We start from the raw sequence: 57,671 nt of genomic DNA on the forward strand, positions 1-57,671 counted from the left end.
CCCAGCGGATGCAGGAGAAAGCCGGAAATGTTGGATTCGACTGGGCGGAGTGGCAACTTGCATGGAAAAAACTGGATGAAGAGCTTGATGAATGGCGCCACGCCGTTGACAATCAATCGAAAAAAGATCAGCGTGAAGAGTTTGGAGATCTTCTTTTTAGCCTCGTAAATGTTGGACGGCTCCTGGATTTGAATGCAGAAGATTCACTACGAATGGCAAATAAAAAGTTTAACGACCGATTTAGATATATCGAAAAAAAACTTAGCGAACAGGGAAAGTCTATCACAGACTCAAACCTCGAAGAGATGGATAAATATTGGGAAGAGTCTAAAACTAAACTATAATTTATTCTGTTTGTTAAATAAGTTTACAGACGCGTTAATACTTCTATTATCGTGTGCTCTTTTGTATTTTGTTTGGATAAAGTAACAAACCTGCAAAAGCAGAATTTATTTAATTCTCTCTTTTTTTCTGGATAGAGCTGGAAAAGCTTGTTTCAAAAAAATGAATAACAAAGATATCAAAACTAAAAAAGACTATAGATAATATAATGGCGGAGCAAAACTTAGATAATATTGACCTGGAACAATACCCTCATATAAATAAAGGACTTGCAGGTATTGTTGCCTTCTCAACAACAAAAAGTTTTATTGACGGGCAGTCGGGCGACCTTATTTATGCCGGGTATCATATTGATACACTTGCAGAAAATGCCACCTTTGAGGAAGTCTGTTTCCTGCTTTGGAATGATCGACTTCCTAATCAAGAAGAGTTAGACGAGTTGCACAAAAATTTTCGAAGTGAAAGAGAGTTGCCTGAGCCGGTACTGGATTATATTAAAAACACAAGAAAAGATGCCGAACCGATGGCAGTTCTCAGAACGGCGGTTTCCATGCTTGCGGATTTCCAGGAAGATTCCAACGATACTGAACATGCAATAGCGGTGACCGCTCAAATTCCAACAATTATTGCCGCTTTTGATCGCGTTCGGAATGGGAAAGATATTGTACCGCCTCTTGATGAGGGAAGTACAGCTTTTAACTTTCTCTATATGCTGAATGGAGAAAAACCGGGGCAGGCCGCTGAGAAAACAATGAATCTCTGTTTAGTGCTTCATGCTGAACACGGGATGAACGCTTCCACCTTTACCTGCCGAACGATCTGCGCTACAGAATCGGATATGTTCTCTGCCGTGACCGGTGCTATTGGAGCACTAAAAGGCCCTCTGCACGGAGGAGCCAACACTGCCGTTATGAACATGCTGCTCGACCTGAAAGAAACCAAAGGTAAAGACGCTGATCCTGTTGCTTTCACGAAAGAGAAACTCAACAAGAAAGAGAAGATCATGGGCTTTGGCCACAGGGTGTACAAAACCTTTGACCCGCGTGCTGTTCACCTTCGAAAAATGTCGAAAGAACTTTCTGAAGAAACCGGACACGAGTATCTCTACGAGTGGTCTGAAGCGATGGTAAAAACGATGAAAGAAGACAAAAATATTGACCCGAATGTAGATTTCTTCTCAGCCTCCGTGTACTACTCCATTGGAATTCAGCCGGATCTTTACACCTGTATATTTACGATGAGCCGAATTTCCGGTTGGACAGCTCACTTCTTTGAGCAAAAAGCCAACAACCGATTGATTCGGCCAAGAGCTCTTTATGTAGGTGAGAAAAATTTGGATTGGGTACCGGTTGAAGAGAGGTAAAAAGTCGTAATTCTAAAAAAGCCCTGTTTGATCGAATCATTCAGGGCTTTTTTATTTTTTAGACGTAAGAGGATTCTCGCCTTTCATTTAAAATGGAATCTCCCACTGTTACCTTTTTTTAAAAAGAGGATTACAGGAGCTCCTCAACAGGCGTGTAGCTCATATCAAACGCTTCTGCAACGTCTTCGTACACAACTTTTCCATCTACTATATTCAGACCTTTTCGAAGTTCAGAATCATCGCTCAGCGCTTGTTTCCAGCCTTTATTCGCGATCTGTACAGCATACGGCAGCGTAACATTTGTCAGCCCCATTGTTGATGTATATGGAACTGCACCCGGCATATTTGCCACACAGTAATGAACAACATCATCGATAATATAGATCGGATCATCATGAGTTGTGGGTTTGGATGTTTCAAAGCAGCCACCCTGGTCAATGGCCACATCCACCATAACTGTTCCGGGTCTCATCAGTCCAAGCATATCTTTTCGAATCAAATATGGAGCTTTTGCGCCCGGAATAAGAACGGCACCAATAATCAAATCGGTATTTCCAAGTAGATTTCGAATATTTCCTTCTGTAGAGAAGAGTGTTCGGACGTTTTTGGGCATCACATCATCCAGGTACCGAAGTTTTTGAACGTTGATATCCAAAATGGTTGTATTGGCTCCCATGCCCGCTGCAATTTTTGCCGCGTTTACTCCTACAATTCCGCCACCAAGAACAATTACATTAGCCGCCTGTACACCTGGAATTCCCCCCATCAGAATCCCTCTTCCTCCACTTGATTTTTCAAGATACTTGCCACCTTCCTGCGCTGCCATTCGTCCGGCCACCTCACTCATAGGAATCAAAAGAGGAAGTGAGCCATCTTCCTTCTCTACTGTTTCGTACGCAATAGCAACCACTCCGGAATCCTTTACAGCTTCGGTCAATTCCCGGCTCGCGGCAAAATGAAAATAGGTAAAGATGATCTGTCCCTCTCTCATCCTGGGATATTCAACAGCAATCGGTTCTTTCACTTTCATAATCATCTCCGACTGTTCCCAGACTTCTTCAACATCACCTACTATTTCTGCTCCTCTCTCTTTGTACATCGCGTTAGTAAATCCGCTGCCAAGCCCTGCATCTTTTTCAATCAAAACTTTGTGGCCTTGCCTCTTCAATTGAAGAACACCCGCCGGTTGAATTGACACCCTGTTTTCTTGTGATTTGATCTCTTTTGGAACTCCAATAACCATATTTATTACCTTGATTTGATGATAATTTTATACATAAAAGGTAGCAAAGTTTAGGCTAAAAAATTAGAACTCAGTTTTATATTTCCTTGGTTCGAGGACGGATTAAACCCGGCTATTCGCAACCTGTCTCCGGAATACCGTTACTTTGAAATCTATTTTTTATTATTCAGAGCTTTTATTTTTGCAACTCCCTTATCAGTCAAAGTCATATGGCCGTATAGAAAAGGTCCCCCGATGGTGGTAAGTTCAATCAGTTTTTGGTCGTTCATATATTCAAAGTAATAGCGAATCTCTTTCCTCCCGAATCCCAGGTTTTTATTGAGCTCTTCAACCGATATGGTATATCCAGGTTCAAAATCACTGATCTCCGCGGCTTCTCTGAGTATATCTTCACACTTTTTATTGAATCCTTTGCCTATTAACATGAAGAAAAATTATAAACCAGATTTGAGTTTCTTTACGTTATAACAATCATCAATTTAGCTTATGGAAAGGTTACCTAACTATTAAGCTATTGTTAAGAATCCGGACATTTAATCTGATATTTCATCTCTTTATTTTGAGTTCAACTAAAGAAGATGGTATTATCTGAACCTATTGAACTATTATGATTTCAAAAGAAATATTATCGAAAATCCGCAAGCTCGAAATTCACACCAAAGGATTGGTGAATAATATATTCAGCGGCGAATACCAATCGGCTTTTAAGGGGCGAGGAATGGAATTTTCGGAAGTTCGTAAATATACATTTGGTGATGATGTACGCCAGATCGACTGGAATGTAACCGCCCGAAGTTCGGAACCCTATATTAAAGTGTTTGAGGAGGAGCGAGAGCAAACCCTGATGCTCTGTGTGGATATCTCACCCAGTGGATTTTTTGGCAGCCATTCTCAAACTAAAATGGAATTAGCCATTGAAATCTGTGCGGTATTGGCGTTCAGTGCCATCAAAAATGGCGATAAAGTTGGTTTGGTTCTTTTTACGGATCAAATAGAAAAAGTGGTTCCGCCCAAAAAGGGGCGTACTCATGTTCTTCGGCTGATTCGTGAATTGTATACAACCGAACCTGAAGGAACCTCAACGAACATTGCCGAGGCTCTTTCATATGTTAACAGGTTACTCAATCGCCGGGCAATCCTGGTACTGGCTTCCGATTTCCAGGATCAAAACTTCGAGAAACAGCACAGAATTACCACTCAAAAACACGATCTTGTGAACCTGGTAATTAATGATAAGCTTGAAGAAGATCTTCCGGATATTGGTATTGTTCCATTCAGAGATGCAGAAACGGGTAAAGAATCGCTCGTGGATACCTCCAGCAAAAAAGTACGTGAAGCATACAGAGAGAGAGTTCGGGAGAGAAAAAAATCGCTTCAGGAATACTTCCTTAAAAACAAGATGGATTCCATCGATGTGTACACAAACAGATCTTACATCAAGCCGCTTATCAACTTTTTCCAGCGACGAATCAGCAGATTTTAATTTATCATCGCCAGATCATCCGATTCTGAAACGGAATCGAGCATATTGTCTAAACGCTTTGCTTTCATTTTAAACTCCTCCATGTAGACATCCTGAAGTCCTTCAGACGGTGGAAAATCATACGTTACAGAATTTACAGGAGATCCGTGTTTATAGAGCCTGTAGCAGAGATGAGGACCTGTTGCCAAACCAGTTTGCCCCACATATCCAATCACTTGCCCTTGCCTGACCGATGAACCAGCACGTATTCCTCTCGCAAACCGGCTCATATGTAAATAGGCCGTTTTGTAAACACTATTGTGTTTAATTTGAACAATATTTCCGTTCCCGCCCCTTCGCTGAGCTTCCGTTACAACACCATCACCTGCAGCTAAAATTGGAGTGCCTGAGGGAGCAGCGTAGTCCGTTCCATAATGAGGCCGGTTGCGTTTAAGAATAGGATGATAACGATTTCTTGAAAAGCTTGAACTGATTCTCGGATTATATTCAAAAGGCACACGCATCATTTCACGGCGCATGCTGTTCCCCTCCGGATCATAATATCCGCTGTCTTCTCCGTAATTATAATAATAGGCCCGCAGCTCCTTTCCCCGGTGGATAAATTCTGCTGCACGAACTTTTCCTATCCCGATATATTCACCGTTCACATAACGATCTTCATACACGGCCTTAAACTGATCTCCCATTTGAAGTGCGTAGAAATCAACCGTCCAGGCATAAATATTCGCCAGTTCTACTACCAATCGTTGCGAAACCTCTTGTTCCATCAAAGAGCTGGCCAATGAACTTTGAATGGTTCCGCTTACTGTTCGAACCACTGTTTCTACAGGAATAGAGCCATTTTCAATTGTAACACCATCCTTCCAATTAAAGGTTGTATACTCTGTGGCCGATTGATGCCATACAAATGCAAATACTCCCGAATCATCTCTGTATAATCGATATTTCTGACCGGGAATCATTCGGTTGAGCCTGACAATACCTTTCGCCTCCTGCTGAATTTCGTGAATTTTCTCCGGTGATACTCCCTGTCTGTTTAAAATGATATAGAGAGACTCATTTCGGTTGATTTTATCATCCAAAATTTCAAGATCAGCGGTTTTTACACCATATTCATCAACTTCCGGTGCAGGAGGTATCTCACTGAGATTTTGAATTGTTACGGATTCTTTTTCAGGAAAGTATATTGTATTACTGCTCCATTTTATGATCAAGAAGATTGATACACAAAAAAGAAAAATGAGAGCAAAAAGTTTTTTCGACATACAACAATTTATTTTTGGAGGGCCTGGCTGCAAATGGTTCTTTTAAAAATAAGGTAAATCGGTTTTTATTCATAATTCAATCGCCCAAATAGATGGATTAACATAGCTGTCCAAGACATTTTAAAGAATGAGAAGAAATCTGTCTTTTTTATCTCTGAGAGAAGGTATTTATAAGATAACAAAACCAAACCCCTGAATTGAGGTTTTCTAACACCTAATCATATTGATCAGCATTGTATCTGTTTGGCGATCTGTAGATAAAAATCGAATCACTGTAAAACCGGTGTGTCACCCTCACCCCTTCGCCCCTCTCCCGCGGGAGTGGGGTTGGGGAAGAGGGCGAAACGATGAATGGTCTTGAACCGAGCGTTTTTTCGCGCTAAATAAGTACTACGCATTCGCTGATCAGGGAGAAACGTTTTGGACAGACGTGATGGATTAAATAAACTGTTTCCACTTTCGTTCATGCATTCGTTATCTTATGCACTTATAATTTTTTAAGTATAAACTGAATCTCAATAATCTACGTGAAACCGGCAAGTTTTACTGTTCTGCTAATCTCTTTCCTGTGCTATTCTGTTTCCGCTGTGGCTCAACAAGTTCACACCTATGTGGGCAGTGATTCTCTGCAGGTTGGCGATGAGTTCACCTACACCATTGTTTTTGAGGGAAATTACAACACTATTCAGTTTCCCGGCGATGAAGATTTTGAAGAAGATCTGTCCGTTAATTCCATTCAGAGATATCAATCTCCGGCAGGAAGAGACAGTATTGTTTACAACCTTCAGTTTTTTGCAATTGAAAATTTAACGATCAGCGAGAAAGAGATCGCCGTGCAGACGGAGGAGAAGGATACCACTTACACCACAGCGCCTGTCCCCCTTTTCTTCAAAACTTCACTGGCCGCTGAAGACGATGAATTCCGGCCCATGAAACCGATTTTTGATTTTGCCAGGAATTGGTGGCCCTGGATTCTTGGGGTGATTGCCCTGCTGATAGCCGGCTATTATTTCTACCGGTTTTATACCAATCGCGAAATTCCTGAAGAAATTGAAACCGAAGAACCTGCACCTCCTCCTCCGTTTTCGAGCCCTCTTGATGAACTCAAAGAGACTATTTCTAATCTTCCAAACGTTGATAGCCTGGAAACAGAAGAACAATTTGAGCAGTTTTATATTGATCTTGGAGATGCAATCCGTCTTTATATAAAGCGAGTGTACGAGTTCCAGGCCCTGGAAATGACAACATCGGAAATCACTCTTACTCTACAGGAAGAACTTGCTCCTCCAAAACTTATTTCCATCACCCGAAAAGTGTTGAATGAAGCAGACATTGTAAAATTTGCCAACTTCAATCCCGGAACTAAGGGTGCCAGATCTGCCCTGGAGACTGCAGAAACATTTATTGAGACGGCCGAAGTTGTAAACTATGAGCAGATCAAATACATGAAATACAAGTACGAAGTAGAGCATGGAATTCGAAAAGATAATATTATACAAACAACCGATCAGCCGACATGACCTGGGCAAATCCTGAATTTTTTTGGCTGTTGATTTTAATCCCGATCTACATTGGGTATAAGGTTTGGTTTGTACTTACAAAAAATGATCCGTCTCTCACCTTTTCATCGACCAATTTTTTAAAAGATCTTCCGGGAAACTATCGCGCTTATCTTTTGTGGTTAACGCCAATTCTTTACATCGCAGCATATTCCCTGTTTGTGGTGGCTTTGGCTCGTCCGCAGTTAGAAAACTCTACCGTTGAGAGAAATGCCGAGGGTATTGATATCATAATGAGTATCGATATTTCATCGTCTATGCTTGCTGAGGATATTTCTCCAAACCGTTTATCAGCGGCAAAATCTGTTGCATCTGATTTTATCAAGGAGCGAATTTCAGACAGAATTGGCATTAATGTTTTTGCCCGGGAAAGTTTTACGGTAGTTCCGCCAACTCTCGATCATGACCTGGTTAATAATATGCTTGAAACCATTGACGTAGGAACTGTTCGGGACGGTACAGCTATAGGCATGGGCATTGCCACGTCAATCAACAGGCTGAGGGACAGTGAGGCTGAAAGTAAGGTCATCATCCTGCTGACGGATGGTATGAACAACGCCGGGGAGATCGATCCGATTACAGCCGGGGAGATGGCAGCCACGTTTGGAATAAGAATTTATACGCTCGGTATCGGAACAAGGGGAACAGCCCCCTACCCTGTTGATGACCCGGTTTTTGGCCGGCGATATCAAAATGTGGAGGTAAATATTGATGAAGAGATGCTTACCCAAGTGGCCAATCAAACCGGCGGACAGTATTACAGGGCAACAGATCTGCAAGAACTAATTGCAATCTACGATGAAATTGACAGACTCGAACAATCAGAAATTGAAGAGATTATATATATCGACCGTGAAGATCTGTACCCCTGGTATCTTGGATCCGGACTCCTGCTTTTATTAGTAGGTTTTTTAAATGAACGATTCTATACACGGTCTCCATTATTCTACTCCTGAGTTCTAAGAATTGTAAAAAGAAATGATTAAACAGGTAACATCCGCAATTCAGCAAAATATGGGGATAAACTCCTCAAAAATAGCTGAACGATTACAACAGAAAAGTATCCTTGAATGGAAGGGGTTTACCGGGTCTTCAGCAAATTTCCTTCTTTCCGATCTTCAAACAGAAGAAAATACAGTTCTGTATATTGCAAAAGATTTTGAAAAAGCCGCATCCGTTGCGTCCGATTTTGAAGAGATGGGAGTCTCGAATATCTACCTGTTTCCACCCACCAGAAATAAGCCTTACGATGAGGAAAAAGTGGTGGATATGTCGATTATGGTTCAGCGTTCAGAAGTACTGGAAATGCTGAATGAAAAACCTTCATTAACGATCATTGCATCGGTCGATGCGATTACGGAGAAACTTGTTCCCGCAAATCAGTTTTACGAGTCGTCCATTCATCTTCAGAAAGGCGATGAATATCCGCCAAACGAACTTTCCGAAAAGCTTGCGGATCAGGGGTATCGAGCGACCCGGTTTGTGGATGCTCCCGGTGAATATGCAATCCGCGGGGGTATATTTGATGTATTTCCGTTTTCGGGTGAATATCCCGTTCGGCTTGAGTTTTTTGGTGATGAGATCGACTCACTTCGAGAGTTTGATCCCGATTCCCAGCGTTCGATCTCTTTCCTGAATGAAACCCGGCTGGTTCCAAATGCATCTTCTTCTGAAACTGGTGAGAAAGACAGCCTGATGTCGTATCTGCCGGTAAATACATTTATTGCAGCAGAAGATTCTGACCTGATTCGTGAAGAGATCCAGGAACATTTTGAGAAGGCAACTGAAATTTATGAGAGCATTGATCAAGAAACGCATTCAAAGCCATCATCTGAATATCTGACGGTTGATGAATGGGATCATACTGTCCAGAATTTTGGCATGATTCTGCTTGGATCATTTAATAAAAATATTCAGGCCGACGAAACGATCACGTTAAATGCGTCACCTCACCCTTCATTCAATGGAAGTTTCAAGCTGCTTCGGGAGTTTATAGCCGGGCAAACACAAAAACAAGTTCATACATACATTCTCACTGATCATGATAATCAGAAAGACCGGTTTGAAAATATTTTAGGTGAACCGGGAGATGATTTTCAATACAGTGTACTTATTCAGAATCTCCAGGAAGGGTTTCTGCTTCCTGAGAATAAACTTGCCATTCTCACTGATCACCAGATTTTTAATCGGTATCACCGGCCTCGAATCAAACGAAAACGAGTACGCGGCGGTATCTCTTTTAAGGAGCTAAAAGACCTGAATATTGGCGATTATGTTGTCCACGTTGATTACGGTATCGGTAAATTTGCGGGATTCAAAAAGATTAAAGTTCGCGGTGCCGTACAGGAAGCTGCCGTTCTGAGATACAAGGAAGATTCTATTCTTTATGTAAATGTTTCCAGCCTGCACAAGCTTCAGAAATATTCCGGTAAGGAAGGCAAAGTTCCCCGCATCACAAAACTTGGTTCTGGCGAATGGGCCCGCAAAAAGGCCAGTACGAAGAAGAAAGTAAAAGATATTGCGAAAGATCTGATTGAACTCTATGCCAAAAGAAAGGCACAAGATGCTTTTGAATTTTCTGCTGATAACGCCTGGCAAACCGAGATGGAGGCGCGTTTTGAATTCGAGGAAACACCCGATCAGATGGACGCTATCAATGCTGTAAAAAATGATATGGAATCTTCACAGCCGATGGATCGCCTGATCTGCGGCGACGTTGGATTTGGCAAAACAGAGGTTGCCATCCGCGCCGCTTTTAAAGCGGTAATGGATCAGAAACAGGTAGCCGTACTGGTTCCCACAACTATTTTGGCCGATCAGCACTTCAAAACATTCAGCAAACGAATGGAGGAGTTTCCGGTTAACGTAGAAGTCATATCGAGATTCAGAACCAGGGCCGAACAGAAGCAGATTATCAAAGATCTGAAAGAGGGTAAAACGGATATCCTGATCGGAACACATCGAATTGTATCGAAAGATGTGAAATTTAAGAATCTCGGGTTGATGGTGATTGACGAAGAGCAGCGGTTTGGTGTATCAGTAAAAGAAAAGTTAAAAGAGTTCAGGGCTACGGTTGATGTGCTGACTCTTACAGCTACACCAATCCCAAGAACACTGCAGTTCTCCCTGATGGGGGCACGGGACCTGAGTATCATTAATACTCCTCCCCAAAACCGGCAGCCTGTATACACCGAAATTCACAGTTTTGATGAGTCTTTGATTCGCGATGCCATTGGGCAGGAAGTTTCCCGTGGCGGCCAGATCTTTTTTATTCATAACCGAGTGAAAAATATCGAAGAAGTAGCCGGGATGATTCGTGAACTTGTACCCGATATTCGCGTTCGATTTGCTCATGGGCAGATGTCAGGAAAAAAGCTCGAAAAGATTATACAAGACTTTTATCTCAACAAATTCGATGTACTCGTTTCCACCAATATTGTTGAAAATGGAATTGATATTTCTAATGCAAATACCATGATTATCAACAATGCAAATAATTTTGGACTGTCTGAACTACACCAGTTAAGAGGACGTGTGGGGCGGTCTAACCGAAAAGCATATTGCTATTTAATTACACCTCCTGTGAATACTCTCTCGCCGGAAGCTCGAAAACGCCTGACCGCACTCGAGGAATTTTCAGATTTGGGATCGGGCTTTAACATTGCCATGAGAGATCTCGATATTCGCGGCGCAGGTGATATTTTGGGGGCTGAGCAAAGTGGCTATATCTCGGATATTGGTTTTGAACTCTACACTAAAATCCTGGATGATGCAGTTCGCGAACTGAAAGAAACAGAATACAGTGCACTCTTCAAGAACGAAGAAAAACAAGTAGATTACCCTGATACTAAAGTGGAATTCGACCTTTCTGCCTATCTCAAAAACTCTTATGTGCAAGACAGTGTCGAGCGGCTGAACCTCTACCGGAAGCTCTCTGAGGTTGAAAATCTTGAACAGATTGATGAGTGGAAAGATGAACTGGAGGATCGGTTTGGTGAGGTGCCCGACAGCGGTTTAAACCTGATGAAAGCTGCAAAAATTAAGTTACTTGCATCACGGTTATTTTTCAAAAAAGTAACTGTTCGGTCGGACAGAATGTGGCTGCTCTGTCCTAAAAACAAAAGTAATCTCGGGGAACATTTTTACGATGAGGGACATTTCCAAAACACAATGAAAAAAATCCAAAGTCTTGAGTCCTACCCGTACCAGGTTGTTCAAAAGAATGATGCAGTTACATTTGTCATATCAAATATTGCTGATGTTGATGAGGCGATTGAATATCTGAAAACGCTTCGAAACACAAAAGTTGCTGAAACGGAACCGGCATGAACGTGACTCTCAAAAAAGCTGCGGAATTAATCAATAAAGGAGAGACCGTTGCAATCCCTACCGAAACTGTCTACGGGCTGGCTGCCGATGCGTTTAATGTAAACGCCATAAAAAAAATATTTGACCAAAAAGAGCGCCCTGCTGACAATCCCTTAATTGTTCACATCTCTGAGTTGGAACAGTTGAAAAATCTCGTTATTGAAATTCCGGATGACCTGCAGAAACTGGCCGATCATTTTTGGCCGGGACCCATAAGCATGGTTCTGAAAAAGAAAAACAGCGTTCCCGATATCGTTACCGGCGGCTTAGATACAGTAGCTGTGCGTATGCCGGATCATTCATTGACACTCTCTCTCATCAAACAAACCGGCCCGTTAACGGCTCCGAGTGCTAATAAATCAGGCAGACCCAGTCCAACAAACCCCAAACATATCGTTGAGGATTTTGGGCCGGACCTGCCTATTCTTGATGGTGGCTCATCCAAACTGGGGCTGGAATCCACTGTACTTGATTTAAGCAGTGATTCAATAACGATTTTGCGTCCCGGATTTATCGATGCAAAAATGATTGAAAAGGTGCTTGGAAAAAAAGTAAATATGTTAGATGCGACTGATAAAACTTCAGGTAAGAAAAGTCCCGGTACCCGATTCACGCATTATAAACCCAGGGCATCGGTGCGTTGGTTAGATCATCCCATTTCAGAAATCAATAATTCAGAGAGTTATATTCTTCTCCATTCTAACGAGATTGAATCATCCAATCTTAATAATATTTACTCGTACAATAAGGATTATTCATCCCTTGCCCGAGATCTATATGATCATTTTCGAACGGCCGATCATCTTGGTTGTAAAACGATCTTTATTGAACCGTTTGAAGAAGATAAAATTCACCATATAATCCCCGCTCTCAAAGACAGGATTGAACGGGCTGTAAGCTCCTGAACATCTGCTGAAGTTAATTTTACCATGTCCAGCGATACAAAACCGGACTTTTCTGTACCCAGTGTTGCTCATCCGGATATGCAATTCTCATATTGACTATCGGCCAGTACTTCTTGTCATAAATTCTTTCCGGTTTAATATATTCTGATATTCCCCTGGATTCTTGAACACCTTCAGTAGATTTCATCAGCAATCGTCCGCCAAATCGTTGATAGAAAGGACCACTGTCCAGTGTTTCATCTAATTGAACATAGAGTTCAGAACCCTTCGATTGAGCCTGAATGACACGTGCAGTCCTGAGTCCAAAAATGGATAAACCGTGATTCGACATCCGAACATCATTACATCGTACGATCTCCCCTCTTTTATCAATCAGCCATGCCTTTTTCTCCCATTTATCTTTTTTATTCATCAAATAATAGACAAAGGTTGAGTTTTCCAGATGATAACGCCCCCAATACCACTCCTTAAAACTCTCTTTCATTGGCTCAAAACCTACATTATGATCATGATATCCGAGCCCCTTAAACTCGATATCTTCTTTATAATAACCGGAAAGATGAATATCTCCTTTTACATAGCTTGATGGCATCACAAGATTCCACTCATGATTTTCGCTATGCTTCTCGGATGAAGGGTAGAATGGTTGAGACTCCTGATCGGCACTAAAAATCAAATTTGCCTTGATTGAATCACCATTTGAAAGAGTTTGATTTAGATGAATATAATATTCAAGCCGAGTCTGATTCTTACTACTTTCAAACTGATTTTTTCCAACATTCCCTTTCGGCAGTTCACTGGAAAATTTCGCTGCTTGAAAATTTGTCTCTGTGAATGAATAGTAGATTGGCTTATCATCTTTATAAACTGAGATACTTATTGCCGGATATTGTTCAGCTACTACTGAAGAATCATTTTCCTGAGCGAGTATATATCTTCGCGAAAATGGATTGCCTTCATAAAATATGATTACAAATTTATACCCGTCTGATGATTGGGCATCAAAATACCACCATTCATAACTACCAGGTACCTTTTTTTCTGTTTTCGTATCCTTTGAGTAATTCGATATTATATTCATAGCAAAAAAAGAATGGTAAATGTACCGGTTTCGTTCTGTACCGTATATGATATTTTAACTACTATACCATGGCATTACAAATAATAACCTGGCTTCTCTTTTTCGCTTTATTTTATCTGCTTGTTACTTCATTGATTTTTATTCGAAATCGGTTTGAACTGACGCCACTCTCAGCATCTCCAGCATCCGGCGATAAATCTAAGGTTTCTGTCTGTATTCCCGCCAGAAATGAAGAGGAAACCGTTGGGAACTTACTCTCATCTCTCGAAAATCAAACATGGTTAAATTATGATGTACATGTTTTGGATGATCAATCCACAGACCGGACGTTCGAAATTGCTGACTCTTATCAAAAAAAGTATCCTGATAGATTTTTCGTCCGCCGCGGTAAAGAGAAACCCGATGATTGGCTGGGTAAACCCTGGGCTTGTCATCAGTTGGCAAAAAAGTCAGACGGAGAGCTTCTTGTATTCCTCGATGCCGACACTGAGGTAGAACCACATTTCCTGGAACATACAGTGTATTCAATGAATCACTACAGATTGGATATGCTCACAGTGTGGCCCCGTCAAAAACTGGTTACATTTTGGGAACAGACCGTAATACCAGTCATATTTTATACACTGTTTACCCTTCTTCCCTCTATTTATGTATACCGAAACCCGCGCTGGATGCCAAAAAAGCTTAGAAAAAAAATGGCACCTAAATTTGCAGCCGCTTGCGGACAATGTCTTGCCTTCAGGCGTAATATTTATGAAAAAATAGGCGGTCATAAATCTGTAAAAACAGAAGTCGTTGAAGATGTTGAACTCGCAAAAATCATCAAGAAGAATGGGTACACCTTACGTATGTTCAACGGTATCGGCTCCATCGCCTGCCGGATGTACCACAACGGAAAGGAAATTTTTGAAGGACTGAGAAAAAACTTTCTATTGGGATTCAATAACAACATTCCCTTATTCATTGCATCAGGTCTTCTGCATTTGATAGTTTTTGTACTCCCCTTTGTTACATTTTTCATATCGTTCTTTATTTTCGATCCGGCTGTTTTTTTCCTCTCTGTAGCATGTATCTCTGTTATTCTTTTAGAAAGATTAACCCTTTCACTTTGGTATCAAATAAATCCATTATTTGCATTTACACACCCATTGGCTGTTTTTTGGTTTCAAGTGTTGGCAATTGTAAAAATCAGGGATTATTATAGTGGCAGAACAACTTCCTGGAAAGGACGAGAGGTATAAAATCAATCTTATCAAAGTTGTTTATTTTTATTAATTAAGGTTGCATATTAAAGTAGATGGAGGAGCTGATCAGGAAATATCTTAAGTATTTGAAAATAGAACGCAATTCTTCCAATCACACCATCACCTCGTACCAAAATGATCTCAATCAGCTCCTTGATTTTGCATCCCGTGACCTAAGCAAAGAAGCTGATAAACTGGATATATCGGAGATTGACAGGTTGATCATCAGGCTTTGGCTGGGAGAGCTTACGGAAAAAGGGATGGCCAGAAATACCATTGCAAGAAAGGTAGCTGCCGTTCGTTCTTTTTTTAAATACTGCTATAAAAGAGGCTATATTTCAAAAAATCCTGCGCACTTATTGATCATCCCAAAAAAAGAACAGCGGTTGCCTACAACCATCCAGGCCAGCGAAATTAATGAAATGATGGAACTTGCCAATGAGAAAGATCCAGCCACAATCCAGGAACGAGCCATTCTGGAACTCTTTTATTCAACCGGGATACGATTAAGTGAACTTACGAATTTGAATGTGAAGGATATACAAGTGCATCAAAAACAATTAACCGTTTTTGGCAAGGGGAGCAAACAGCGTATTGTACCTCTTGGGAAAAAAGCATTAGATGCTATTGAAAATCATTTGGAACAAAGAGGACTACTTTTTACTTCTGATACTACAAACGAAGACAAGAAAGCACTTTTCTTGTCTGTTGGCGGCAAAAGAATATATCCGCGAATGGTTCAGAGAATCATCAAAAAATATTTATTAAAAGTTAGTGAAGTGACTCAAAAAAGTCCGCATACGCTTCGCCACAGTTTTGCAACTCATATGCTGGATGCCGGAGCAAACATACGTTTAATTAAAGAGTTTCTTGGGCATGCAAATCTTGCATCAACCCAAATATATACACATACAAGTGTAGAACGATTACAAAAAATCTACAGTCAAGCCCATCCAAGGGCAGAAAACAAATCCTAAAGGAGGTAACTATGAAAACTACATTCACAGCAAGACACTTTCAGAGCAGTCCGGATTTAAAGGAATTTTGCTTGAGCGCAGTAGAAAAACTCGATCAGTTTTTCGATAAAATAATTATGTGCGATATTATCCTGAAACCCGGCCATGATGATGACAATCCCTCAATTGCTGAATTGAATGTAAAAGTACCCGGAACACTTATTAATTTATCTGAAGAAGCACCCAGCTACGAACAAGCGATGGGTGCCGCCGTGGATAATGCAGTAAGACAATTAAGAAAATACAAAACCAAACATTACGAACATCAATAAGATATTGATCTTTGAATGACCGCACGCTCAGGTAGCTACTATAGAAGTGGCACTTGACGTGCGGTTTTTAATTATTAAATAATGACTTTGAACCGGAAATAGAGCCAATGTCTTTATACAACCAGGAAGCCATACCCATTCGTGAAGATATCCAGGTATCCTACCTGGTAGAGAAACTAAGAGAACGAATTCAGATTGATATAGAAGCCTGTGCTGGTGACTCTTATTCCGAAAAAAAATTAGTAAAAGAGGCTGATTTACATCGTCCGGGCTTGGCTCTTGCCGGTTATACAGATCTTTTTACCTACCAACGAATCCAGATTATTGGAAATACTGAATGTAATTTCCTTAGAAATTTAACCGATACTGAACGATCCAAATCGTTCAATAAATTAATTTCATTCGACCTGCCTGTCATTTTCATTACAAGTGGAAATGAACTTAATAAAGAACTTCTTAAAATGGCGGAAGACAAAAAAATACCTGTTTACAGTACAGAGTTGGAAACCACCAAATTTATGTACTTGCTCCGTGATTTCCTGGAAGACTATTTTGCTGTTCAAACCATGCTACACGGTACCATGGTGGATGTTTACGGAATTGGAATCCTGATTAGTGGAAAATCCGGTTTAGGGAAAAGTGAAGTGGCATTGGATCTGGTTGAACGTGGCCATCGCCTGGTTTCGGATGATGTTGTAATGCTTACCAAAAAAAGAAATGTATTGCTTGCTTCCGCCACCGAAATGAATAAGCATTTTATGGAAATTCGCGGGCTGGGCATTATTGATGTTATGAGCATGTTTGGAATACGCTCTATTCGGTACCAGAAGCGGCTTGAAGTGATTTTAGAACTTTCCCTGTGGGAAGATACAGAAAACCTGAACCGAACAGGGCTTGATCATGATACGGTTGAAATATTAGGAACGGAAATTCCACTCATCCATCTACCAATTACTCCGGGAAAAAATATAACCGTTATAGCCGAAGTAATTGCTATGAACTATCTTCTAAAACATTACGGTTATGATGCAGCAGAAGAATTTCAGAAAAAAATAAAAAAACACATAGCTGATAAAAACAACAGGCACGATATGCCAAGACGTGCTGTTGAATATTTTGAAGGCGATTTTGAGTAGTATATTGGATAATACTCATTTTTATTTTACGGCCTAAAAGGCTAACTTTTAAAATCTAACTGGATCTCTTTGTTTTTATTTTTTCTATGGCCAAAAAAAATCACTACTACTACGACTCGGAACGCTGCGAGTTTGTACCTATAGAATACAACCTGAAAAAAAAGCTCATTCACTCTATCTCTTTTTGGCTAATTAATGGGATTGTTTTAGCCACATTTGGTATTGCATTACTTACCTATTTTGTGGGCACTCCGGCCGAAATTATGCTGAAAGATGAAAATCGAGCTCTTGTTGAGCAGTTAGAGAGAGCTGAATCTTCCATCACAGAGATTGAACAACAACTCAAGACAATTTCGGAACTCGATAATGAAATGTACCGAACAATTTTAGGACTCGATCCTATAACTGAGGATCTCAGAATGGCGGGTACCGGTGGTTCTGATTCATATTCCGAATTTGACTATTACAGCGAAGATACGTCCGAGATATTGAGAAGTACGGCATCCAAATTAGACCGTTTGGAGCGAAGACTGGGGATACAAAAAGTATCTTTCACCGAGGTAAAAAATTATTACAATACAAACCAAAAGCGTTTAAAAAGCATACCAGCTATCCGTCCGGTAAACGGAATTATTCTAAGTGGTTACGGAATGAGAATTCACCCGGTTCTGCGCTATAAACGGATGCACGAAGGTATTGATTTTCGGGCAGATGTTGCCACAGAAGTATATGCAACCGGTGATGGAGTGATTAAATTTGCGGACCGAAAAGGAACATTTGGAAACCTTATTGAGATTGATCACGGATTTGGCTTTGTCACCCGTTATGCTCATTTATCTAATTTTGTTAAAAACTTGCGGGCTGGTCAAAAAATAAAACGAGGAGATCTAATTGGGTATACAGGAAATTCGGGTCTGACTGAAGGGCCTCATCTTCATTATGAAGTGCTTGTTAATGATCGTCCGATTGATCCCCTAAACTATCTGATAGCTGATGTAACTCCGGAAGAATATTTACTCTTTAAACGTAATAAACCCACATCAGTAGACGAGCCTCTCTCTTACATTAACTAAGATTCTTAAGAATTTATTGAATTTTTAAGATTGGTGAGGTACAGGGCTATGACTCATCTTCATCACTATCCGGCCCACATACTACTTTAAATCCTTTCTTTCGAACTGTTCGGATATATTCAAATTCTGAATGTTTCCTGATTTTCTTCCTCAGGTAACTGATGTAAACATTGATGTAATTGGTTTGCGTATTGAAATCAATTCCCCAAACATTTTCTGCCAACTCCTCTTGCGATATAGTCCGTCCACTATTACGAACAAGGTAAACCAGTAAATTGAACTCACTGTTGGTTAAATCAACTTCGGCATCGTTAATTACCATCTTTCTTTCAATAAGATCAATTTCCATTTCGTAACAATTCAACTCTCTTTCATTGCCCTCTTGCGAGTTTGCACGCCTGTGGATTGCTTCAATACGCGCTAAGAGCTCTTCAACACTAAATGGTTTTGTAAGGTAATCATCTGCACCAACATTCAATATTTTAACCTTCATATTGGTTTCCTGCTCGGCAGACAGAACTAAAATTGGTGTAGTTATATCGTTTTCCCGCAGATCTACACAAACATCATAACCGGTACCATCCGGCAGGCGTAAGTCCAAAACAATCATGTCGAAATCGTTTTTATTGGCCTTTTCTACACCTTTTTTAACAGTATCTGCCTCAACTATATCTCCCCCATGATTTTCGAGAGCTTTTTTTACGAGTAGCCTGACAGTTGGATCATCTTCAATTACGAGAAATCTTAGCCCTTCTAATTTTTCCATATATACATCGGAATTTTAATCATTGATGAACAGATTAGTTAATCTACATGATTGTATTTATGAATCAGCGATTTTTGCAGCCAATCACAAATCAAACTAATGAAATCATCATTAAAAATATGTTTTTGATCAATCAGTTTAAAGTCTGCATGAATGCCATGATCAACCATTTTTTTAATTTCGCTTCTTTGCGGTTTATAGTCAACTAATTTATCACGTTTACCGTGAAGTGCAAGTATATTTAAATGCGAAATTAATTCCCAATCTTCATTTAAAATTTCTGTTTTTATTCTGGCACCTGCAACAATCAAATCATGTACAGATTTAGTTCTTGTCATTGCATAATATCCAGCCAGATATCCACCCATGGAATATCCAATTAAACAAAGGCGCTTATAATCAACTGAATTTTTCAATTCATCAATAACATGATCAAGGAATCCTGAGGTTTTTTCCAGGGATGATAAAAACTGCTTTTGATCCCCATCGTAAAGATACCAGGATGCTCCCCAATCTTTTGCCTTCTTTGCACTTCGTTTCTCATACAATGGATATGGGCCTCGGATGAATAGATGATACGCTTCAAATTTGCGAACAATTTGGGAACACCTACTCCTGAAACCCTCAATATTATCATTAAATCCGTGCAGATAAACAATCAGAGGTTTTGCTGTATTCTTTTGTCCCGTTTCAATTAATTTATATGGAACGTCAATACAAAATGGAGTATTCCCTGAGATAAGAAATTCATCTTTTTTGTTAATATTCATCCTCAGAAAAGTTATTTTGAAGAAAGCAGAATATCATCGATAATATAACTCATTTAACAGCCTAACCTACACTATATAAAACCTATTTCCCAAAGAAATATGAACACAATAAGAAATGATTGGTCACTGTCCGAAATTGAAGAGATCTACCACTCCCCACTTTTAGAACTTATTTACAGATCTGCAACTGTTCACCGGGAATACCACGAAACCGGAGAAGTTCAGGTGTGTACTCTTTTGTCGATAAAAACCGGCGGATGCCCTGAAGATTGTGCCTACTGTCCTCAATCAGCCCGCTACCAAACAGAAGTGGATGCTGAAAAAATGCTTGATTCAGAAGTGATTCTATCTGCAGCTCAAAAAGCCAAGGATGCCGGAAGCACACGATTTTGTATGGGAGCTGCATGGCGCAATGCACGTAAAAATAAAGATTTTGATCGAGTAATTGAGATGGTCAGAGAAATTACTGATATGGATATGGAGGTTTGCTGTACACTTGGTATGCTAACCGATGATCAAGCCTCAAAGCTGAAAGATGCCGGCCTGTATGCATACAATCATAACCTGGATAGCAGCGAAGAGTTTTATAATCGAATTATTTCTACCCGAACTTATCAGGATCGACTTGACACGCTCCAAAAAGTTCGTGACAATAATATTTCCGTGTGTTGTGGGGGTATCATTGGTATGGGAGAAACCCATCGGGATCGAATTGAGTTAATACACAACCTGTCTACTATGCCCATACATCCGGAATCTGTTCCAATTAATGCTTTGATTGCTGTAGAAGGAACTCCGATGGAAGATCAACCGAAAGTACCTTGGCATGAGATGGCACGTATGATTGCCACAGCTCGAATTACTATGCCAAAATCTATGGTTCGTCTTTCAGCAGGGCGAGTAAATATGAGCATGGAGGAGCAAGCACACTGCTTCATGGCCGGGGCCAATTCCATATTTACAGGCGAGAAACTTCTTACCACTTGCAATAATGACCTGAGTGAAGATCAAGTGATGTTTGAAACTCTTGGCCTGACTCCTCGAGAAGCTTTTAAAGATGAAAAAGTACCGGTAGCTTAGACCGAATTAAGCAAGAATAGATAAATATATCACTTCAGGTAATTGGTGGGTGAACCGGATTAGTAATTAACATTTGTTAAAGTAAGGCCTTTTGCCGGTGCAGTATGGCCTTTTCGGTTTACCTCCTTTGCGGATAGAAGATTGCCGAATTGTTCCTTCGAAATTGTTCCAACTGAAGCTTGAATCATTGCGCCGACTAAGCGACGTACAAGATGTCGCAAAAAACGATTCGCTTCAATTTCATAGGTCAGTTTGTAATCTTCCTTTTTCCAAATGCTTTTGTTGATGGTACAGATTGTGGTCATCTCAGATTCATCGGGCGGAATACAAAAATTGATAAAATCGTGTTCTCCCAGAATCACTTCTGCACATTCAAATAGTAATTCAAGCGAAATAGGCTTGAATACGTACCATGAAAAATTTCTCAATAACGGAGAGGGCCTTTCCAAAACCAGGTATTCATACTGTCGGGTTTTCGCATAAAAGCGTGCATGAAAATTGTCATTAACCTTTTCTGCTTTAATAAGAGCTACATCTTTTGGCAGAAGCCCACTTAAAGCTCTGTGAAGGCGAGATATGCTGTATGATGCTGGTAAATCAGCATGTGCAACCTGAGCCCTTGCGTGTACACCTGAGTCCGTTCTGCCTTGCCCTTTGATAACAATTTCCTCTTGGTAAAAAATTGTCAAAGCTTTTTCTATAACTTCCTGAACTGTTCGTCCTTCGGGTTGCTTTTGCCAGCCATTAAAATTCGTACCATCGTATTCAAATGTTAATTTATAACGGTTGGCCATCTGTACTAATCAGTAATTAAAAGTTCAGGGTTAACCTGGCAGTAACTCCTACCTTTTTTTCATCTATCATTACAGGCATAAGTGTCATTTCAGGAACATTTAGTTGTGTCTTGGCACGATTGTATGCACTTAATGCACTTATAACTCTATTCACGACCATCAATCCTAAAATTGCCGGTAACTGATTTTCAACACGGTCTACATCTGAACGGAGATCATTATATTTATTACGGTCTTCTGTGGTTTTCCAATTCCACCTGTTTTCTGTTTGATCCTCATAAAGCCTGTTCCAGTTTCTGCTTCGCAATTGATACTCATTGTATTCCCTGAGTGTATTAAAATCACCCATTGCTAATTGAAAGGAACGGCTGCGATCTGAAATCGAAACACCTGCTTTTAATAATGCCAATGTTTCATATTGATTTTCAAGATTTTTAGCCCGGGTTGAGAACCCAAAATAAGAGGCAATCAGAGCTATTTCAGCACCGAGGTGAACCTGTCCTCTCCTCCATTTTTCCTGATTTACATAGTAATGTCCCCAACCGGGTACAACCAAAGAGCGAATAAAAGCACCCTCCCGGCTTTTCCCATCCTGTGCCACGGATACGGTAATCTGCAGGAACATCAACATAAAAAGAATCAGGCAGCCAATGATCTGTTTATACATAACATTCAGATTTGAGTAGCAATAGCCTAAAATAAAAAAAAGCGACTCCAAATATTGAAGTCGCTTTGAAATAAGTACTAAATGGCTGATTTATTATTCGCCATCTTTTGGAAGCAGTGCTTTCCTTGAAAGTCGAAGTTTACCGCCATGCTCAACTTTCAGAAGTTTTACTTTAACGGTATCCCCTACTGAAAGAATATCTTCAACTTTGTTCACATGGCTGTGGTTCAACTCAGAAATATGAAGCAATCCTTCTTTTCCGGGTACTATTTCAACAAATGCCCCGTACTCTTTAATCGCTTTCACTGTTCCTTCATAAGTTGCTCCTTCATCAAGCTCACCAGCAATTGCCTGGACTCGTTTCTTGGCATTTTCAGCTTTTTCCAGGCTGTCGGCAGATATTGTAATCTGTCCTTTGCCCTCTTCGTCTTCTTCGATCCAGATCTCTGTATCTGTTTCTTTCTGAAGGGTTTGAATCACTTTACCACCAGGTCCAATCACCGCACCGATACTGTCGCCGTCAATTGTCATGTTGATAAATTGGGGTGCATAGTCAGAGATAGATTCTCGACCTGTGGAAATTGTTTCAGCCATTTTTTCGAGGATATGCAATCTGCCAGTTCTGGCTTGCTCAAGTGCTTCTTCGAGAATTTCAAAGCTGATACCCTGAACTTTCATATCCATCTGGGTAGCGGTAATACCGTCAGCTGTTCCGGCTGTTTTGAAGTCCATGTCTCCCATGAAATCTTCTTCGCCGCGAATATCAGAAAGTACTACGCTGTTGTCATCTCCAACAATCATACCCATTGCAATTCCAGCAACCGGTTTTGGTAAGGGAACTCCCGCATCCATCAAAGCCATGGAACCACCACAAACAGATGCCATAGAGGATGAACCGTTAGATTCTAAAATGTCTGAACGAACCCGAATTACATATCCGAAGTCTTCAAATTTCGGAAGCACCATCTTCAATGCACGTTCTGCAAGATGACCATGACCAATTTCTCTTCGGCCGGGTCCTCTCATAAAACCTGATTCCCCAACACAAAATGGCGGGAAGTTATAGTGAAGATAAAAGGTCTTGTCTTTCTCAAAGTAAAGCGTATCGACCGATTGAGCATCTTGTTTGGTACCAAGAGTAACTGAAACCAGTGATTGTGTTTCTCCACGTGTAAAGACAGCTGATCCATGAGCACGAGGCAGATATCCCACTTGAGTCCAGATATCACGAATATCTTCAGGTGATCTTCCATCAATACGTCGTTTTTTCTCCAGGATCATATTACGGAGTTCCCGCTTCTCTATTTTGCTGAGAAGATCTGAGATTTCATCCCCCGCTTCCTCATACTCTTCAGTTGCCGTCAACTCCTCAATAACTGCATCTTTAACCTCTTTAAGACGACCGTTGTACTCCTCCTTGCCAAGGCCAATATTAACGATCTCGTTAATTTTATCAGCAGCCAATTCTTCAACTTTAGTTTTCAGGCTCTCATCAGCAACCGGAGCCTCAAACTCTCGTTTTTCCACTCCAAACTCATTTCGGAGTTCTTCCTGGAATTCACATAGCTTGGCAATTGCCTTATGCCCTTCTTTTACGGCAGCCAGCATCTCACCTTCACTAACTTCTTCCATCTCTCCTTCAATCATAATCACGCTTTCGGCTGTACCGGCAACAATCAGATCCATCTCGCTCTCTTTCAGCTCATCGATGGTTGGATTGATAATAAATTCACCATCAATTCGGCCAACTTTCACTTGTGCCATTGGTCCGGCATAAGGAATATCTGAAATATGAATTGCAGCAGACGCACCCAGTGCTCCCAGTACATCGGCTTCGTTTTGTCCGTCAGATGAAAATACCTGACAAATTACCTGGGTATCGTTGTAGTATCCGTCTGGAAACAGAGGTCGTAAACTCCTGTCAATCAAACGGCTGGCAAGTGTCTCTCCTTCTGATGGACGACCTTCCCGCTTAATAAATCCACCCGGAAATTTTCCGCCGGCTGAAAAGCTTTCTCGTAAGTCTACAACCAATGGAAACCAGTCTTGTCCGGGTTTTGGTTCTTTTGCACTTACAACTGTACACAACACCATCGTATCGCCCATGCGAACCATTACAGCTCCATCAGCTAACTTTGCAAGTCTTCCCGTTTCAACAGATAGTGTTTTTCCGGGTGCAAACTCAACACTTTTAAAATCTTCTTTCATAAATCTATTTTTTCTTTCGTCTTAATTTTCAAATGTAATATCCTTTTTTAAAGCAAATCAAACAAATACCGAGTGGTAAGCTGGTGATATTTGAGGATATAAAAAAAGGCACGTTAATAAAACGTGCCTTATTGGAGATGCTTATTTTCTAATACCAAGTTCCTTAATCAATTCCCGGTATTTAACGATATCAGTATCTTTCAGGTAATTGAGAAGACGTCTTCTTTTACCAACCATTTTTAGCAGGCCGCGTCGTGATGAGTGATCTAATTTATTTTCACTCAAGTGCTCCGTTAAATCGTTAATTCGAGCAGTAAAAATTGCAATCTGTGCTTCAGTTGATCCCGAATTTTCTGCGGAACCACCAAAATTATCAATAATTTCTTGTTTCTTTTCTTTTGTAATACTCATTTCAGGTTTATAAAATTTTACTTGGTCTAATATAGCTTTTTAAAATAAAGTTATTTCAAGTGTTTTGCAATATTCGGAGAGCTATTTTCTAAAACAGAAAGTACAGCCTGTTTATCCTTTTCAAGTTGATTTATTAAATCCTTTACTCCCTCAAACTGTTGTTCATCCCGGATGCGTTGTACAAACTGTAACTGTATCTCTTTACCATAAATCTCTTTGTCAAAATCAAGAATATGTACTTCAAGTGTTATGGTGTCATCCTCAAATGTTGGACGCTGCCCAATATTCATCATTCCCTTATAGAAATGAGTCTTCATATCGTACCCAAACAGCATATACACCCTTTTTTGGAATAACTTTTTTGTCGTTTTGAGGTTTTATATTCGCCGTAGGAAATCCAATTTTTTTACCGCGTTTATCACCATGAACTACTGTACCATTAAGAATATAATATTTATCCAAAAGTGAAGCTGCCAATTCCATATCACCCTTTTCATGAATGGCATTTCGTATGGCTGTACTGCTAACTGTTCTATCACCAACTTCCTGCTTAGACACTATATGAGTTTTAAACCCTAACTCTTGTCCCAATTCCTGAACTGTATTAATCGTACCTTCTCGATTTCGGCCAAACTGATGATCGTATCCAATTACAAAATCAGATACACCAATTTTCTCCCAAATGATCTCTCTTACAAATTCTTCAGATGTCAATAGCGAGAAATCACGGTCAAATGGAATAACGACCATCTCATCAACTCCCAAATCAGCCAGTAATTCACTGCGTTCATCAAGAGAGCTCAACAACTTTATACCGGCCTGGCCCGGGTTGATTATATCTCTTGGATGAGGATCAAACGTAACGATTACACTTCTTGCATCCTCTTCCTTTTCAGCCAGATCTATCACGCGGTTCACAAGTACTTTATGGCCTGCATGTACGCCATCGAATGTGCCCACAGTCAACACCGTTTTTGGATCTCTTTGAACATCATTAAGAAATACAATTTTAGCCATTTTTCTATTCTATGCGTTCATCAAATTGTTTAGGAGTGAGTGCACTGTCAACTGAAAATTCTCCGATATCAATTCTTCTGAGCCGTTTAATATGTGCGCGGCTGTTCAGTGCGATTCCCAGATCATGTGCAAAAGATCGAATATATGTGCCTTTACCACAATGAATGCAAACCGAAATTTCGGGGAGGGAAACCTCTTCTATTTCTACGGAATGAATCGATATCTGACGTGGTGGTAATTCAACCTCCTCCCCTTTTCGCGCTTTTTTGTAGAGTCGCTGCCCCTTCACGCGTATAGCTGAGTATGCCGGAGGAAATTGAGTAATGGTACCTGTAAATTGTTCTTTAATTGCTTTTTTTATCGCTTCTACTGTAATATGGCGCCATTCAGCATGCTCATCGGGTTCGGTTTCTGAATCGTAACTCGGAGTTGATGCTCCAAATTGAATCGTAGTACGATATGTTTTTGGGAGAGCTTGAATTTGAGATATGGTTCGCGTGGCTTTACCGGTACATAAAATCAGGAGTCCGGTAGCTAAAGGATCGAGGGTTCCGGCATGGCCTACTTTTTTAACCGGTAATCTGTTTCGAACATATTTAACAACATCAAAACTGGACCATTCAAGAGGTTTATCCAAAAGAATTGCAGCACCGCTTTTAAAAATATCTTTATTAGAAATGGAACTGCTTTCTTTATCGATCACTGGCAAATCAGAAAGCGGAATAATGTTTTTTGCCATGGACTGATTAGAGAATTAAGACATGTCTTTTTCAGAATTTGAGCCATCATTTGTATCGGCTCTGCCCTCTCGCGCTTTTTTAAAAAGCCGCTCCATCTTATTTACATATTCAGCGGTGTCATCCTCATAAAAAAGGAGTTCCGGAATTCGCCGAACCTGGTTCCTTATTTTTGATGCAAGTTGATATCGAATCTCATCTTGTGCATCATCAATCGCTTCATAGATGGCTTTTACATCTCTGTCTGGTGAAAAAACGCTCAGATAAATCTTTGCAATTGAGAGATCCTGTGTCATGCGTACCTGGGTTACCGTAATAAACGTTCCCGTGGGCTGATAATCCTGTTGAAGAATCTTACCAATATCTTTTTGAATAACTGAGCTGAGTCTCTCTGTTCGAATACTCATAATTCACCACATTTAATTGAGAGTTAAAACTTCTACTTGGTCAGGTAAGAATCTTTATAACCTGTTTAGCGGGCATCTTCAAGCTTCCGCTTCTCTTCAACAACTTCATAGCTTTCAAACTCGTCACCTACTTTTATGTCATTGAAGTTCTCAATACTGATACCGCATTCATAACCGGCCTGTACCTCTTTTACATCATCCTTAAACCGTTTAAGAGTATCTATATTTCCATCATAGATTACAACTCCATCGCGGATAATACGGATTGGATTATTACGGTGTATTTTGCCTTCATTAACATAACAGCCGGCGATGGTTCCAACTCGTGATATTTTAAATATCTCACGCACTGTCACCAGGCCTTTCATCTCTTCTTTAATTTCAGGACTGAGCATACCTTCAAGTGCATCATGGACTTCATCAACCGCATCGTAAATAACACTGAACAACCGAATATCAATACTTTCGGTCTCAGCAAGTTTACGGGCTGTGGATGTTGGACGAACCTGGAATCCAATGATAATTGCGTCAGACGCAGAGGCAAGCAAGACATCACTTTCGGTTATAGCACCTGAGCCTGTATGAATGATGTTGACTGAAACCTCGTCGGTACTAAGTTTCTGCAGAGCACCGGAAAGTGCTTCAATAGAACCGTCCACATCAGCTTTTATAATGATATTCAATTCAGAAACTTCTCCGAGAGCCATTCGCCTGGAGAGATCGTCCAGTGTAAGATGTTTAACTTGCCTGAGTGATTGCTCACGACGTATTTGCTGCCGTTGATTTGCAATATCTTTTGCAGTTTTCTCATCTTGTGGAACAATCAATCGGTCACCTGCCTGCGGTGTATCATCAAAACCGGTTAACTGGATAGGTGTTGATGGACCAGCTGATTCTAAACGTTGACCGTGTTCATTTTCCATTGCCCGTACACGCCCAAAAACAGGTCCGGCTACAAATGGGTCGCCAACTTCCAGCGTCCCGTTCTGAATTAAAATATTCGCTACAGTACCTTTTCCTTTATCAATTCTGGATTCAAGTACAATTCCCTGTGCCAGTCGGTCAGGATTTGCCTTCAGTTCCATCAATTCAGCTTCAATCAATACTTTTTCAAGAAGTTCGTCTATGCCTTCGCCGGTCTCAGCAGAAACTTCAGCAACCTGGTTTTTGCCGCCATACTCCTCAACAATTACATCGTGTTCTGAGAGCTGACTCTTAATCTTATCAGGATTTGCTCCCTCTTTGTCCATCTTGTTAATAGCAACCACAATCGGTACTCCGGCCGCTTTAGAGTGGTTAATCGCCTCAATAGTCTGAGGCATCACGGCATCGTCAGCGGCTACAACAAGAATTACAATATCTGTTGCCTGCGCACCACGACTCCTCATAGCTGTAAACGCTTCGTGACCCGGTGTATCAAGGAATGTAATTTTCTTGCCGGAATCTGTTTCAACTTCGTAAGCACCTACGTGCTGTGTAATTCCACCCGCTTCACCGGCTGCTACCTTCGCTTTACGGATATAGTCAAGAAGCGATGTCTTACCATGGTCAACATGCCCCATAACAGTAATAATGGGAGATCGTGGTTTGAGATCTTCAGGATCATCCTCCTCAACTTCGATCTCCTCTTCAATCATCTCTTCGGCATCAACAAACTCTACATCGTAATTATATTCTTCAGCTACCAATTCAATCGTTGCAGCATCTAACCTCTGATTGATAGAAACCATCATACCAAGCGACATACATGTTGTAATCACATCGTTGGTTTTTACTCCCATCAGGTCAGCAAGATCACTTACAGTAATAAATTCTGTAACCTCGAGCACTGATTCTTCGAGCTCTTCAAGTTCCTCCTTCTGAGCACGTTCTTCCTCTCTCTCCTCTCTGCGCTGCTTACGTCGTTTTTGACGTTTGCTTCCAACAGTCTCTCCACCTTTAATTCTCTGGAGAGTTTCACGCATTTTCTTTTCAACATCCTCCTCATCTACCTTGCTGCTTCTGCGTGATTTTTTCTTCTTAGATTTTTTAGAAGATTTACCCGAGCTATCGTCGTCTTTCTTCGATTTCTTTTTCTTGTCTTTTCTTGAATAATTCTCATCGGGATCGAGGCGGTCTTTCCGGCGTTTTCTCTTTTTCCTTTTTTTCCTGTTTTCCCGAGAAAACTCAACTTTACCCAGAACTTTCGTTCCGCTCAGTTTATTTGCACGGCCCCGGACAATTTTTTCATCATCTTCTTCTTCCTCATCTTCTTGATCTTCTTCATCTTCTTCATCATCTTCATATTCTTCATCTTCTTCTTCGTCTTCGTCTTCGTCTGCTTCTTGCTCTGAGTCTCCCTCCTCTTCTTCTTCTTCATCTGATTCATCTATAACTTCCTCATCATCGTCTTCTTCTTGCTCTTTAGAGACCTCTTCTTGCTGAGTTTCCTTTTCTTCTTTGTCTTCACTTACTGTCTTTTTCTCAGCTGCTACTTCATCTGTTTTATCCTCTTCGTCCTCATCCGAATCTTCTTCTGCAGCAACAACATCTTCCTGTTTATCTGCTTCTTCTTCAGTTTCAGTAACTTCTTCCTTAGCCTCAGAAACCTGTTCTTCTTCCTTCTCTTTTTTCTCTTTCTCCTCTTCTTTCGGAGATTCATCTTCTTCCGGTTCAAGTTCTGCTTCTGGCCCTTCATCCTCCTCTTCGGGCTCAAGTGGCAGATCATCTATTGGTTCAAGATGACTATCAATCGTCACACTTTCATTCCGGCTCGACATGATTTGATTCCGGCGACTTTCATATTCTTCTTTCGCCTTCTCATGTTCAAGACTTTTCTCCTTATCATCACCATAAACACCCTCAAGCACATCATACATCTCCTCGGTGATGCTGGAGTTTGGACGATTGGTTACATCGAACCCGTTCTCACTCAATGTATCTACAATGGATTGAGTGGCAACATTGAATTCAGATGCTACCTTAAATAGCTTTTTTGGTTTTTGCTTCGTCATAAATGGGTGTTACGTGTTTATATACTATAAAAAGTGAAAAATCTTTTAGAATCTAAAGGTACGATCAATCTTCTTCGTCCTCAAATTCATATGCAATGATATCGATAATCCTTTCTGCTTCTTCTTCGGTAATTTGGCCTTCTGTTCGTCGTACCAGTTCCTCCTCATTTAATTCAAGTACGGCCCGGGCACTATCGCAACCGATTTCCCGAAGAACATCAATGGTTTCAGCCCCGAAATCAATTTCAAATTCTGCGATGTCAATATCATCTTCCTCTTCAACTTCACGGAATACATCAATTTCGGCATCCACAAGTTTCGACGCCAACCGGATATTAACCCCACCCTTTCCAATTGCTTTGGACACTTCATCAGCAGGAACAAGAACACTGGCACGTGACCCGTCTTCATTCAATTCAACTTTTAAAACTTTAGCCGGTTGAAGTGCACGTTTAATGAATTCAATCTTGTCGTCGCTATAGTTGATTACGTCGATATTCTCATTTTGAAGCTCACGCACTACAGCATGAATTCGAATTCCCTTCATTCCAACACATGCCCCTACAGGATCAACCCGTTCATCATGAGAGATAACCGCAACTTTCGAGCGATCCCCCGGTTCCCGGGCTATCCGCCTCAGTTCAATGATACCGTCAAAAACTTCGGGAATTTCATTTTCAAACAGCCTTTCAAGAAAAAGAGGCGACGTTCTTGAAATAATTACAGTTGGATTCCCGCTGTAGCGTTTTACTTCTACAACAACAGCACGGATGGTATCTCCTTTATGAAATCGGTCCTTATAGATTTGTTCGTTTTTGGGAAGTAATAATTCCACACCATTATGATTGACCAGGATATCTTTATTGTTTCGTACCTGGTATACATCCCCTAAAACAATTTCACCGATTCTGTCGGAGTAATCTTCAAAAATATTATCTTTCTCAATCTCACGTATTCGTTGTGCCAACTGCTGGCGAGCCATTGTAACGGCTCTTCGACCAAAATCCTGAATTGAAATCTCCTGCGCATACTCATCATACAATTCAAGATCCGGATCATGCTTTTGAGCTTCTTCAAGTGCAATTTCAGTGACCTCATCCGTCAACTCATCTTCCGGAACAACTTCCCTGATATGCAGAATTTGAATCTCTCCCCGATCTGCATTTAAAATAACTTCAAAAGCCTCATCTGATTCATATTTCTTTCGGATCATGGTCCTGAAAACATCCTCAAGAATAGATAGCAGCAGGTCCTTATCAATTCCTTTGTCTTTTGCTATTTCAGCAAAAGACTGAATAATGAGCTTAGAAATATCGTCTTGCATCAGAAATTTTCTTTAAAAAGTTAAAAACTAAATTTTAGGGATAATTTTTGTTTCTACAATATTTTCGAATGAAATATCTACCACGTTATTATCGTCCGTTTCTACGGATATCTTATTCTCATCTACTTGCCTGATAACGCCTTCCACCTTATGATATTGATCGTCCTGCTTAAATTTAACTCTTGCCGTTCGACCTTTGTTTTTCAGATATTGTCGCATATCAGACAATGGCCGGGACAATCCGGGAGATGAAACATTGAGCCTGTACTGGTTCGGAAATATATTTTCATCTTCCAGCAGATCTCCAATTTTCTTGCTCATTGCAGAAAATGTTTCCAAAGAGATACCTTTGCTTTCAGAATCAACCAACACCCACACTTCGGGTACTTTCTGATGTTTAATTTCTACATCTACAAGAAATGTATCCCCTTGTTCTACAATGGGATAAGCAATTTCTTTAATTTTTTCTATTGACTCGTTTTGCATCCGTATCACTACCTGTAAGTACAAAAAAAAGTGAGAACCTCGCGGCGCTCACTTCACAGACTTGAAAAATAACCTAAAATGTAGAAAATTACAACTAAGCTGATCTTCAAATAGTTGTTAACAAGTATGCTTCATTGCCGGCTTAAAATTTGTATTAACATCCACAAGAACCAATTTAAATGAACCGAATACTCCTATTTTTCTTGTTTACCCCTGTACTTCCCTTATTATTTATTTCATCATGCAACGATACCAATCAACAATCTGAAAATCAGATCAAAGAAACCGGTCGGGAATTAGAATTTATTGGCGAAGTTTCATTTATCAGAGCCGAAAATGATACCATTTCAACTATAGATGTTGCCGTGGCTGATGATAATAATTCCCGAAGTGAAGGCCTTATGAATGTAACAGAGCTACCTGATGATTCCGGAATGCTTTTTATCTTTTCAAATGACAGTCCCAGAAGTTTTTGGATGGCGAATACTCCCCTTCCCCTTGATATTATTTTTGTGAATTCTGACATGGAGATCGTTCGTATTCACAGAAATACCCAACCCTTTTCGCAGCAGAGTATTCAGTCAGAAGCTCCGGCTCGTTTTGTGGTAGAAGTAAGTGCAGGATATACACTTGAACATGATATTCGTGAAGGAATGGACATCAAAATTGAAGGTGTAAATTTCTAATCTCGCTTATCTAATCCTGCATAAAGCAGGCAATTACTCGCCGTACTTTTCCAAAATATTATAAAATAATTGAATAGACTTCTCCCTCAGCTGTTTGAGTGTCCCATCATTTTCAATTGTGTAATCAGCAAGATGTAAGAGTTCTTCAAAGTCTGGTTGTTTTTTAAGCCTGTCTAATACTTTTTCACTGGATACTGAATCTCTTTTCACGACTCTTTTTACACGATTTTCTCGGTTACTTCTCACAATTACAATCACATCAAAACCTGGTGGCCTGCCCTTATTCAATAGTAAAGCAGCTTCTTCAACAACTACTTTTTTCCCTTCTTTTTCAGCCACCATGCTAATCTCCCTGAATTTCCTGGCCACAGCCGGGTGAACAAGTTCATTCAGCTTTTCAACCCTTTCCTCCTCAAAAGCTTGCCGGATTAGATGTTCCCGATTTAAACTGCCATCCTCTCGATACGTTTCATTTCCAAAAGCTTTTATCAATGATTTCTTAAGCTTTTTATCCGACACCATCAGCTCTTTGGCCAGATCATCAGCGTAAACAACTTTGGCACCCAGTTTTTCCCATTCTTTACAGACAGTTGTTTTTCCTGAACCTATTCCTCCTGTTACGCCGACGGTAATCATGTGGAGACTGTTGCAGTATTCATCAACAGGTAGGCTTTCATAAACTCGTCAAGATCCCCATCCATCACACCCTGTACATCGCCTGTTTCATGATTTGTTCTGTGGTCTTTAACCATATTATATGGATGAAACACATACGAACGGATTTGCGAACCCCATTCATTGCTGCTTTTAGAATCTTCAAGTTTTTGTTTTTCTCTCTCTTTGATGTTTTTCTCAAGCTCATAGACCTTCGATCTCAGCATCGTCATAGCTTTTTCACGATTCTGCATCTGGGAGCGTTCCTGCTGACATTCAGCCACTACTCGTTCCTCTGTTCCATCTGAGAGTGTACCGGTCCAGATGAGCCGTACACCGGTTTCCACTTTGTTTACATTCTGCCCACCGGCACCACTGGCATGAAATCGTTGAAGTTCAATATCCGAATCATTCAGATTTACTTCGATGGTGTCATCAACAATGGGCGAGACAAAAACGGAACAAAATGATGTGTGGCGCCTGGAATTACTGTCAAACGGAGAGATTCGAACCAATCTGTGTACCCCGCTTTCTGATTTTAAAAACCCATAGGCATTCGGCCCTTTCACCTCAATAGTGGCACTTTTCAAACCGGCTACATCACCATCCTGATATTCAACAACAGAAAGATCATACTCTTTTTTTTCAGCCCACCGGGAGTACATTCTAAATAGCATAACTCCCCAATCCTGGCTTTCAGTTCCACCGGCTCCGGGATTGAATGTTATGATCGCATTTCTATGATCATCCTGATCGCTAAGCATATTTTGCAGTTCAAGATCTTTCAGTTTCTCCCGAAATCGCAAAATTTCTTCTTCAAGTTCGTCGATTACATCTTCACCTTCATCAAGAAACTGTTTATATACCTGAATGCTATCGCGCAATTCATCGAGCTCATCCCATTTTTCAATAATCTCTTTTTCGAAATCCAGATCCCGCATTACCTGCTGGGCTTTATCCGGATCATCCCAAAAATGTGGATCCTGGGTTTGCTCCTGTAATTCTATAATTCGAACTTTTCGTTTCTCATAGTCAAAGATACCCCCTGAGCGCATCAAGGCGCTCAAAGAGTTCTTTAACTTTATCAAATTGTATCTGACTCATTAATCTTTATTTGTTAAAAAGTTTTGCGATGGCAAAACCTAAGAGTAATCCACCGGCTAATGCAACTCCAACGCCTGTTTCAGGATTTTTTTCTACATAATCCCTGGCATGAGAGTATTCCTTTTGGAGTTCTCCCTGGAGTCGATCACCTTCGGATTTTAGCTTCTTGCGGATATCCGCATACGTATTTTTTAGTTCTTTTCTTTCTTTTTCCAGAGTTTCTTTCAACTCTTCTTCTTTTGCTTTCAAATCAGCCATTTTATCTCCTTTTTTTAATTATTGCGTTCAAGCAATTGTTTTTGAATTTACAGCTTGGTCTCTGTATTGTAACTCGTATAATTTTCGATAAATTCCACCATCTTTTTGCACCAATTCCTGGTGTGTACCGGTTTCACGGATCTGTCCTTTATGCATCACCAATATTTTATCTGCACCCTGAATGGTTGACAACCGGTGAGCAATAACAATGGACGTTCGCCCCTGCATCATCTTCTTGCAGGCAAGCGAAACAAGTTCTTCCGTTTCGGAATCAACACTCGATGTCGCCTCATCTAAAATTAAAATTTTTGGATCATAAACCATAGCCCTTACAAAACAAATTAATTGCCGCTGTCCCATTGATAACGATGCTCCCCGTTCCTGAAGTACAAAATCATAAGTACCCGGTAATTTTTTTATAAACTGGTGAGCTTCCACAGCTTTAGCAGCTTCAATCACCTGTTTCCGCGTTATATCTTTGTGCCCAAGGGTAATATTTTCTAAAACAGTACCTGAAAATAGAGCATTATCCTGGAGTACCAGGGCAAATTGTGAACGCAACTCTTTCAAAGATACATTCTTAATATTTGTTCCATCGAGCAATATTTTACCTTCCTGGATATCATAAAATCGTAATAAGAGATTAATCAGTGTTGTTTTTCCGGCACCCGTTGCGCCCACAACTGCAAGCAACTCACCGGGTTGCACATCGAATGATACATTATCAATAATAAGCTCTTCATCTGCATTATACCGGAAAGACACATTCTCAAACTCGATTTCTCCTTTAGCATTCTTCAGAGATTTACTCTTTGAGCTGTCTTTCACTTTTTTGGGCGTATCTAATACATCGAAAATGCGTTCGGATGAAGCCAGTGCGGATTGAAGTGTATTATATTTTTCCGAAAGTCCGCGAATGGGATTGAAGAATTGTCGAACGTATTGGATAAAAGCCAGGAGCACACCGAATGTAACATCTCCCATCAGCGCGCGTCCACCGCCGTACCAAACCACCAATGCCATCGCAAGGCTTGCAAACACTTCAACCAGCGGCCAGAATATGGAAAAATAAAATATGGTTTTGATGTGGGCTTTTCGGTGGTCCGCATTGATATCTACAAACTTCTCTTTCTCTTTTTCTTCACGGTTAAAAAGCTGAACCACGGACATCCCATTAATGTGCTCCTGCACAAAGGAATTCAGCCTGGCAATCTGGTCCCGAACTTCGAGGAACGCGATACGAACCTTCCCTTTAAACCAAAACGTTGCATAAAACAGCATCGGGAGTACAAGTATGGAAACAACGGTCAGTTCCCAACTCATACTGAGCATAAAGAAAAGAATGAAGAATATCCGAAACAGATCCCCCACCATATTTACAATCCCATCAGAGAGAAGCTCACTCAGAGCTTCAATATCACTTGTAGTACGAGTAATCAACCGGCCGATGGGATTTTTGTCGAAAAACTGAACGTGGAGAGATTGAATTTTTTCAAATACAGCGTTCCGAATATTAAACAGAACTCCCTGCCCAAACCATCTTGTAACGTAGGTGTTGATGATGAGTACTAAAAATTCGCCTACCAGGGCTAACACCAATAATGTTATAATCCACATCAACCCTTCAATATCACCGTCAACAATATAATCATCGACAGCAATCTGGGTTAACTTCGGACGTACCGTTCCCAGGTATGAGGCTGTAAGTGTAAGCGCAATGGCAAACACTGCCCACCAACGGTAAGGTTTAAAAAAGTAATAAAGCCGCCGAATCAATACAGAGTCGACGGCTTCAGTTTCACGTTTAGATCTCAAAACACACTACTAATTAGAAACGGTCAAAATTATCGAATGGAGTTCGCGGCGTAATGTGCTTTGGCGGCCTTGATGAGCCTTGATTTTCATCATTATCATTTCTCTTTCGGTCTGGCCGTTTACGCTTTCGTTCGCTCGAGGAACTGCTGCTTTTACTTCGTCTTTTCCTGTCGGAGGAAGAACTCTTGCGCTTTCTGAATCGCTTCTTACTTTTATCAGATTTGCGGCTGCGTTTCTTACTCTTCTTACCACCGCCCGAACTGCTGTTCGCTTCTTTGATATAGACCTTCTGTTGCACAATGCCTTTTTCTTGCGAAGGATTGGTGTAGATAGGCCGTAATTCAGTAGCAAGCCAGGCTGGAAAGAATTTATCGCGTGCTTCACGTAACAGGACAAACGGATTGGTATACCGGGCTGAAAAATGGCCGATAACCAAAAGTTTTGTCTGAGCTTCATTAGCTACCCGAGCTGCATCTGCTGACGTTGAATGCCCCGTTTCGGCAGCTTTTTCAGCCAATGACTCACTGAATGTTGCTTCGTGATAAAGGATATTCGTATTCTTAGCCAATTCCACAGCATTGGGATGATATTTCGTATCCGTCACATAGGCAAAGCTATCACCGGGGCGTGGGTGACCTACAATATCGTAGGACTTCACTATGGTGCCGTCTTCCAGTTCTACATCTTCGCCGGCTTTGAGAGCTTTATATTGTGCATCTTCACTAATTCCCATCGCTTCAGCTTTTTCAGCATCCACTTTTCCGGGCCTGTCTTTTTCCTGGAACCGGTAGCCAATACAAAAAGTGGTATGGTTTAGCGGTCGGGCTTCTACATAATATTCATCTTCATCTACCACCCGTTCTTCCTCAAAATCTTCCTCAACTTCAACAAAGTTAATGTCAAAATTTAGGTGAACATTTGCGAAATTCAGGTTCCACTCAACATAATCTTTAATTCCTTTCGGACCTATGATATTGAGTGATTTTTCCCGCCGTTGTAACTGCAGAGTAGAAAGAAGTCCTAACATTCCGGAGTAGTGATCCATATCGAAATGGGAAATGAAGATATTTTCAATCTTCGACCGTTTGAGCCCGGCCTGTAACATCCTCATTTGAGCGCTTTCACCACAGTCGAAAAGATGTACATCTCCTTCTCTCCAAAGTGCAACGGATGGTAAGTGTCTGGTTGCAGTGGGCGTTGCAGATGCAACACCTAAGGGTACAATAATCATTGTTTATCTCCCGTATGTTTTATGGGCTTTTGCCGTTCAAACAAAAGGTCCCCGTTTTTGTGTTTTATATTTGAGCCAATTCTTGTTCAAGAAGTTGCTTGCGGTACATATCAGAGTAACGTCCTTCGCCATCTATTAATTCATCATGAGTACCGGCTTCAATAATTGAACCATCTTGAATATAAAAAATTGTATCGGCGTTTTTAACAGTAGAAATTCTATGTGATATCATAATTGTTGTTACGTGTGACAGCTCCACCCTCAAATGCTCCAATATGGCATCTTCTGTTTTTGTATCAACGGCACTGAGCGAATCGTCGAAAATAACTATGCCGGGTTTTTTTATAATAGCCCTGGCTATTGCCGTCCTCTGTTTTTGACCCCCTGAAAGAGTAATACCTCTTTCTCCAACAAGTGTCTCAAATTTTTTCTCAAAATCCAAAATATTCTGCAATACTTCTGCACTATCTGCCGCTTCTTCAATCTGTTTCATCGATGCATCTTCAACACCGAAAGCTATATTTTCTTTCACCGTTGTTGAAAATAAAAATGTTTCCTGGGGAACATACCCGATCAGATCTCTCAAATCCCGAAGCCTCCACTCTTTTATATTTACCCCGTCTATGAGAATCTCTCCCTCGGTTGGATCAAACAACCTGGGAATTAAATTTACAAGTGTTGTTTTACCTGCACCGGTTCGTCCTACAATAGCAACATTACTTCCAGCCGGAATTTTCATACTTACATCCTTAATTGCGTATTCATCAGTTCCGGGATATTTAAAACTCACATTCCTGAACTCTATCTCACCGTTAACTTCTCCTATTGTTCTCTTCGGAGATTCATCTTTGTCCAGTATTTCAATCGGTTCTGATAGCATATTATTGATTCTCTCCCAGGAAGCCAGAGATTTTTGAAGTGTATTTACGGTATATCCCAACGCAGCAACCGGCCAGGTTAAATACGCAACATAAATCACAAACTCCGCAATGTTACCGATGGTAATGGCATCGTCTATCACCATTATACCACCTTTCCAAACCACAATTACAACGGACAGACCAATTAACAAATTAAGTGTGGGATGAAATAGTGATTCTACAAGATCGAGACGAAGTTTCTTTACGCGATAATCATCACTTTCTTTTTCAAACTTCTCTTGCTCGTATTCCTGGCGGTTGTAGGCTTTAATAAGCCGGATACTGTTGAACGCCTCATTTGCTTTGCCTGCAATTCTGGAATATTGTTCCTGAATGATTACCTGGTATTTATTGATATATCCGCTCACCCAGTAAGCAAAAGCTGAAAGAAATGGCAGCGGTAACAGTGCCCAAAACGTTAGCGTGGGGTTTACAATAATCATCATTGCGATAATAAATCCAGCTCTTGTAAAAGTGTTGATGGTATACATCAGAACGGGTCCAAAATACTCACGAACCCGTGCAACATCTTCTGTAGCCCGGGTGTAAGTTTCACCTGATGTATTTGTAGCAAAATAACGTTGCGGAAGCTCAAGTAACTTATCCATCACCTTATTCCGAATATCAAACTCAATTTTTCTTGAGCTTACAATGAGAGTTTGCCGGGTGGCGAAAAGAAGAATGCCGTAGAGCAGAACAGTACCTACCAGCAATAAAGAATTATAAGCAAGAATTTCACCTGCTTCGCTTGAAAAAAGAATTTCCATCATGGAATCATACTCAGCCGAGTATTCTTCTCCCAACAACTCGACTTCATCCATTGTCCGACGTATAAGTACCGGTATCCAGATTAGAAAGAAATTAGATCCGGTTAGAAAGAGTGCTCCAAGAAGGAGAATCCATTTATACTTTTTTAAATACCGGTTAAGTTTTTTAAAGGAGTCCAAATCGAAGGTAGTTTACGAGCCTCTTCTCACTTTGATATTTTTCAACGAACCTGATTAAGATTTCATTCAGAATTTTTTCACCCAGTCATTGGCTAACATATACCCGGATCGATAAGAGTCATCCACTGTATTTCCGTTCAGGTAATCACCTGTTAGCGCCAGGGGTGCATCCTCATCTTCCAGCTCCAGGTAGGGACTGTTTATTACTTTTTGAGCACGACTATAACGCCAGAAATGTAGTTGCTGCCATTCGGGAGAGGCAGCCCAACCTCCGGCAATCTCGGCAAATTCGCCCAGCATTTTTTTGCTTATTGTGTCTTCATCACTATCTCTGTATTCCTTTGTAAAGCCACCGGACGTTTGAAGCACAAATGAGGTTTCCTGCGTATCTCGTTTCAAACTTTCGTTGGATATAAACTCCAGCGGACTGTTTCTGCAGATTACTCCTTCCCAATCGGGTGCTTCCTCACTTCCATAACCCGCCATCAAAGAAAATGCCGGTTGGTACGAAACTTCATCAATCTGTCGGACAATCTTCAGAGTATTGGTTTCATCGATGGTTGATGAGATTATTCCATACGCCTGCGGTGCGGGAAGGGCTATAATCACAGCATCGGCTTCGAAAGTATTGCTGGATGTCAGGTTCATCATCCAGGAACGTTTTTTTGAACGATTGGTTCCAAAATATGTGAGTCCGCCCACTTTCGTTTCTGTGCGAATATCCACCCATCGGGCCAGGTATTTGCCAATTTTATTCATTCCTCCAGTGGAGGTGTAGAGCGCCTCGCTGGATTGATTTGGGGCTGATTCAAGGAATTTTTCGCCATCATAAGCTGCAAAATTATCGCCCCAGGTTTGAATCAAACCCTGGTCCAGCAGTTCTGCAGTAAACTCACGAAATTCGTTCGATTTTACACCAAAATAGGAGAGCCCATGATCCATTTTTGAGGAGTTCTCTTTACCGGCATAGCGGGTTGCCATACGCCCGCCATATCCCCTGCTCTTTTCAAATACTGTAACTTCGTGTCCCGCCCTGGCTAAAATTCTGCCGGCTGTCAAACCGGAAAGTCCTGCTCCAATTATTCCAATAACCATACTCTATGCTAAATTCTTTTTGGATGAAATTAGATTTAATACTGTGGTGCAGAAGTTAATGAATGATTCACTCTACTTCTTGTTTTTTTCCATTTTGATACGCACGAATAGATCGAATCCCTTTTTTATTTTTTAAATCTGTTTACAGAACCACTACACTTCGTACAAATTCACGTTGGGTTGAACCGCTTTTTTATCGAGCAGAGCCGGCCAGTAAGCAACCACTTCGCTCGCTTTTGGTCGCCCTCCGGCAAATCCCGTTACACCACTCGGACCGGTTAAAATCAGGGGAGCAATTTCTTTCCCAAATCGATCCAGGTCATCCTTTGAATCACCATGCACCGAAATTCTCAACTGTACTTCATTTAAATCACTTTGATCTTTTTTCAACTCAGACGCGTCTTCATTACATGCGTTTACACCGACAAATTCAACATTGGTTTCTCTGAATGTGATTCCAAGATTTTCTGCCCGCCTCAATAAAATATCACCTGCTCTTTTCGCTTTCTTCAACGCATCCGGCCAACTGTAAACCAGCGTTGAGGAGAGTTTATAACCATCGTAATAACTTGCTGATATTTTATAGGTGGGCGTATCGGGCTGCCCCTGAATTCCCCAAACTTTTACCCGGTCCTTTTCATCCTGTTTGATACGAACACTGGTAAAATCGGCAATGCAATCGGGAGTTATATATTCTTTTGGATCTCCTATTTCATACAGGAGCTGTTCTTTCACCGTCATCTCAGATATGAGTCCTCCTGTTCCTTCATGTTTGGTCACATAAAATGACCCGTCCGGAATCGCCTCGATTATTGGAAATCCAATATTCACAAAATCCTCAACAGTTTTCCAATCGGTAAAATTACCACCGCTAACCTGCGCACCGCACTCAATAATATGTCCGGCAATGGTTCCTGCTGCCATTAGATCGTAATTCTCATAATCCCAATCGAATTCATATACCATCGGAGCAAGTGTGAGCCCCGTATCCGTAACCCGGCCTGTAATCACAATATCTGCTCCTTTTTCAAGAGCTTCTACAATCGGTCGGCATCCGAAATAAACATTTGCACTCAGCAGATCATTTTTTATTGTCACGATCGATTCACCGGTCTCCATGTTTTTCAATTCATGACCGGCTTCAATGAACTCTTCCAAATTTGGCAGGATGTCATCCCCATCCACAACAGCAACCTTTAAACCACGAATCCCGGCTTTATCTGCAACTTCAAGAATTGCATCTTTGCACGCCACCGGATTCACCCCGCCGGCATTGGAGATCACTTTCACTCCATTATGTTTAATCTCTTGTAAAGTCGCCTCAATGACATCCACAAAATCACGTGCATATCCATACTTCTCATTTCTCATACGCTGTTTTTGCATGATAGACATAGTTACCTCTGCCAGGTAATCCATCACCAGGTAATCAATCTCTCCATTTTTTACCTGATCGATGGGGGCATTCGGCAGATCACCCCAAAAACCCTGTCCAGATGCAATTTTGATCTTTTCTTTCATACTTATTTTTTTGTTTTTCGTGGCTCGTTGTTTGTAGTTCATCGCTCTTTACTCGTTCCGAAGGTCCTCCTTCGGAACGCACATCCGGAAGCTATTGCTCCATTTAGTGCTCGCGCAAGTTTGTAACTTGTGCGGTGTAGATGTACAAGTTACAAACTTGCATCAGTAGAGAATAAACATTTTTGGCTCACTACAATCAACTGATAACAAATATTTCATATTAACATGAATTTTATCTGATTTATATTCATTTTCCGCCAGTTCAATCATAAAATAACGAATATCTTCAATGCTATTTCCCGTTGCCGCACTTATTGCTAACGATGCTGTTATTTTTGGAATTCTCATGGCTATTCTCGCCGCCATTTTTATCACCTCAAACAGCAAACACCCATTTTGGCAAAAATTTTACACATTTGTCCCGGCATTGCTGCTCTGTTATTTTATCCCCTCACTTCTCACAACATTTGGCATAGTAAACGAAGCGGATTCCAACCTATACTTCGTAGCTTCAAGATATTTACTTCCCGCCTGTTTGGTTCTTTTGACTCTTAGCATCGACTTTAAAGGAATTCTGAATTTGGGGCCAAAAGCCATCATCATGTTTGTCACGGGAACCGTTGGAATCCTCATTGGTGGCCCACTCGCCATTATTATTGTCGGATTTTTCAATCCTGAAGTAGTTGGCGGAGCCGGACCTGAAGCGGTTTGGCGAGGACTCTCAACCGTGGCCGGAAGCTGGATCGGCGGCGGTGCCAACCAGGCTGCAATGTATGAAGTATTTGATCCAAGTGATGAACTGTTCGGAGCTATGGTTACGGTTGATATTATTGTTGCTAACATCTGGATGGCATTTTTGCTCTACGGCGCCGGGATGTCAGACCGGGTAGATGGATGGTTTAAAGCGGATTCATCAGCTATTACAGAACTCAAAGACAATATCGAGGCGTATCGTGAGAGTATTGCCCGCGTACCCACTTTTTTGGACCTGGTGAAACTTGGAGCCGTGGCGTTTGTCATTACGGCTTTAGGTCATCTGGCCGGTGATACCATTGCACCCTGGATTTCTGAAAATGCCCCTCTGCTCAAGCAATTCAGTCTTGACTCCGCTTTCTTTTGGATTATTGTGGTTGCCACAACCGGCGGACTCATTGCATCCTTCACCAAAGTTCGCAAGCTGGAAGGTGCCGGAGCATCCAAAATCGGCAGTATCTTTATCTATATTTTGGTGATGACCATCGGCATGAAGATGGATATCTCCTCCATGCTTGATGCGCCCGGATTTTTTATCGTGGGAGCCGTCTGGATTTTAATTCACATTATCCTGCTTCTCTCTGTTGGGAAACTGATTAAAGCCCCTTTCTTCTTTACGGCTGTGGGAAGCCAGGCAAATATTGGTGGAGCAGCGTCTGCGCCAATTGTTGCCTCAGCGTTTCACCCGGCACTTGCACCCGTTGGTGTTTTACTTGCTGTCTTGGGATATGCTCTCGGAACGTATGCAGCCTACGTTTGTGCATTGTTAATGCAGGCGGTGAGTTGAAATACAAACCCGTCAGACCGCTCCAAGCGGTCAGACGGGTACTTTCTCTTTAGGCAGCATTTCAGCCAATAAAAGACATGGTATTTTTCGTTTTGATTCAACAGGCTTTGTGAGCACTTCATCAAAAACCAGCAGAGAATTTCATGCTATCAAAAAATACCCTGTCTCAAATCACAACTCCTTAAACAAAATTTTGAATATTCAACGAATCAGGATCCTGCCGAGTGTCCCAAAATCGAAGAATTATAATTCTTTCAGAATCAGCTCTGTAAAAAAGTTTGAAATGCTTGTCTATTAAATGGAATCGAATCGGTTTTGAATCAGTAGATAATCCAGCTTCGGGGTAATATTTCGTCAGTTCAACCTTCTTTTGGATTTGCTGATTTAGCTTTTTGGAATATTCCCTTGAACCGTTGTGCTCATTCCAAAATTCAAAAACTTTCTCTCTATCAAATTGCGCAGTTTTTGTCCAAACTACTGTTAAAGCCATTCTTTAATTTTTTCATTGGCTTCTTTTTCACTCATCAAATTATCTCTTTCAACGTCCCTTTCTGCAACTTTAATAGCATCTTTTTCCATTTCGGTTAATGGATAGGGCTCTCCTTTCTTTCGCTCCATTTCAGCATCAATGAATTGCAACAAATGTTGAATCAGATCGGAGTCATCAATCTGTTGAATTTTATTCAGCAATTTCTCTTTTTTTTCTTCAGTAGTCATAACTGAATTTTTATTAATGACGTTTTGGTATTATAACAAAACGGACTCATTCTTCAAATATTTATCGTTGAGGCAAATAGACATGGTATTTTTCGTGATGATTCATCACTCTTTGTTAGCACTTCATCAAAAACCAACGAAGAATTTCTTGCTGACAAGAAAAAATACCATGTCTCAATTCTAACTTACCGATTCACCGCATCCCGATTTAAAAACTGTTCATAAAGCTGATCGTGGCGGCTGGTCATTGGAATTTTGTATCCGTTGATGAAGACATGTTCGATGTGTGTCGTTGGCTCGAACGGATCTCCATCAGAAATAAACAGATTAGCTTTTTTTCCCTGTTCAATACTGCCGAGTTGATCATCAACTCCAAACGCTTCTGCCGGATTGATGGTCACCGCTTTCAATGCCTCCTCTTTGCCCATTCCATAAGTGGCGGCATATCCTGCGTGGAATCCAACATTTCGTACATTTTCCACACCTTCACCGGTTGAGATCATCACTTTCACTCCGGCTTCTGCCATTAAACCGGCATTCTGATAGGGACGCTGGTAATTATCATAATCACGTGTAGTAGTATACAGACTCGATGCGATCACCGGAATCTCTGCTTCAGCCAGTTCATCAGCCATCCGCCATCCTTCAGCAACTCCGGCAAAAATGACGTTCAAGTCTTCCTTTTCGTTCGCCCAATCCAGTGCATTTTTGATGTTCTTCTCACGGTTCACAGAAATGATAACCGGAACATCTCCCGCTACAACTTCTCGCATCGCTTCCATTTTGATGTTTTTATCCGGCTGCGATCGGCCTTCGGGATCAAGCTCGTACTGCTTCATCATCTCATCATAAAACTCGGCTTGTTTCCAGAAATCATTCAGTTCTTTCAGGTCTTTTTCGTACTCTTTCTGAACTTCTTCATCCGGTCGATCATCCCATGAGCCGCCTCTCATTGCATTTGGCCACTCAATATGAAGTCCCGCCGACTCTTTGACCGCCATATCATCGGGAGTGTATCCCCACAGATCAAGTAACACCGCTTTTCCTGCAATGACACCAGATGATGGAATGGAGACTACATTCGTGATTCCATTCACCCGGGTTACAGGAATAGATACCGAATTTGGGTTGACGGCCGTAAAGGCTTTCATATGTGGATTAAAATCACCGACTTCAGCATAATCTTGAGTTAATGAAACGGAAGAAACCTCCTCGAGGCCAAGGCGAGTGTTAGCATCAAAAAATCCGGGGTATACATGCTTGCCGGATGCATTGATTACTTCGTAATCACTTGGGATTTTTGCATTATCACCAACAAATGTGATCGTATGATTCTCAATCAAAACGATGCCGCCTTTAATGGTTCCTTTGGTTACGGTGTGGATTGTACCATTCGTTATCGCAAACTTTCCGAATCTCGGCTTCTCTGTGATCTGGGCGAAGAGCAACTGGGCGCCCATACATATCATAAAAAACGTTAATAGAATTGCTTTTTTCATGGTACTGGTTATTTAATTTGATTGTGAAATTCCTGGTGAAGAGACTGCCGGTTTTCCTGCGAATCGAAAAGCATAAATACATCTTGCATGCATGCGTCAGCTTCTCTTCCGTGGGAATTCTGGTATGCTCTGGATTGAGTATCTTCGTAATTTTCTGTAGGGCTGATGGCCCGATCCAATCTCATATCATCGGCATCATTTTCACGGTCGAAGTAAACCACACCATCGATAAGCGTCATTTCATTCACGCTATAAATACTCAGCGGATGGCCATTCCAAATTGAAATATCAGCATGTTTTCCTACCTCGATGGATCCTACGTGCTCATCAATTCCAAGCTGAATAGCCGGGTTAATAGTGATCATTTTCAGCGCATCGCTTTCTGTTGTATTTCCATACCGAATGGTCTTGGCTGCTTCGTGGTTCAGATGGCGGATGAGCTCGTTACTGTCTGAGTTAATGCTGGTTACCACACCATTTTCATTCAGGATTGATGCGTTGTACGCTGTACTGTAATACACTTCAAACTTGTATGCCCACCAATCCGAGAAAACAGATGCATATGCGCCATGTTCGGCCAGCTCTGGAGCCACTTTAAAAGCTTCATTGGCATGCTGGAATGTATAATTTTCAATACCGTAATCTTCAAAAATTTGAACCAGCATCAGGATCTCATCTGCACGGTACGAGTGACAGTGCACGAGAATATTTCCCTCAATGATATCCGCAATCACTTCCAGGCGGAGATTTTTTGCTACGGGTATGGGAGGCGTTCCTTCACCCGTATGATCATACTCCTCTTTGGCTTCGAGATATTCCGTTCGATTCCTTCGGTAGTCGATAGCCGCGTCAAAATATTCACGAATCACCATTTCCACTCCCATTCGGGTACTTGGATGAATTCCTGAACTTTCTCCATGAACCCGCATCGGGTTTTCACCCAACGCAAATTTTACGGTCTGTGGTGCATCCTCAAAAATCAATCCATGCTGATCTTGTCCGTACCGTAATTTCAGCGTTGCATTTCGTCCGCCAATCACATTTGCAGAACCATGCATTAGGTTGATGGATGTAACTCCACCAGCTAACGCCGCATAAATTCCCACATCATTTGGATCGATCGATTCCTTCATTGTAACCTGGGGTGTTGCGGGAGACGTTGCCTCATTGATATCTACACCATTCAGATGAGAATGTGCATCAATAATTCCGGGCATCACGTATTTTCCGGTTGCATCAATTCGGTCGATGCGTTGCGGAGCATCTATATTTTCCCCGATTTCTGTGATGATTCCATTCTCAACCAGCACATCGGTATTCTCCAGGTTCTCACCGGTGATGGTGAGAACCGTTCCATTTTCGATTAGAACTGAACCAGTTTCCTGAGCAAGAGCCAGGTCAAATTGACTACTGATAAAAACCATCATCAAACCGAAAAGTCCGATCACTGATTTCATCGTTCTCCAAAGATTCGATTTCCTTCTGTTCATTTTTTCTGATAAAAAGTTCTCTTTAAAATTCATGAATCTCTCCGTTTGAGATGACCATTTTCACGGCTGCTTTCTCCTCCAAAAAAGGAGAATTAAATACAGCAAAACTTGCGTTGAATCCTGCTTTCAACTGTCCAAGCGTTTGGCCGCTGTCCAAAATTTCTGCTGTGTTAACCGTGAGAAGCTGTAAAATTTCATCATCACTGAGACCTCCCTCCTCTCTGAGTCCTCGCAGATGTTCGTGCAATTTATCAGCCTCCAGGCCAATACTTGCAAAACCAACTTTTACTCCTTCATCAAGAAGCGTTCGGATATTTTCGGCCGCGGCCTGATACGCTTCCGTCTGTCGCTCTCGATATCGTTCTTCCTCTGATTCGAGCTCTTCAGATTTTTCATCATCCTTCATCCAATCAGGTTTTTCAGGAAGTTCGATGGAAGCCAATACCGGTATGCCGATCTCACTTAATTCTGATGATCTATATTGAATTGACTTTCCCGAAACCAAAATAAAATCCAGATCAAATTCTTCGTCCAGAATCATTAATCGTTCAAAATTCTCTGGCGTATTTACATTGGCAAATAGTTTTGCATCGCCATTTAGTACTGGAAATAATGACTCAATGACTTCGTCTCTTTTCGGGGGTTGAATGGATCCGTCTGCATCAGCGAAATACTGCATGTGATCCTGAAGCGCTTGAGCATCGTACATCAACTGTCGAAACTGCGCCATCACGCCCATCGTGGTTGATGGATACGCACGACTTGTCCATCCTCCCGGCGCTCCTTCAAAAGCAAACTGGTAACCGGTTGCTTCTTTAAAGAGATAATCAGGAGTCTCTTCACCGTTCAAAAAATAAAGATCAGGCTGCCCGGCGAGCATATATCCTTTCAAACCAAGATTGGCAGTCGTGATTCCGGTTTTCATCACATCTGTGATTGTATTGCCGGACGCATCCAGGTGATCATTTGCAGATCGGTCGGGTTGAATTCCCGCACGATCATAGCCAGGATTTCCGGGATCGTCCGGTTGCTTGGGGTTTTCCGGCGGCTCGGGACTTCCCCAAGTACCAAGCCCATCAATAAAACCGGGATAAACGTGGAGGGAATCGCCACCATCGATTACGGAATAAGCATCAAACGGAATTTCAGCGTCTGAACCAACGGCCTCAATCACGCCGTCTCGCCAGATAATTATACCGGACTCAATAATTGAGCCATCACTGTGATGAATCGTTACATTTTCCAATGCGTAAGCCGGCGGGCTTTGTGCAAGAAGTGAATTCGGTAGCAAAAAACAACTCAAAACAAGTGCCACCGACAGGTAGTAGATGTTTTTCATAGTAATGAATTACAGTTTAAAGTTTGGCTTGAATTATGAAAAGATTTGCAGAGGGTCAAGGTAAAATCGGATAAAGGTTGTAAAGGGTATCGTACAAGACATGGTATTTTTCGTGCTGATTCAACATTCTTTTTAAGTACTTCAACAAAAACCCATACAAAGTTTCTTACTGACAAGAAAAAATACCATGTCTCCCAGCTTACACCTGAATTTTGATGGCGTAAACGTCCTCGTTTGTGCCCGAGGTGTTGTTATGATATCATCCACACAAAAGCTGGCGATATTTGAAATTCATCAGACGAGTAGAATTATTGGTAGTACCAACTCAGAAGGGAGCATCCACATTTACACTAATATTGGGCGTAACCGGATCGGGATCACTAACCCGCGGCAAGCTGGGCAAGCACTATGATGAATAGATGAAAGTACAATCGGTTTATGCAGGAAGTTTAGCTCCGGGAGGGTAAAAAAAGGCAACCTTCCTTCGCTAAAGCTTCGGAGGACAGGCATTTTTTTGTCAAGGTTTCGGAGGATAGGATCATTGCCGGTATATTTTCGATTGTTTTTTTGTTACATTTATCTATTGAATTTACTTAAAAATTGATTATGAAAACCCATATAAACAAACAGGAGTTGATCGACTGGATTGCCAATTTAAACGATCCTGAGAGTCTTGTGAATGTCCAGATTTTGAAAGAAAGTTTAGAGAGTAACGGAGATTGGTGGAATGAAATTTCAGAGACAGAAAAATCCGGAATTAACCGTGGCCTTGATGATGTGAAAACAGGCCGGGTGATCTCTAATGAAGCCTTCTGGAAAAAGCATGAACACCGGCTTTAATGTAGTTTGGACGGAGGAAGCAGCCCGTAATGTGGATTCAGTTATTGACTATTTGCAAGAAAATTGGAGCCAACGAGAGGTCCAGCGTTTTTTGGGCAAGCTTCGCGAGCGGGTTTGGTTGATTTCACAGAATCCAGAACTGTTTCCAGAGTCAAAAGTTGTCCAAAATACCCGCCGGTCTGTGCTGAGCAAACAAATAACGATCTACTATCGGGTTGAGAGCCTGCAAATAGAAATTCTTCATGTATTTGATACCCGCCAAAACCCCCATAAATTAAAATAATACACCCTATAAACCTGGATGTTTGTGGAATAGCTTCATTCAATAACCGCACACATATACTCCTGCCCCTTATGAAAAAAATTATTTAGGCAAGCCCATAACTATATCAACATAAGCTGGAGTACAAATATCACGGGTATCAGGTTTAAAAAGCACATTCTACAACCTCTTTTATTTAAAAACTGTGACCTGCTGATTTTTATTTTGATCCAAAGAGTTTAGCACCGGGTAGGCAAAAAGGCAAGGCAGGAATTCATCGGGTAAGTGTGGGTTCTTCCGAAGTGTGCTGCTTGAAAAACTCATCCACTGATTAAACTTAACTCTACCTACACTTGAATCACTTCCGTCTCAACCTGATGGAGGAAAATAAGACATGGTATTTTTTCGAGCCATTTTATGATTTTAGATTAGCTCTGAACAGAAAATCAATTCATTATCTTGTGCCGCCAAGAAAAAATACCCTGTCTCCCAGCTCAAAACTGGATTCTGATGGCGCAAACGTCCTCGTTTGTGCCCGAGGTGTTGTGGCACAAGCGGGACGCATGCGCCATCCTCTTATGTTGAAGTTCATGGCTAAACCTGAATCACCCCAGTTTTAAATTCCGGAATTTCCGGATTGTGATTGGCGCATTCGATAGCATGTGAAATTCGATTCCGGGTGTCTTCGGGTTTGATGATATCATCTACCCAGAGACGGGCTGCCGCATACTTTACATCGGTCTGTTTGTCGTACCGGTCTTTGATTTTCTTCAGGATTTTAGCTTTTTCTTCATCCGTAATCTCTTTGCCTTTCTTTTCGAGGGATGACACCTTGATTTGAGTCAGAACTTTAGCGGCTTGCGTTCCTCCCATAACGGCAATTTGGGCAGTCGGCCATGCATAGATGAATCTCGGATCGTAGGCTTTGCCACACATCGCATAATTTCCTGCACCATAGCTGTTACCAATAATTACCGTGATTTTTGGTACTATAGAGTTTGCAACGGCATTTACCATTTTGGCTCCGTCTTTGATGATTCCGCCATGTTCACTCCGCTTACCGATCATAAATCCGGTCACATCCTGCAAGAACAGTATTGGGATTTTTTTCTGATTGCAGTTCATCACAAAACGAGCGGCTTTATCGGCACTATCGGAATAGATCACACCGCCAATCTGCATCTCACCGGTTTTACTTTTTACAATCTTTCTTTGATTCGCCACTATCCCAACACTCCATCCATCAATTCTGGCATAACCGGTAATGAGCGTTTGTCCATATCCTTTTTTAAACTCCGTAAAGCTGTTCGCGTCCACCATCGATTTAATGATCGCCATTGTATCATACGGTTTACTTCGGTCTTGTGGAAAATCAGACAGAGCCTCGCTCATATCCAATTCCGGCTGAACAGATGATTCCCGATTGAAATCAGCTTTTTCCAGCGGCCCCAGCTTGCCAACTAAATCCCGGATTGTAAGAATACATTCAGAATCATCTTCCATTTTATAATCGGTCACGCCACTGATTTCCGTGTGAGTAGTGGCACCGCCCAGTGTTTCACTGTCCACATCTTCCCCAATGGCCGCTTTCACCAAATAACTTCCGGCTAAAAATACGCTCCCCGTTCCATCCACAATCAGGGCTTCGTCACTCATAATCGGCAGATAAGCTCCGCCCGCCACACAACTTCCCATAATGGCTGCAATCTGTGGGATGCCTTTTGCACTCAACTGAGCATTATTTCTAAAAATTCGTCCGAAATGTTCTTTATCGGGAAAAATCTCGTCCTGCATGGGCAGATAGACACCGGCAGAATCAACCAGGTAGATAATTGGCAGATGATTTTCGAGGGCGATCTCCTGGGCTCTCAAATTCTTTTTGGCCGTCATTGGAAACCAGGCTCCGGCTTTTACGGTAGCATCGTTCGCAACGATCATACATGTTCGTCCGCTTACCGAGCCAATTCCGGTCACAACTCCGGCCGCCGGGACATCCTCCCTCCTCTTCGTACATCTTGTATGCGGCCCAAATTCCGAGTTCATGGAATTCTGTATCATCATCCAGGAGCAAATTGATCCGCTCCCTGGCCGTCAGTTTGCCTTTTTTATGCTGCTTTTCAATTCTTTCGGGACCACCCCCTTTTTCAATCTTTTCTTTCTCATTTTCTAACGATTCGATAAGCTCCCGGAACCAATCTTCTTTCATTATGCTTGATATTAGATTAATTTGTTGAGTTGATAATACCGATTGTGATTACCACGTTCCAATAGGGTAAAATAAAAACCGCTGAATGCGTTATAAATGAAGTATATCATTACTTAAACTTTTTCAAAATGATAAAACAAATATCTATTCTAACCCTGCTTTTTTTCCTTCTCACTACCACCATTTATGGTCAAAGACAAGAACAACAGCGCAGTAGTGCCTACCAGGCATTGTTAGTGCGTACAGATCGTCCACACGCATACTTTGATCATGTTACTTTTCCTGCAAATGATGGAACTTCACAATTCGCATTCCTTTTTCGGCTCGATTACGATTCTGCAAACTTTTTAAAAACCAGTGCCAACATGGAGGCGCCACAACCCGATGCTGAATATTATGCCAACGTCCAGATCGGTCTTGAAATTTTTGAAGGCCCGGTTTCCAGGTCAAGAAACTCTTCACGCATTCCCACATCCATACACAGAGATAACTGGCAGGATACGCTTTGGGTTGATTCCTTCGAAAAAACCAAATCAAGAACAGATTATTTCCAGGGTTTGATGAATACTCATCTCGATACCGGTGACTATCACTATAAAGTACAGCTACCACGAACAGAGTTGCCTGCTGCATCAGGAAGCCGATCATCACGAAGAACCGGTTCAACGATGCCGAATACTACACGAAATGTTACCATAACAGGTTTAGATGGTAATGAGAAACCTGATTTTATTCTCTTAAAATCCTTTCAACCGAATGCAACTTCTTTCTCAGCTACTTTTTTGAATTACGGGGATAATGTTCTTTATGGTGAAGATTACAGCATTTTGATTCGATTACCTTCAGATTCAGAGTCCAATTCCCTGAATTTGAATTTATACCGATTAACTGGAGGAGCAAATACCGATTCGGAGGAACTACGTCATTCACAAGAAATATCTGCTGAAAATATTGTACAACTTGGTGATATCAGCCTGACAAATACGAATGGTGAAATTGGTTTTGAAGCAAGCATCTCGGATGAAGGAAACAACTACGCTTATATACAGATTCCAAATAAAAATTTTGAAAACTCCATGTACAGGCTGGCCCTTGAGGACAGTGAATCGGATGAGGTGATTGGTGAAAAAAGAATCACCTCCCAATGGTTAGATATGCCGGTTAGCCTTTATAATCTCGATGTGGCTATTAATATGCTGCGGTTTATTGTAAGCAATGAAAAACTGAGCGAATTAAACTCCGGATCTGATTCTGCACGAGAACGAAAATTCAGAGAATTCTGGGCGCAGAGAGATCCCTCTCCAGATACCGAATTCAATGAATTGATGACGGAATATTATAACCGTATTGATTATGCCTATAAAGAGTTTTCATCTCTCCAGGTACAAGGTTTCAACACGGATCAGGGCAAAGCTTATATTCTGTACGGGCCACCAGATCAGATAAACCGCCAATTACCTACGAATGCTCCCACACGCGAAATCTGGGAATATCCAAACAAAACCCTCATTTTTGAGGCTACAACAGGCTTCGGCGATTTTAAACTGATTTCAGAGCAGCAGTCGTAGGTGTGTTCAGCGGATGAGTGTATAGGATCAAATTTTGTATCTGTTCACATCACCCATCCAATGAATTGGCATTTTCTCATCGCCATTGACTTTTCTATTTTCTGATATGATACCAACAATAGCAATTAGTATGGGAGATCCCAACGGAATTGGGCCTGAAGTGACACTGAAATCTCTTCAGAGAACTGATCTCGGTAATTCAATCCCAGTGTGGATTGGCAGTCAAAATGTGTTTGAATACTATTCAGATAAATTTGATATCCAACTCCCCATAAAAAACTTTCAAAAGAGTGATACATTAGAATCCGGGTCCGTCTATCTGTTTGATATTTTTGAAAACTCCGATTTTGAAATCACATCCGGTAAGATTTCAAAAAAAGCGGGTAGTTTGGCGATGCAAGCTGTGGAAAAGGGAATTGAGCTATGCATGAATGGACAAGCGAATGCGCTCACAACCGCCTCCATATCAAAAGAAGCTATTCATATGGCGGGTTATAAGGTTCCTGGCCACACTGAATTTCTTGCAGAAAAAACCGGAACAGATGATGTTGTAATGGTACTGGCCAGTGATGATCTTCGGGTGGCTCTTGCAACAATTCACATTCCGCTGAAAGATGTCAACAGATCCATCCAGAAAAAGAAACTCAAAACGAATCTTCAAATTTTGTATAAAAGTTTACGTGAGGATTTTGGAATTGAAAATCCAAAAATTGGTGTACTGGGGTTGAACCCGCATGCCGGAGACGGCGGAGTTATTGGAACCGAGGAGATTGAACGAATCACTCCCGCCCTTGATGAACTTTCTGATGAAGAAATTTTAGTTGATGGCCCGTTTGCTGCGGATGGCTATTTCGGGAGTCAGCTCTATAAAATTTATGATGCCACTTTTGCTATGTACCACGACCAGGGATTGATTCCTTTTAAAGCACTCACGTTTGGTGAAGGTGTCAATTTTACTGCGGGCTTACCGATCATTCGTACATCACCCGATCACGGAACCGCCTTTGATATTGCCGGAAAAAATATTGCCGATGAGCAGTCGTTTCAATCAGCGTATGATTTGGCTGTTACAATGGCACAAAACCGAATTCGTAAATCGTAAATGGATCTAACATTGCAAGAAAAACCGACCTACTCCGTACTTGCCGATATTTATGATACTGTTATGTCGGATGTGGACTATGAAACCTGGGCTGATTATATCGATGAAATCATCCTGATGCATCAACCCACAGCCCGCTCAATTCTTGAACTGGCCTGCGGAACCGGCACGATTGCACTCTCACTCGAAGAACTGGATTGCTATAAAATAACAGCAACGGATGGATCGGAGGATATGATCAGAATTGCAAAGCGGAAAGCAGCTACTGTGAATTCCGAGATTGATTTTCATACAATGAATTTCCTTGATCTCTCTTTTGATGAATCGTTCGATGTGATCTACATGGTATTCGACAGCCTCAACTATCTTCACACGAAAGATGATATCATTCAGCTTCACGATGAGGTGAAAAATATTTTAAATCCCGGGGGTATTTTTGTGTATGATTTTACCACTCCCAGAAATTCACGCAAGGCCATTCGCTTTCTGGACAATGAATCCAAAGATATTAACGGAGAATATCGATATCACAGGAAGAGTTCATTTAATGCTAAAGAAAGGATTCATACGAACCGGTTCTATATCGAAAAAATTGACGGATCCAGCGGCGATATTATTGAAAAATTTAAGGAACAGCATCAACAAAAAATTTATACACTTAACGAGTTAAAGTCTGTTATTAAGGAAACTGATTTTGAGATTATTCAGGCGTACGATGGATTTGAGTTGAAACCGGCTCATCCAAAAAGCCTTAGAATTACAATGGTATTAAAATGAGCGGCAACGAAGTTATACAGATGATGAATGTATCGGTGGCCTACAACGGCACAACGGTACTTGGCGATATCGATTTCTCACTTGATGTTGGTGAGTTTTGTTATGTGATAGGAAAAACAGGAGCGGGAAAAAGTTCGTTTTTGAAACTGATATATAAAGATGTAAATCCTGTAAAAGGATTGGTTAAAGTAGCCGATTTTGATCTGTCAAATCTCCCGGACAAAAAAGTCCCCTATCTACGGAGAAGAATTGGAGTAGTATTCCAGGATTTCCAACTGCTGCCAGACCGAAATGTATTTGAGAATGTTGCATTTGCACTTCGGGTCACCGGCCAAAATAAACGGTTCATCAAACAACGAGTAATTGAAGTTTTGGGTTTAGTTGGGTTAAGTCATAAAAGAAAAGCGATGCCCAACGATCTTTCCGGCGGTGAAAAACAACGAGTTGTAATAGCAAGAGCGCTGGCAAATGAACCACGTCTTTTATTGGCCGACGAACCCACCGGGAATCTCGATCCCGAAGCCAGTGCTTCCATCATGGAGCTGCTTCATCAAATCAACAATCGCGGAATGAGTGTTTTGATGGTAACCCACGACTATGACGTAATTCGAAAATTCCCGAACCGTACCGTACAAATTGAAAATGGTGATTTACAGGATATTAACGTTCTGTAACTCTAACTTCTTCTTTTGAAATATTCAGATTAAATATATTTTTTCTCAGAGTTAACCGTAAATTTATTCATTCATCATGATTGATTTTCTATCGGGTCTCTTTTTGGATCTGCTTCTATTTGGCGGAATTATTCTTTTACTGATTAGCCCTTTCCAAAAATTCAAAGAGCACAGAAAATATTTGATTCCACTTGGACTTATATTTGTTGCCATTGGGATCGCCTTCATTGATTGGGGTGCCGTTCAAGCAGCATATTGGGAAGGTTATGATGCTGCTAACGGTGGACAAAGGTAAATTCTATTCTCTTTTAATATTAACAGGTTTGAGTATGTCTAAACCTGATCTGTTAACTGCATGTCAATAAAAATTGCAATAGATATGTAAATATGTTAATATGTATTCATGCGAACCACAATCGATTTACCGGATTCTATTTTAAAAAAAGCCAAAATGAAGGCTGTAAAAGACAATATTACGCTCAAAGAGCTGTTCATCCGAAGCCTGGAACATGAACTTGAGAGTTCCGGCAGTAGATCTGGTCTATCCAAGGCCCCCTGGAAAAAATTACAAGGGAAGGGTTCAGCCTCAGGTATTTCCCCTACTGATTCCGGCTTTGAAGGATATTCCGGTCCCGATTGGAACCACTCCATTCAGGTTAATGAACCTGATGAAGATTGATATTACTGGATACACATATCTGGCTTTGGTGGTTATTAGGGGATGGAAATTTATCCCCACAAGAAAGAGAGGCACTTGATAACAAAGCATCTGTCAAAGAACTTTGCATCTCATGGGTTACCATTTGGGAGACGGAAATGCTGGAGAGAAAACAACGAATTACACTTCAACCAAACTTTCAGACCTGGATTTATCAAGCAACGAATTCTTCATTTATGACAATTCTTCCCGTTGATGTTGAAGTTGTACTCACTCAGCGAAACTTACCGAAATCATTCCATGCCGATCCAGCTGACAGGCTCATCACTGCAACCTCCATCCTCTCGAAATACCCTCTTGCTACGCATGACGGGAGAATACTACAATCTGAAGCTTGTGAAATTTGGGCTGTTTAGGTAAGAAAAAGATGGTATGTCTTCTTGATAAGATTGAACTTTGAGTTATTCGCACAAGGTACAGTTTGACTATATTTTAACCTGAGTTCGGGATAAGAACGTTGAAAATGAAAGCCCCTCCTATGATTAGGAGGAGTTCGGGAAGGTAGAAAGTAGATTAAATCTTGAATTGAACTAAATTCTGTTTCAACCACCCCTAAATCCCCTCCTTGGAAAAGGAAGGGACTTTTCCATGCCAATTCTTAATATTCTTATTACAAGTTCACGTTATTTTAAGGCTTATTCAAACATACCATGTTTAGAATTCACTCAGAACCAAATCACAAAACCGAAAAACCATCG

At 41.1% G+C, this 57,671-nt stretch carries 57 protein-coding genes (2 of these 57 only partly in view); 25 read left to right on the forward strand and 32 right to left on the reverse strand.

Translation table 11 applies throughout. The annotated features are described in order from the left end of the window. Both mazG and U5K72_11885 read left to right on the forward strand, forming a co-directional pair. Positions 1-344: the final stretch of a nucleoside triphosphate pyrophosphohydrolase gene (gene mazG / locus U5K72_11880; GenBank protein MDZ7719506.1), read on the forward strand. 421 nt of this gene lie to the left of the window's left edge; 344 of the gene's 765 nt are visible here — the last part of the coding sequence; its start codon lies off the left edge, out of view; it ends in the stop codon at positions 342-344. A 206-nt stretch (positions 345-550) separates the two neighbouring features. Next, positions 551-1,705: a citrate/2-methylcitrate synthase gene (locus U5K72_11885; protein ID MDZ7719507.1), complete on the forward strand. Its 1,155-nt coding sequence runs from the start codon at positions 551-553 to the stop codon at positions 1,703-1,705. A 130-nt stretch (positions 1,706-1,835) separates the two neighbouring features. On the opposite strand, the gene ald is transcribed toward U5K72_11885, so the two are convergent. Together ald and U5K72_11895 are read right to left on the reverse strand one after the other, a co-directional pair. Then, the gene (ald, locus tag U5K72_11890) at positions 1,836-2,948 is read right to left on the reverse strand and encodes an alanine dehydrogenase (GenBank protein ID MDZ7719508.1); all 1,113 of its coding nucleotides are present in this window, start codon (positions 2,946-2,948) and stop codon (positions 1,836-1,838) included. 152 nt (positions 2,949-3,100) lie between these two features. Then, entirely contained in the window at positions 3,101-3,373 is a 273-nt protein-coding gene (locus tag U5K72_11895; GenBank protein MDZ7719509.1) for a hypothetical protein, read from the reverse strand. Positions 3,374-3,555: 182 nt separating this feature from the next. Between U5K72_11895 and U5K72_11900 the strand changes: the two genes are divergently transcribed. Then, entirely contained in the window at positions 3,556-4,431 is an 876-nt protein-coding gene (locus tag U5K72_11900) for a DUF58 domain-containing protein (GenBank protein ID MDZ7719510.1), read from the forward strand. On the opposite strand, the gene U5K72_11905 is transcribed toward U5K72_11900, so the two are convergent. Next, the gene (locus tag U5K72_11905; protein MDZ7719511.1) at positions 4,428-5,696 is read right to left on the reverse strand and encodes a peptidoglycan DD-metalloendopeptidase family protein; all 1,269 of its coding nucleotides are present in this window, start codon (positions 5,694-5,696) and stop codon (positions 4,428-4,430) included. The genes U5K72_11900 and U5K72_11905 overlap by 4 nt on opposite strands. 587 nt (positions 5,697-6,283) lie before the next feature. Here U5K72_11905 and U5K72_11910 point away from each other — a divergent pair. Genes U5K72_11910 through U5K72_11925 form a run of 4 tightly spaced genes read left to right on the forward strand, consistent with a single transcriptional unit; the run spans position 6,284 to position 12,528 of the window. Continuing rightward, complete coding sequence (locus tag U5K72_11910; GenBank protein ID MDZ7719512.1) at positions 6,284-7,216, forward strand: hypothetical protein; 933 nt, start codon at positions 6,284-6,286, stop codon at positions 7,214-7,216. Further along, positions 7,213-8,211 carry a VWA domain-containing protein gene (locus U5K72_11915; protein ID MDZ7719513.1) on the forward strand — a complete coding sequence of 333 codons (999 nt, stop codon included), beginning with the start codon at positions 7,213-7,215 and terminating at the stop codon, positions 8,209-8,211. Before U5K72_11910 ends, U5K72_11915 begins: the two co-directional genes overlap by 4 nt. Positions 8,212-8,233: 22 nt before the next feature. Then, a complete protein-coding gene (gene mfd / locus U5K72_11920; protein MDZ7719514.1) occupies positions 8,234-11,584 on the forward strand; it encodes a transcription-repair coupling factor in 3,351 nt (1,116 codons plus the stop codon). Between the two features lie 2 nt (positions 11,585-11,586). Then, complete coding sequence (locus U5K72_11925; protein MDZ7719515.1) at positions 11,587-12,528, forward strand: L-threonylcarbamoyladenylate synthase; 942 nt, start codon at positions 11,587-11,589, stop codon at positions 12,526-12,528. A 19-nt stretch (positions 12,529-12,547) separates the two neighbouring features. Here the strand turns inward: U5K72_11925 and U5K72_11930 are convergent, their stop codons facing one another. Continuing rightward, the gene (locus U5K72_11930; protein ID MDZ7719516.1) at positions 12,548-13,609 is read right to left on the reverse strand and encodes a hypothetical protein; all 1,062 of its coding nucleotides are present in this window, start codon (positions 13,607-13,609) and stop codon (positions 12,548-12,550) included. 68 nt (positions 13,610-13,677) lie between these two features. On the opposite strand from U5K72_11930, the gene U5K72_11935 reads away from it, so the two are divergent. The 5 genes from U5K72_11935 (at position 13,678) to U5K72_11955 (ending at position 18,350) form a co-directional block, all read left to right on the forward strand. Beyond that, positions 13,678-14,850 carry a glycosyltransferase family 2 protein gene (locus U5K72_11935; protein MDZ7719517.1) on the forward strand — a complete coding sequence of 391 codons (1,173 nt, stop codon included), beginning with the start codon at positions 13,678-13,680 and terminating at the stop codon, positions 14,848-14,850. Positions 14,851-14,906: 56 nt separating this feature from the next. After that, the gene (locus tag U5K72_11940; protein ID MDZ7719518.1) at positions 14,907-15,830 is read left to right on the forward strand and encodes a tyrosine recombinase XerC; all 924 of its coding nucleotides are present in this window, start codon (positions 14,907-14,909) and stop codon (positions 15,828-15,830) included. A gap of 11 nt (positions 15,831-15,841) precedes the next feature. Beyond that, a complete protein-coding gene (gene raiA / locus U5K72_11945) occupies positions 15,842-16,141 on the forward strand; it encodes a ribosome-associated translation inhibitor RaiA (GenBank protein ID MDZ7719519.1) in 300 nt (99 codons plus the stop codon). A gap of 107 nt (positions 16,142-16,248) precedes the next feature. Next, entirely contained in the window at positions 16,249-17,277 is a 1,029-nt protein-coding gene (hprK, locus tag U5K72_11950; GenBank protein ID MDZ7719520.1) for an HPr(Ser) kinase/phosphatase, read from the forward strand. 86 nt (positions 17,278-17,363) lie between these two features. Further along, positions 17,364-18,350, forward strand: coding sequence for a M23 family metallopeptidase (locus tag U5K72_11955; protein ID MDZ7719521.1), 987 nt, complete (start codon positions 17,364-17,366; stop codon positions 18,348-18,350). Between the two features lie 46 nt (positions 18,351-18,396). Here the strand turns inward: U5K72_11955 and U5K72_11960 are convergent, their stop codons facing one another. Continuing rightward, positions 18,397-19,116 carry a response regulator transcription factor gene (locus U5K72_11960; GenBank protein ID MDZ7719522.1) on the reverse strand — a complete coding sequence of 240 codons (720 nt, stop codon included), beginning with the start codon at positions 19,114-19,116 and terminating at the stop codon, positions 18,397-18,399. 38 nt (positions 19,117-19,154) lie between these two features. Further along, complete coding sequence (locus U5K72_11965; protein MDZ7719523.1) at positions 19,155-19,886, reverse strand: alpha/beta hydrolase; 732 nt, start codon at positions 19,884-19,886, stop codon at positions 19,155-19,157. A gap of 99 nt (positions 19,887-19,985) precedes the next feature. Between U5K72_11965 and bioB the strand changes: the two genes are divergently transcribed. Next, the gene (gene bioB, locus U5K72_11970; GenBank protein ID MDZ7719524.1) at positions 19,986-20,966 is read left to right on the forward strand and encodes a biotin synthase BioB; all 981 of its coding nucleotides are present in this window, start codon (positions 19,986-19,988) and stop codon (positions 20,964-20,966) included. Between the two features lie 59 nt (positions 20,967-21,025). Here the strand turns inward: bioB and truA are convergent, their stop codons facing one another. From truA to U5K72_12025, 11 genes are all read right to left on the reverse strand, one after another. Further along, the gene (truA, locus tag U5K72_11975; GenBank protein MDZ7719525.1) at positions 21,026-21,760 is read right to left on the reverse strand and encodes a tRNA pseudouridine(38-40) synthase TruA; all 735 of its coding nucleotides are present in this window, start codon (positions 21,758-21,760) and stop codon (positions 21,026-21,028) included. A 16-nt stretch (positions 21,761-21,776) separates the two neighbouring features. Beyond that, the gene (locus tag U5K72_11980; protein ID MDZ7719526.1) at positions 21,777-22,427 is read right to left on the reverse strand and encodes a hypothetical protein; all 651 of its coding nucleotides are present in this window, start codon (positions 22,425-22,427) and stop codon (positions 21,777-21,779) included. 93 nt (positions 22,428-22,520) lie between these two features. After that, entirely contained in the window at positions 22,521-24,635 is a 2,115-nt protein-coding gene (gene pnp / locus U5K72_11985) for a polyribonucleotide nucleotidyltransferase (protein ID MDZ7719527.1), read from the reverse strand. A gap of 141 nt (positions 24,636-24,776) precedes the next feature. Beyond that, positions 24,777-25,046 carry a 30S ribosomal protein S15 gene (gene rpsO / locus U5K72_11990; protein ID MDZ7719528.1) on the reverse strand — a complete coding sequence of 90 codons (270 nt, stop codon included), beginning with the start codon at positions 25,044-25,046 and terminating at the stop codon, positions 24,777-24,779. Between the two features lie 50 nt (positions 25,047-25,096). Next, on the reverse strand, positions 25,097-25,363 hold the full coding sequence (locus tag U5K72_11995; protein MDZ7719529.1) for a riboflavin kinase: 267 nt from the start codon (positions 25,361-25,363) through the stop codon (positions 25,097-25,099). Continuing rightward, positions 25,344-26,063 (reverse strand): riboflavin kinase, encoded by a 720-nt coding sequence (locus U5K72_12000; GenBank protein ID MDZ7719530.1) that lies wholly within the window; start codon positions 26,061-26,063, stop codon positions 25,344-25,346. Before U5K72_12000 ends, U5K72_11995 begins: the two co-directional genes overlap by 20 nt. A gap of 4 nt (positions 26,064-26,067) precedes the next feature. After that, complete coding sequence (gene truB, locus U5K72_12005; GenBank protein ID MDZ7719531.1) at positions 26,068-26,802, reverse strand: tRNA pseudouridine(55) synthase TruB; 735 nt, start codon at positions 26,800-26,802, stop codon at positions 26,068-26,070. Between the two features lie 15 nt (positions 26,803-26,817). Continuing rightward, positions 26,818-27,207: a 30S ribosome-binding factor RbfA gene (rbfA, locus tag U5K72_12010; protein ID MDZ7719532.1), complete on the reverse strand. Its 390-nt coding sequence runs from the start codon at positions 27,205-27,207 to the stop codon at positions 26,818-26,820. Positions 27,208-27,272: 65 nt separating this feature from the next. Beyond that, positions 27,273-30,200 carry a translation initiation factor IF-2 gene (gene infB / locus U5K72_12015; protein ID MDZ7719533.1) on the reverse strand — a complete coding sequence of 976 codons (2,928 nt, stop codon included), beginning with the start codon at positions 30,198-30,200 and terminating at the stop codon, positions 27,273-27,275. A gap of 64 nt (positions 30,201-30,264) precedes the next feature. Beyond that, on the reverse strand, positions 30,265-31,524 hold the full coding sequence (nusA, locus tag U5K72_12020) for a transcription termination factor NusA (protein MDZ7719534.1): 1,260 nt from the start codon (positions 31,522-31,524) through the stop codon (positions 30,265-30,267). A gap of 27 nt (positions 31,525-31,551) precedes the next feature. Next, positions 31,552-32,010 carry a ribosome maturation factor gene (locus U5K72_12025; protein ID MDZ7719535.1) on the reverse strand — a complete coding sequence of 153 codons (459 nt, stop codon included), beginning with the start codon at positions 32,008-32,010 and terminating at the stop codon, positions 31,552-31,554. A 179-nt stretch (positions 32,011-32,189) separates the two neighbouring features. Here U5K72_12025 and U5K72_12030 point away from each other — a divergent pair, with 179 nt between their 5' ends. Further along, the gene (locus U5K72_12030; protein MDZ7719536.1) at positions 32,190-32,696 is read left to right on the forward strand and encodes a DUF192 domain-containing protein; all 507 of its coding nucleotides are present in this window, start codon (positions 32,190-32,192) and stop codon (positions 32,694-32,696) included. Positions 32,697-32,729: 33 nt separating this feature from the next. Here U5K72_12030 and coaE read toward each other — a convergent pair whose 3' ends face one another. From coaE to U5K72_12070, 8 genes are all read right to left on the reverse strand, one after another. Further along, positions 32,730-33,332, reverse strand: coding sequence for a dephospho-CoA kinase (coaE, locus tag U5K72_12035; protein MDZ7719537.1), 603 nt, complete (start codon positions 33,330-33,332; stop codon positions 32,730-32,732). Then, positions 33,329-34,454, reverse strand: a protein-coding gene (gene prfB, locus U5K72_12040) for a peptide chain release factor 2 (protein ID MDZ7719538.1) whose coding sequence is annotated in 2 segments (ribosomal slippage) — positions 33,329-34,384 and positions 34,386-34,454 — 1,125 coding nt in all. Because the reading frame shifts where the segments join, the coding sequence is not laid out codon by codon here. The genes coaE and prfB overlap by 4 nt, the downstream gene beginning before the upstream one ends. 6 nt (positions 34,455-34,460) lie before the next feature. Then, on the reverse strand, positions 34,461-34,712 hold the full coding sequence (locus U5K72_12045) for a DUF883 C-terminal domain-containing protein (protein ID MDZ7719539.1): 252 nt from the start codon (positions 34,710-34,712) through the stop codon (positions 34,461-34,463). A gap of 27 nt (positions 34,713-34,739) precedes the next feature. After that, entirely contained in the window at positions 34,740-36,527 is a 1,788-nt protein-coding gene (locus U5K72_12050) for an ABC transporter ATP-binding protein (protein ID MDZ7719540.1), read from the reverse strand. A 13-nt stretch (positions 36,528-36,540) separates the two neighbouring features. Beyond that, a complete protein-coding gene (rnz, locus tag U5K72_12055; protein ID MDZ7719541.1) occupies positions 36,541-37,758 on the reverse strand; it encodes a ribonuclease Z in 1,218 nt (405 codons plus the stop codon). Positions 37,759-37,822: 64 nt separating this feature from the next. Continuing rightward, on the reverse strand, positions 37,823-39,625 hold the full coding sequence (locus U5K72_12060) for an ABC transporter ATP-binding protein (protein MDZ7719542.1): 1,803 nt from the start codon (positions 39,623-39,625) through the stop codon (positions 37,823-37,825). Between the two features lie 66 nt (positions 39,626-39,691). Continuing rightward, complete coding sequence (locus U5K72_12065; GenBank protein MDZ7719543.1) at positions 39,692-40,720, reverse strand: FAD-dependent oxidoreductase; 1,029 nt, start codon at positions 40,718-40,720, stop codon at positions 39,692-39,694. A gap of 153 nt (positions 40,721-40,873) precedes the next feature. Next, entirely contained in the window at positions 40,874-42,241 is a 1,368-nt protein-coding gene (locus U5K72_12070; GenBank protein MDZ7719544.1) for an acyclic terpene utilization AtuA family protein, read from the reverse strand. Between the two features lie 289 nt (positions 42,242-42,530). Between U5K72_12070 and U5K72_12075 the strand changes: the two genes are divergently transcribed. Next, positions 42,531-43,781, forward strand: coding sequence for a DUF819 family protein (locus U5K72_12075; protein ID MDZ7719545.1), 1,251 nt, complete (start codon positions 42,531-42,533; stop codon positions 43,779-43,781). A 181-nt stretch (positions 43,782-43,962) separates the two neighbouring features. Here the strand turns inward: U5K72_12075 and U5K72_12080 are convergent, their stop codons facing one another. The 5 genes from U5K72_12080 to U5K72_12100 all read right to left on the reverse strand — a co-directional run bounded on the left by U5K72_12080 (position 43,963) and on the right by U5K72_12100 (position 48,826). Then, positions 43,963-44,271, reverse strand: coding sequence for a type II toxin-antitoxin system RelE/ParE family toxin (locus U5K72_12080; GenBank protein ID MDZ7719546.1), 309 nt, complete (start codon positions 44,269-44,271; stop codon positions 43,963-43,965). Next, a complete protein-coding gene (locus U5K72_12085) occupies positions 44,262-44,498 on the reverse strand; it encodes a hypothetical protein (GenBank protein MDZ7719547.1) in 237 nt (78 codons plus the stop codon). Before U5K72_12085 ends, U5K72_12080 begins: the two co-directional genes overlap by 10 nt. A 185-nt stretch (positions 44,499-44,683) precedes the next feature. Continuing rightward, complete coding sequence (locus tag U5K72_12090) at positions 44,684-45,997, reverse strand: amidohydrolase family protein (GenBank protein ID MDZ7719548.1); 1,314 nt, start codon at positions 45,995-45,997, stop codon at positions 44,684-44,686. Between the two features lie 8 nt (positions 45,998-46,005). Continuing rightward, positions 46,006-47,520 carry an amidohydrolase gene (locus tag U5K72_12095; GenBank protein ID MDZ7719549.1) on the reverse strand — a complete coding sequence of 505 codons (1,515 nt, stop codon included), beginning with the start codon at positions 47,518-47,520 and terminating at the stop codon, positions 46,006-46,008. Next, entirely contained in the window at positions 47,510-48,826 is a 1,317-nt protein-coding gene (locus U5K72_12100) for an amidohydrolase family protein (protein ID MDZ7719550.1), read from the reverse strand. The genes U5K72_12095 and U5K72_12100 overlap by 11 nt, the downstream gene beginning before the upstream one ends. Before the next feature lie 284 nt (positions 48,827-49,110). On the opposite strand from U5K72_12100, the gene U5K72_12105 reads away from it, so the two are divergent. The 3 genes from U5K72_12105 to U5K72_12115 all read left to right on the forward strand — a co-directional run bounded on the left by U5K72_12105 (position 49,111) and on the right by U5K72_12115 (position 49,949). Further along, positions 49,111-49,245, forward strand: coding sequence for a hypothetical protein (locus U5K72_12105; GenBank protein ID MDZ7719551.1), 135 nt, complete (start codon positions 49,111-49,113; stop codon positions 49,243-49,245). Positions 49,246-49,432: 187 nt separating this feature from the next. Further along, positions 49,433-49,666 carry a hypothetical protein gene (locus U5K72_12110; protein ID MDZ7719552.1) on the forward strand — a complete coding sequence of 78 codons (234 nt, stop codon included), beginning with the start codon at positions 49,433-49,435 and terminating at the stop codon, positions 49,664-49,666. Next, positions 49,650-49,949 (forward strand): type II toxin-antitoxin system RelE/ParE family toxin, encoded by a 300-nt coding sequence (locus U5K72_12115; GenBank protein MDZ7719553.1) that lies wholly within the window; start codon positions 49,650-49,652, stop codon positions 49,947-49,949. The genes U5K72_12110 and U5K72_12115 overlap by 17 nt, the downstream gene beginning before the upstream one ends. A gap of 573 nt (positions 49,950-50,522) precedes the next feature. Here the strand turns inward: U5K72_12115 and U5K72_12120 are convergent. Then, positions 50,523-51,989 (reverse strand): carboxyl transferase domain-containing protein, encoded by a 1,467-nt coding sequence (locus U5K72_12120; protein ID MDZ7719554.1) that lies wholly within the window; start codon positions 51,987-51,989, stop codon positions 50,523-50,525. Positions 51,990-52,262: 273 nt separating this feature from the next. On the opposite strand from U5K72_12120, the gene U5K72_12125 reads away from it, so the two are divergent. From U5K72_12125 to U5K72_12155, 7 genes are all read left to right on the forward strand, one after another. Continuing rightward, a complete protein-coding gene (locus U5K72_12125) occupies positions 52,263-53,702 on the forward strand; it encodes a GWxTD domain-containing protein (GenBank protein ID MDZ7719555.1) in 1,440 nt (479 codons plus the stop codon). Between the two features lie 106 nt (positions 53,703-53,808). After that, a complete protein-coding gene (pdxA, locus tag U5K72_12130; GenBank protein ID MDZ7719556.1) occupies positions 53,809-54,804 on the forward strand; it encodes a 4-hydroxythreonine-4-phosphate dehydrogenase PdxA in 996 nt (331 codons plus the stop codon). Next, on the forward strand, positions 54,805-55,581 hold the full coding sequence (locus U5K72_12135) for a class I SAM-dependent methyltransferase (protein ID MDZ7719557.1): 777 nt from the start codon (positions 54,805-54,807) through the stop codon (positions 55,579-55,581). After that, positions 55,578-56,255 (forward strand): cell division ATP-binding protein FtsE, encoded by a 678-nt coding sequence (gene ftsE / locus U5K72_12140; GenBank protein ID MDZ7719558.1) that lies wholly within the window; start codon positions 55,578-55,580, stop codon positions 56,253-56,255. The genes U5K72_12135 and ftsE overlap by 4 nt, the downstream gene beginning before the upstream one ends. A gap of 76 nt (positions 56,256-56,331) precedes the next feature. Then, on the forward strand, positions 56,332-56,550 hold the full coding sequence (locus tag U5K72_12145; GenBank protein MDZ7719559.1) for a hypothetical protein: 219 nt from the start codon (positions 56,332-56,334) through the stop codon (positions 56,548-56,550). Positions 56,551-56,658: 108 nt separating this feature from the next. Continuing rightward, entirely contained in the window at positions 56,659-56,934 is a 276-nt protein-coding gene (locus U5K72_12150) for a hypothetical protein (GenBank protein ID MDZ7719560.1), read from the forward strand. Beyond that, on the forward strand, positions 56,931-57,329 hold the full coding sequence (locus U5K72_12155) for a type II toxin-antitoxin system VapC family toxin (protein ID MDZ7719561.1): 399 nt from the start codon (positions 56,931-56,933) through the stop codon (positions 57,327-57,329). Before U5K72_12150 ends, U5K72_12155 begins: the two co-directional genes overlap by 4 nt. Before the next feature lie 298 nt (positions 57,330-57,627). Here the strand turns inward: U5K72_12155 and U5K72_12160 are convergent, their stop codons facing one another. Then, positions 57,628-57,671: the final stretch of an ATP-binding protein gene (locus U5K72_12160; protein ID MDZ7719562.1), read on the reverse strand. 673 nt of this gene lie beyond the right edge of the window; 44 of the gene's 717 nt are visible here — the last part of the coding sequence; the start codon falls outside the window, past its right edge; its stop codon occupies positions 57,628-57,630.

The organism is Balneolaceae bacterium (assembly GCA_034521495.1).
GTDB lineage: Bacteria > Bacteroidota > Rhodothermia > Balneolales > Balneolaceae > Rhodohalobacter.

Excerpts from the sequence above, each read along its gene's own strand:
- U5K72_11895 (MDZ7719509.1), bottom strand. The coding sequence starts at position 3,373 with ATGTTAATAGGCAAAGGATTCAATAAAAAGTGTGAAGATATACTCAGA.
- U5K72_12080 (MDZ7719546.1), bottom strand. The coding sequence starts at position 44,271 with ATGGCTTTAACAGTAGTTTGGACAAAAACTGCGCAATTTGATAGAGAG.
- rpsO (MDZ7719528.1), bottom strand. The coding sequence starts at position 25,046 with ATGAGTATTACAAAAGAAAAGAAACAAGAAATTATTGATAATTTTGGT.
- U5K72_12095 (MDZ7719549.1), bottom strand. The coding sequence starts at position 47,520 with ATGAATTTTAAAGAGAACTTTTTATCAGAAAAAATGAACAGAAGGAAA.
- U5K72_11955 (MDZ7719521.1), top strand. The coding sequence starts at position 17,364 with ATGGCCAAAAAAAATCACTACTACTACGACTCGGAACGCTGCGAGTTT.
- U5K72_11940 (MDZ7719518.1), top strand. The coding sequence starts at position 14,907 with ATGGAGGAGCTGATCAGGAAATATCTTAAGTATTTGAAAATAGAACGC.
- U5K72_12065 (MDZ7719543.1), bottom strand. The coding sequence starts at position 40,720 with ATGGTTATTGGAATAATTGGAGCAGGACTTTCCGGTTTGACAGCCGGC.
- U5K72_11980 (MDZ7719526.1), bottom strand. The coding sequence starts at position 22,427 with ATGTATAAACAGATCATTGGCTGCCTGATTCTTTTTATGTTGATGTTC.
- U5K72_12125 (MDZ7719555.1), top strand. The coding sequence starts at position 52,263 with ATGATAAAACAAATATCTATTCTAACCCTGCTTTTTTTCCTTCTCACT.
- U5K72_12135 (MDZ7719557.1), top strand. The coding sequence starts at position 54,805 with ATGGATCTAACATTGCAAGAAAAACCGACCTACTCCGTACTTGCCGAT.
- infB (MDZ7719533.1), bottom strand. The coding sequence starts at position 30,200 with ATGACGAAGCAAAAACCAAAAAAGCTATTTAAGGTAGCATCTGAATTC.
- pnp (MDZ7719527.1), bottom strand. The coding sequence starts at position 24,635 with ATGAAAGAAGATTTTAAAAGTGTTGAGTTTGCACCCGGAAAAACACTA.
- U5K72_12025 (MDZ7719535.1), bottom strand. The coding sequence starts at position 32,010 with ATGCAAAACGAGTCAATAGAAAAAATTAAAGAAATTGCTTATCCCATT.
- U5K72_12000 (MDZ7719530.1), bottom strand. The coding sequence starts at position 26,063 with ATGGCTAAAATTGTATTTCTTAATGATGTTCAAAGAGATCCAAAAACG.
- coaE (MDZ7719537.1), bottom strand. The coding sequence starts at position 33,332 with ATGATTACCGTCGGCGTAACAGGAGGAATAGGTTCAGGAAAAACAACT.
- U5K72_11885 (MDZ7719507.1), top strand. The coding sequence starts at position 551 with ATGGCGGAGCAAAACTTAGATAATATTGACCTGGAACAATACCCTCAT.
- U5K72_12070 (MDZ7719544.1), bottom strand. The coding sequence starts at position 42,241 with ATGAAAGAAAAGATCAAAATTGCATCTGGACAGGGTTTTTGGGGTGAT.
- bioB (MDZ7719524.1), top strand. The coding sequence starts at position 19,986 with ATGAACACAATAAGAAATGATTGGTCACTGTCCGAAATTGAAGAGATC.
- U5K72_12075 (MDZ7719545.1), top strand. The coding sequence starts at position 42,531 with ATGCTATTTCCCGTTGCCGCACTTATTGCTAACGATGCTGTTATTTTT.
- U5K72_11995 (MDZ7719529.1), bottom strand. The coding sequence starts at position 25,363 with ATGAAGACTCATTTCTATAAGGGAATGATGAATATTGGGCAGCGTCCA.
- ftsE (MDZ7719558.1), top strand. The coding sequence starts at position 55,578 with ATGAGCGGCAACGAAGTTATACAGATGATGAATGTATCGGTGGCCTAC.
- raiA (MDZ7719519.1), top strand. The coding sequence starts at position 15,842 with ATGAAAACTACATTCACAGCAAGACACTTTCAGAGCAGTCCGGATTTA.
- rnz (MDZ7719541.1), bottom strand. The coding sequence starts at position 37,758 with ATGATTATTGTACCCTTAGGTGTTGCATCTGCAACGCCCACTGCAACC.
- U5K72_11915 (MDZ7719513.1), top strand. The coding sequence starts at position 7,213 with ATGACCTGGGCAAATCCTGAATTTTTTTGGCTGTTGATTTTAATCCCG.
- hprK (MDZ7719520.1), top strand. The coding sequence starts at position 16,249 with ATGTCTTTATACAACCAGGAAGCCATACCCATTCGTGAAGATATCCAG.
- U5K72_12090 (MDZ7719548.1), bottom strand. The coding sequence starts at position 45,997 with ATGAAAAAAGCAATTCTATTAACGTTTTTTATGATATGTATGGGCGCC.
- U5K72_11900 (MDZ7719510.1), top strand. The coding sequence starts at position 3,556 with ATGATTTCAAAAGAAATATTATCGAAAATCCGCAAGCTCGAAATTCAC.
- U5K72_12100 (MDZ7719550.1), bottom strand. The coding sequence starts at position 48,826 with ATGAAAAACATCTACTACCTGTCGGTGGCACTTGTTTTGAGTTGTTTT.
- ald (MDZ7719508.1), bottom strand. The coding sequence starts at position 2,948 with ATGGTTATTGGAGTTCCAAAAGAGATCAAATCACAAGAAAACAGGGTG.
- pdxA (MDZ7719556.1), top strand. The coding sequence starts at position 53,809 with ATGATACCAACAATAGCAATTAGTATGGGAGATCCCAACGGAATTGGG.
- U5K72_11960 (MDZ7719522.1), bottom strand. The coding sequence starts at position 19,116 with ATGGAAAAATTAGAAGGGCTAAGATTTCTCGTAATTGAAGATGATCCA.
- U5K72_11930 (MDZ7719516.1), bottom strand. The coding sequence starts at position 13,609 with ATGAATATAATATCGAATTACTCAAAGGATACGAAAACAGAAAAAAAG.
- U5K72_12045 (MDZ7719539.1), bottom strand. The coding sequence starts at position 34,712 with ATGGCTGATTTGAAAGCAAAAGAAGAAGAGTTGAAAGAAACTCTGGAA.
- U5K72_12145 (MDZ7719559.1), top strand. The coding sequence starts at position 56,332 with ATGATTGATTTTCTATCGGGTCTCTTTTTGGATCTGCTTCTATTTGGC.
- U5K72_12110 (MDZ7719552.1), top strand. The coding sequence starts at position 49,433 with ATGAAAACCCATATAAACAAACAGGAGTTGATCGACTGGATTGCCAAT.
- U5K72_12120 (MDZ7719554.1), bottom strand. The coding sequence starts at position 51,989 with ATGATGATACAGAATTCCATGAACTCGGAATTTGGGCCGCATACAAGA.
- nusA (MDZ7719534.1), bottom strand. The coding sequence starts at position 31,524 with ATGCAAGACGATATTTCTAAGCTCATTATTCAGTCTTTTGCTGAAATA.
- U5K72_12115 (MDZ7719553.1), top strand. The coding sequence starts at position 49,650 with ATGAACACCGGCTTTAATGTAGTTTGGACGGAGGAAGCAGCCCGTAAT.
- truB (MDZ7719531.1), bottom strand. The coding sequence starts at position 26,802 with ATGGCAAAAAACATTATTCCGCTTTCTGATTTGCCAGTGATCGATAAA.
- U5K72_11935 (MDZ7719517.1), top strand. The coding sequence starts at position 13,678 with ATGGCATTACAAATAATAACCTGGCTTCTCTTTTTCGCTTTATTTTAT.
- U5K72_12085 (MDZ7719547.1), bottom strand. The coding sequence starts at position 44,498 with ATGACTACTGAAGAAAAAAAAGAGAAATTGCTGAATAAAATTCAACAG.
- truA (MDZ7719525.1), bottom strand. The coding sequence starts at position 21,760 with ATGGCCAACCGTTATAAATTAACATTTGAATACGATGGTACGAATTTT.
- U5K72_11965 (MDZ7719523.1), bottom strand. The coding sequence starts at position 19,886 with ATGAATATTAACAAAAAAGATGAATTTCTTATCTCAGGGAATACTCCA.
- rbfA (MDZ7719532.1), bottom strand. The coding sequence starts at position 27,207 with ATGAGTATTCGAACAGAGAGACTCAGCTCAGTTATTCAAAAAGATATT.
- U5K72_12150 (MDZ7719560.1), top strand. The coding sequence starts at position 56,659 with ATGCGAACCACAATCGATTTACCGGATTCTATTTTAAAAAAAGCCAAA.
- mfd (MDZ7719514.1), top strand. The coding sequence starts at position 8,234 with ATGATTAAACAGGTAACATCCGCAATTCAGCAAAATATGGGGATAAAC.
- U5K72_12030 (MDZ7719536.1), top strand. The coding sequence starts at position 32,190 with ATGAACCGAATACTCCTATTTTTCTTGTTTACCCCTGTACTTCCCTTA.
- U5K72_11905 (MDZ7719511.1), bottom strand. The coding sequence starts at position 5,696 with ATGTCGAAAAAACTTTTTGCTCTCATTTTTCTTTTTTGTGTATCAATC.